Consider the following 57,671-nt stretch of genomic DNA (forward strand, 5'->3'; position numbering starts at 1 on the left):
GTTAGTAGCTATTAACTTTACAGAGTTTTTAGTTATGCTACAGGATTAGCTATGTGTGGTGTAGTAGAATTCGTGATTGATAGAGTTCTTAAGATAAATTGAACATTAAAGAATTATGGAGTAAATAATAATGAAAGAAATACCATCAAAGAAAGGTGATATGTTAGAAATTTATGAAGCCAATGGTAAGTATATTTTAAAGTATCCGACTTTCAATATCACCATGCCAGAGGTTTCTAAAGAAATCCCTAAAGAAGCAGTGGATAGCTATTTAGCAGGAGAACATGATGGTGAAGAATTAATTAATTATGCTAATTTCGGATTTTGGAAATCAAAAATTAGTCAAGAAGATGCTAACATACAATTTTTAAGAGATAATCCAGAATTTCTTCTTATTGATACAGATAGAAAGAGACACTATTTCTCCGAAAAAGAATTTGAAGAATTGTTGAAAAAAGCTCATGAAGTTTCTGATGCAGAATATAAGTAATCATTCCCTATCGAAAACAACTCGCCCGTCAGCTAAAAAATTCAGTGTATGAAAAAGTTTTAAACCTAAGAAAGGTTGCTCAAGAAGGAATGGAGCGAGCCAAGCAGTTTACATTAGAAGTACCGACTGTAAGAGTCGTACGAGAGGCTTCAACTGGTAGTCAAATGATGCAGTTGGAAAAAATAAGCAAGAGTCTGGGAGATACAGGTCTAGGAAAGAGCCTGGACAATCTGGCTTCTAAAGCGAAGAATGTAGAAAATGCAAGTCTTTCTAGACTCCGAGCGCGTAAGGCTTTTTATAGCAATAAAGTGGATGATGTGGCTAAGGGGGCGAAGGAAGCCGCAGAACAAGCCGGCAAGAAAGCTCGACAAGAGTTCAGCGAAGAAACAGTTGAAAACGTTTCAAGAGACATAAGTGAGTCTCGAAGCCTTTTTGTTGGAAAGCTTAGAGGTGAGGATATCACTTTATATGACATAGAAATGAAGAAAATAAATTATGTGAAACGTGATAGAAGTGTTCTAAAAGAATTAAGAAATGATTTTAATAAGTTTGTTCGAAAAGATTTTTTGAAATCAATTTCATCAGATATTAAAAATTTGAAATCTCATGGGCTTAGTGAAACGGATATTCAAAAGTTGAAAGATGGGTTGGTGCCGAAAGGATATCAAGTGCACCATGAATTGCCACTTGATGATAGTGGAACCAACGACTTTAGCAATTTGGTCCTGATAAAGAATGAACCTTACCATAAAGTTGTTACCAATTATCAAAACAGTATTGCTAGAACAATGAAAATCGGGGAAAGTAAGGAAGTTTTGTGGCAAATCATTGGAAAAAACATATATAATTAGTGAGGTAAATAAATGTGGCTTGAACTTTTAGAAAAAATAGAAAGAATTGAATCTGGTTATGGGGAAAAGTTAAATTCTCCAATTGATTTAGATAAAATTAAATCTCTTAACAAAAATGAAACAAATGAAGTTAAAATATTTACAGAACAAGAATATTCACGATTTTTAACAAAAGTAAATGGTCTTGACTTTAATGGGAGTGTACTTTATGGTTTAAAAACAGATGATACTTGTTCTGCTGAGATTTATGATTTCTTTGAGTATAATAAAATTTGGCATGAAGTTGAAGATAATAAACAGTTTATTTTTATAGGAGAGAACAATATTAGTTGGTTTGTATATAATCCTAGTAACTATGAATATTTAGAATTAGATATGCCATCTGCGGAGGTAGTAGAGAAATTTAATTCTTTGGATGATTTACTTGAAAGTTTTCTTTCAGATGCTATTGAATATGCCTCATAAAAAGATAGGTAAAATATGATAAATAATTTTTTAATTGAAGTATTAAAAATGGATGAAACAAAATTGAATAAACTATCATATATTTTATATTCTGAAAGCAATGATAAAGCTGTGGAACTAGTTAAATCTATTAATAGTGAAGATGAACTCTTTGTCTTGCTTGATAATTATAACTGGTATAATGGTTTTGAAGTTCCAGAGGCAATTATTAATCATCCTAATTGTACTCTCCCAGTGACTTTATTAGCTTTTCATCGAGCAGACGGTATACAATATTTACTTGAAGGAGAGGCTATTTTTGCAAATCGCTTATCGAAATCTTGGAAAGATTTTATAAAGGAAGTTTATGATAAAATTTTGAAAAAGAAATATCCTAATGGAAGTATCTCTTTTCAGCATGAAATAACAAAAATTCAAAAGTTCAAATTAAATAAGTTGAATCCTAATTTCGATTCGTTTATTTTAGACGGAGTGTTAGGAAAAGATTTACATATTCGTCTTTAAAAATAAGAATAACAATATGATACTCTTGACAGTCGCTATAGCTATGAAGGGTGTTATGACAAGAATGAAGAATTGATTCCACGTCTAGAGTTTGAAAAAAATGGTTTGAGGAAGTCAAAGAAAATCAGCTATAATCATTTTAATATTATGAGAATATTCTAAAATATTAAACAAAGTGAAGTTACTTTTAACTTTCCATAATTAGCATAAAAACAGGAACTATGGAATGGAATGACTACTTGAAAGAATCAAATTCCTCAATAGTTAATACAGAAAAAAAGCTCCCGACCTAAGTCAAGAGCGATCTAACACTGGGGGCGAATTGTTCAATCGCAATTTCAGTTCTTTAGAAAACGAAGTTTCAGGGATAGCACTGCAACCCGAAGAGTCAAAGACTCAACCTGATTTTCCTTCCAATGTTTAATTACATTTTAAAATTTACAAGTCAATAAAGTCAAGTTATTGGCTATGTAGTGGCTAAAAATCTACTGAAGATAAGTACATTATTTATCGGATAGTTTTCAATAATCAGCACAACAGTATTTCGACACTTTTGGGTTATACCATAGGGTGTTTTTTCGTTTATGAGAGGTGTCTTAGAGATAGTTATTTTCAAAAATTTAGAAATAAGCTTTGGTTTTTGTATTTCTTTTCAAATATTTGGAAATAATATTAATGGTTATCTAAAAATCTTTAGAGAGAAAAATTATACTACTAAAAGTGTTTGAATTGACACGAAGTACCAATGGATGTAAGTAAGTTTGTAAAAGTGAGTCTTATTCTCACAGAAAAAATTATTTAGCAGATAAATTTTTTCGTATTGTTACAAATGCTTATTTTTTTGAAAAAATTTAATTCATAAAATATTCGATATATTGACGAACATTTTCATTAGGTTTAGAATTTGTAGTGTAGAATAGGAGTATTTGATATGGATGCAAATTTATATGAGATTTTAACTAGACTTTCTGAAAATGAATTTAAGACTTCACGTGATTTATCAAAAGAGTTATCGATTAGTGATAAAACATTTAGAAATAGGATTAAAGAAATTAATGAAATGATAGAAAAATATGGTGCAACTATTATTTCAAAGAAACATTATGGGTATTTATTAGAGATAAAGAATCATCAATTATTTGATAAACTTATAGAGGAGTCAAATGAAATTAATTTTCCAAATACAACAGATGAAAGAAAAAAATTTATTTTAAAAACACTATTGAATGAAGAAAATTTTGTGAAAATTGATTATTTGAGTGAGGAATTGTATATATCTAGAAATACTATTTCGAATATTTTAAAGAAAATTGAAAACGATTTAGCTATATATAATTTAGAAATTGAAAGACGACCTAATTATGGTGTTAGAATTGTTGGTTCAGAATTAGATAAACGAATTTGTATTATAAATAATTATAGTGACGAAATCAATATTAGAAAATATGAACAACTAATTAAAAGTATTGTTGAAGAGAATATTAAAAACGGAATCTCAATGTCTGAAATTTCATTCGACTATTTTATGAAATATATTATTGTTTCAATTAATAGAATTAGTAAAAATCACCGTATTTTAGCTCCTTACCAAAATGAAAAGTTTAGTGATACACTAAAAAAAATTACTAGAGAATATATTAATATTATTGAAAATATGTTTAGCATAGCCTTTTGCAGAAAAGAATCGGATGCTTTCATGTTACAGTTTGTTTCTGTACTTCCTTCTGATTCATATATAAAATTCGCACCAAATTTTGTAATTACAAATAGAATTAATAATCTCGTATTAAAAATGTTAGATATTATAAATAGCACTCTAAGAATTGATTTTAGCGATGATTTAGACTTGATTTTATCACTAAGCAAACATTTGGTATTAATGGATATTAGAATGAAATATGACATTTTTATCAAAAATCCTTTATTAGATGAATTAAAAAGAGAATACTCTTTATCATATACAATTGCGCTTACCGGAAGTATTATATTAGAATCGTATTATAATAAGCGACTTCCAGAGGAAGAAATTGGTTTAATTACAATTATTTTTGCATTGTCATTGGAACAGAAAAATGAGCATAAACGGAAGAAAAATATAATTTTAGTTTGTGAATCAGGTTTGAGGAGCAGTAATCTTTTAAAATTTAAGTGTAAAAGAGACTTTGGAGATTTTTTAGGGAATATTTATGAATGTAGTGTTGAAGATATAAAAAAATTTGATTTTGAAAAAAATAATATTGATTATATTTTTACGACAACACACCTAAATATGAAGTTTACTGTTCCAATACTAGAGATTAATTTATTTCCAAGAAAAGAGGATATATATAGATATCGAAAACAGTTAGAAGAGTCTGTTTCTGAGAGTTGGTTGAAGTACTTCTCGAGAGAATTGTTTATTCCAAATTTAGATTTAGATAAAAAAGAAGATATAATAAAGGAAATGTGCAATTGTGCTAAGAAAAATAATTTAACTTCTGATAATTTTTTAGAATCAGTTCTTAAAAGAGAAAAAATGGGAAAAACTGATTTAGAAAATTTAGTAGCAATTCCTCACCCATATGAAATGATGAGTGAGTCTAGCTTCGTTATAGTTGCAACATTAAAACGTCCTATTTTATGGGAGAGTCGTAGAGTTCAAGTTATTTTTTTGATTTCTATAGGAAATGAAAAAAATAAAAATCTTGAAGAATTCTACGATAAAATTAGTAATGTTTTTTTTGATGAGAATAGAATAAATTATCTAATTAATAATTCCTCGTATGAAGCTTTATTAGAGATATTACATTAAACTACCGTTTTATATACGGTAGTTTTTTGTATGGAGTTTAATATATGCCAGAACTATAATAAAACTATAAATAAAGAAGGAGGAATAAAAGATGAGTAAAAAATATGTAAGTGATCCTTGGGCTCGTATGAGAACGAGAAATGATTTAGCCGCTGATGAGGTGATTTCTTCATTACAAAAAAGTATACGTAGGGGGAAAGAAAGAGAAGCATGTGAATTTGCATATGAAATGTATATTACATCTCCTCAAATGGAAGAAAAATTATGGAGAAGATTATTAGCAATTTCAGTAGAAGATGTTGGAATGGGAAATCCACAGATGGCAGTAATTGTTCAATCTTTAAATACAATGAGAAAAGAATTTTTGTATGCCGAACCAGATCGGGCAATGTTCTTTATTCATGCAATTAGATTAATGTGTGAATCTATGAAAGATCGCTCATCTGATTTACTAAAAAATATTATTATAAAAAATTTTGCAATGGGATATGTTCCAGAGATACCAGATATTGCCTTAGATAAACATACTTTAAGAGGGCAAGAACTTGGTAGAGGTTCTGAGCACTTTTTAAAGGAAGCGAGCAAAGTCTTTCCTCAAGCAGAAGTAGACAATAATTATAAAGAAGAATATGAAAAACTGTTAGAAAAATATTATTCAAGTAGTAGGACTGAAACAGAGTTTAAATTTAATAATTGGCAAAGTTAGGAGAGTTTTATCATGAGTAAAAAAAATTTTCTTGAAAAGTTAAATGATATATTAAGTCCATTCGCATATAAGTTGGCTAATCAGAGACACTTAAAGGCTATATCATCAGGTATGTTCTTTTCTTTACCTTTTATGGTAATTGGTGCTTTCTTTTTGATTATTGCAAATCCTCCAATTAATATGGATAATTTTGATTTTAATAATGCGAATTTTCTTCTGAAATTTCTAGCTCTATGGAAAAATTGGGCAGTTCAAAATTATGATGCAATTACACTTCCTTATAATTTAACATTTGGTTTGATTGGAATTTTGAGTGTATTCGGAATTGCTTATTCATTAGCAAAAAATTATAAACTTGATGCTGCTACAAATGGTTTAATTTCTATTGTGTCTTATTTGTTGGTTTGTACTAAGGTAGTAGAAGGAAAAATTGATACTGAATTTTTAGGTTCTAATGGTCTATTTATTGCGATTATTATTGGATTAATTTCAGTAGAATTAACAAGATTATTTGAAAAAAATAATTTTAAAATTAAACTTCCTGATACAGTTCCACCTATGGTATCAAATTTTATCAATTCATTGTTACCTTTATTAGTAAATATAATTATTTTCTATGGAACCAATTTATTGTTTATTAGTTACTTAGGTGATAAATTCCCTGCTATTGTTATGAAAATTTTAACACCAGGAATAAATGTTGCAGGAAGTATCTGGGGATTCATAATTATTGTTACCATTGGACAATTATTATGGTTATTTGGAATAAATGGAAGTTCAATTATATTCCCGATAGTATTTACATTAGGAATTGCACAAACTGGTTTAAATGCGGAACAATTTTCGAATGGTGAAGTTATGACTCATGCTATGAATCTACAGATGTTTAGAATTGCAGTATTAGGTGGTGCGGGAAATACACTAGGATTAGTTTTATTAATGATGAAAAGTAAAGTTCCTCAATATCGAACAATAGGTAAATTATCTCTTATTCCCGGTATTTGCTCAATTAATGAACCAGTAATATTTGGCCTTCCAATAGTTTTTAATCCTATTTTAGGAATTCCATTTATTTTAACACCAATTGTTTCATTATTACTAACTTATGTTGCAGAAAATCTAAATATTATATCAAATGGTTATCTTGTTGATCCATCTTTCACACCATTTTTTGCTCAAGCCTATTTGTCTAGCTTTGACTGGAGAAATGTAATATTCACATTAGTGTTAGTAGTAATTAGTGTATTTATATACTATCCTTTCTTTAAAATACAAGAAAAAAATCAAATTCTTTTAGATAAAAATGGAGTAAAATAATATGAAAAAAATAATGTTAGTTTGTTCAGCTGGAATGAGTACTAGTATGTTGGTATCTAGAATGTTAAAAGTAGCTGATGAAAAAAATATAGAAGTTTCAATCTTTGCAAAAGCAGAGGCACAAGCAGAAGAAGTTTTAGAAACTGAAAAAATTGATTTAGTTTTATTAGGACCTCAAGTTAAGTTTTTGGAAGAAAAATATAAAGAAAAATGCTCTCAATTAGGTGTAAAATTCTCAATAATCAATATAATTGATTATGGTTCTATGAACGGTGCTAAGGTATTAGATGATGCATTAAATTTAATTTCAGAAGGTTAAAGTTATGAATGATGAACAAGTACAAACTGTTATGTCTATTATAATAAATGCAGGTGAGGCGAGAAGTAAATCATTAGAAGCTATTGAAAGTATCATTAAGAATGATAAGGAAAAATGTGAAGAGTGTTTGAAGCAAGCTCATTTATCTCTTGTAGAAGCTCATAATGATCAAACAAAATTAATATGTTTAGAAGCAAATGAAAGTGATGTACAGTTAAATCTAATAACAATTCACAGTCAGGATCATTTAATGACAAGTTTGGTAATAAATGATTTAACTAAGGAAATTGTAAAATTAACTGAAAAAGTAAACATGTTAGAAACTAAATTAAATACAAAAGTGTAAATTTTGTAAAGTATTTGATTTTTCAAATAGTTAACTTATTTGAAACTACTTTAAAAAATATGCCCGTTGTAAAATAGAAATGATAATGCAGAATTATCAGAGGAATTAATTAATTTCAAGTTAATTAATTCCTTTTTTAGTTCAAAAAGTATTTTTTAATATAGTATTGGACGCAAATAATTCGCAAACGTAAGGTTTGTTGTCACAGAAAAAGTCATTTCTATTTTTATGTGAATTTATGAGATTGTTTTTTCGACAAAGAAATACTAGAATTACGGTGTACAATAAGATAATGAAAAAAGAAAAACCGAAAATGAATTTAGAACAATATTTAGGAAAAGATATACGAGTTACATTTAAGGATGGACATATTTTAGAAGGACATTGTAATACTTTTACCGGAAAATTAGATACGGAAGAGGAATTATATGATGAAATAACAATAGAAACAAACAAACATCCTTACGTTGGATTTAATGAGAGTATTATAAAAGATATTGAAGTGATATAGTGCTTTAAAGTTATTTTTGTCATATAGCATTTTAAAACTAAAAATTTTCTTCAAAAAAGTCTGATTATTGGAGTATAATGAAGGAGAACAGTGATGTTAGACTGTAAATTTAGTTCGACCAATGAGTTCATATTTTCGAAAGTGAGAAAAGATAATGCTACAAAATTTTAAACCATTAAACTCAGAGCAAAAATTAATTTTATTTTCAAACCTCGTGGTTTCTGCAATCATAACGATGCTGTTAGCCTTTTTTATGAATCCAGGAGGTGATTTCTCAATATTAGGTTGGATAAGAAATCACCTTTGGAGTATTTTGCCCGCATTTATAAATGTATTTGTATGGAATCATTATCAAATTCAATTAACGAATAAGAATTTTTTCTTTAAATTTATCATTAGTTGGGTTCTAGTGCTTATAACAACTATCATCATGAAATTGATTCTTCTTTTGATTCTAGTAATAATCGTTTATTTCGTGTCCTATGGTCGGGATATTATGTAAGGATTCACTATTTTATTTTAGAATTAAAAATATTATTATATAAAAGTTTAGAAATGACTTTTTCAAATGTAGCAATAGGAATAAACAAATCCATGTTCTTAGAGTTACAATGAAAAGTCATTTTTATTTTGAGTATTTTTATGAAAGAGAGTTTTAAATACAAAAGATTTGCAGTGAGGAAAAACAATTTTAAGAAATAAAAAATCGGCTCTTCTCTATGGTGAGACAGTGCCGCAGACTGCTGAAAGACATTTTGAAAGTTTTCGGTTGTCGATCATACCACCGAATGTTAGAATTAATATTGGATACCGAAAAATACAAGACCAAATTCTCAAAGTATTCAATAAGTGATTCCCTTGAATAGGAGTACAGAGCAATCACTTTCACTTGAAGAATAATTTGGTTTTAAAAAAAGATATCCAATGTGTGTAGTCTAACAAAGGAAGAAATGCTTGTCAATTTGTAAAGATACTTGTGTGAGCTATTGTAAATGGTTTACGGAATTGTTTATATACGATAAAATTAAAATGAAATTTAATAGGGAAGGATCCGTTATGAAATTATTTAAACAACAAACCAAATTGGTATATGCCACAATTTTCTTTTTGCTCATCATTTCAATTATCGAATCATTGTTTAATTTTAAGTTATTACCGTATTTAAGAATCGTCGATCGTATCGTTTTTACGATGCTCTTATTCTTCTTTGCAGATAGTTTCTATTCAAGTAATAATAAAAAGAAATTCATGTTACACTTATTTATAATGAGTGTGGTCATGCCAGTTGTCATTCTTATAAATCGAACATTTTTTGATTTACTAACAAGGTTTGGTTTCAATGATATGGGGACTACATTCTTTAGAACGTTTGAATGGCTCATTTATAAAAATATCTTCACTACATTATTTATAATTGGTTTGTTAAATTATGGTTGGGATTTTCTAGTCGATGCTTATAAACATAAATCTGCATCTTCATTATTTAAAGGAATAGGAATGATTTTAACGCCTATTATTATAACGATTCCATTATTTGAAATAGGAATGACATTTGGACGGGCAAGAGCTTTTCCACCAATGTTAGAAGATATAGCTTCATTCATTTTTATAATAACACCTAGTCTTTTAACAGTCGGAGGTGGAGCCGCAGTAGTATTATTGGGTTGGTTGTTTTATATCTTTAGAGAAAAAAGAAAGATTCAAGCTCTCATTTTATTCATCTTCAGTATTCTTATTTTTCTCTTATATCCATCTAGATTTGACTGGATGAGGGTATTTGCAATCATTCCGTTATATTACTATAATCGTATGAAGTTAAGCCAAGAAAGGAGAGATCAAGAGTATGATTCAACAGTTTAAAAGACTGACACGACAACAGAAAAGTAATACCTTTTCCGTTTTTTTAGTTTCAGCATTGATTACGATGATTTTTGCTAGAATTCATATATTAAAAGAAGGTGATTTTGATTTTACTATTTTAGGATGGATGAAAGTCCATTTCTGGAGTATTATTCCAGCTTTTGCTAGTGTTTGGATATTGAAATGGACAAAATTAGAATTGATAGAGGGAAATTTCATCGTTAAAGGATTATTGAATTGGTTTCTAACTATAGTCGCTACGATATTAATAGAACTTTCCTTTGTACTGATTTTCTATTTATTGATCTACCTACTGTATAGTTTTTAATGGAAGAATGTTGAAAATGAAGTGACCCCAAAAAGATGGACTTTTTGGGGTCGCTTTACAATGGAAAGAATTCTTTATATAAAATACTTTACAAAGAATAGTAAAATGTTATAATGAGTCTATAGGTAATGCAAACGTTTGCCTAAAATTAAAAAATAAAGGAGATTTGAATGATGAAAGAGACATTCAAAAATATATTGTCTTTCGAGTTTTGGCAAAAATTCGGTAAGGCTTTGATGGTGGTTATCGCTGTTATGCCAGCGGCTGGATTGATGATTTCAATCGGTAAGTCGCTAGTGATGATTAACCCTAACTTTTCACCACTTGTAATTACTGGTGGTGTACTAGAGCAAATCGGTTGGGGAGTTATCGTTAACCTTCATATCTTGTTCGCCCTTGCTATCGGAGGAAGCTGGGCTAAAGAACGCGCTGGTGGTGCTTTTGCTGCTGGTCTTGCCTTTATCCTTATCAACCGTATCACAGGTACAATCTTTGGCGTATCTGGCGATATGCTAAAAGATCCAAATGCTATGGTTTCAACACTATTGGGTGGATCAATCAAAGTTTCTGATTACTTTATCAGTGTTATGGAAGCTCCAGCACTTAACATGGGTGTCTTCGTAGGGATTATTTCTGGTTTTATTGGAGCAACTGCTTACAACAAATACTACAACTTCCGTAAGCTTCCTGATGCACTTTCATTCTTTAACGGAAAACGTTTTGTACCGTTTGTAGTTATTCTTCGTTCAGTAATTGCTGCAATCGTACTTTCAGCTTTCTGGCCACTTGTGCAAACTGGTATCAATAGCTTTGGTATCTGGATTGCTAACTCACAAGAAACTGCTCCAATCCTTGCACCATTCTTGTATGGTACATTGGAACGCTTGCTCTTGCCATTTGGTCTTCACCACATGTTGACTATCCCAATGAACTACACAGCTCTTGGTGGTACTTATGAAGTCTTAACTGGTGCAGCAAAAGGTAGCCAAGTATTTGGTCAAGATCCACTTTGGCTTGCATGGGTAACTGACCTTGTAAACCTTAAAGGTACTGACGCAGGTCAATACCAACACTTGTTAGATACAGTACATCCAGCTCGTTTCAAAGTTGGACAAATGATCGGTTCATTCGGTATCTTGATGGGTGTGATTGTGGCTATCTACCGTAATGTCGATGCTGATAAGAAACATCAATATAAAGGTATGATGATTGCGACAGCTCTTGCAACATTCTTGACAGGGGTTACTGAACCAATCGAATACATGTTCATGTTTGTAGCAACACCTATGTACCTTGTTTACTCACTTGTTCAAGGTGCGGCCTTCGCTATGTCTGATGTAGTAAACCTACGTATGCACTCATTCGGTTCAATCGAGTTCTTGACTCGTACACCTATTGCGATTAGCGCTGGTATCGGTATGGATATTGTTAACTTTATCTGGGTAACTGTTCTCTTTGCCGTAATCATGTACTTTATCGCAAACTTCATGATTCAAAAATTCAACTACGCAACTCCAGGACGTAACGGAAACTACGAAACTGCTGAAGGTTCAGAAGAAGCTAGCAGCGAAGTGAAAGTTGCAGCAGGTTCTCAAGCTGTAAACATTATCAACCTTCTTGGTGGACGTGCAAACATCGTTGATGTTGATGCATGTATGACTCGTCTTCGTGTAACTGTAAAAGATGCTGATAAAGTCGGTGATGCAGAACAATGGAAAGCAGAAGGAGCTATGGGTCTTGTCATGAAAGGACAAGGAGTTCAAGCTATCTACGGTCCAAAAGCAGACGTATTGAAATCTGATATCCAAGATATCCTTGATTCAGGTGAAATCATTCCTGAAACTCTTCCAAGTCAAATGACAGAAGCGCAACAAAACACTGTTCAATTCAAAGGTCTTACTGAGGAAGTTTACTCAGTAGCAGACGGTCAAGTTGTTGCTTTGGAACAAGTAAAAGATCCAGTATTTGCTCAAAAAATGATGGGTGATGGATTTGCTGTAGAACCTGCAAATGGAAACATTGTATCTCCAGTTTCAGGTACTGTATCAAGCATCTTCCCTACAAAACATGCTCTTGGTCTTGTGACTGAAGCAGGTCTTGAAGTACTTGTTCATATTGGATTAGACACAGTAAGTCTTGAAGGAAAACCATTTACCGTTCATGTTGCTGAAGGACAAAAAGTTGCAGCAGGTGATTTACTTGTTACAGCTGACTTGGATGCTATTCGTGGAGCAGGTCGTGAAACTTCAACAATTGTTGTCTTCACAAATGGTGATGTTATTAAATCAGTTAATTTAGAACAAACAGGTTCTCATGCAGCTAAAACAGTAGTTGCTAAAGTAGAATTATAATAGTCTTGAGGTTGGAATCTATTTTCCAACCTCTTGTTTTAGGAGAAAAATATGAAATTTTTAACACTGAATACTCATAGCTGGATGGAGAAAGAAGCAGAAGAAAAATTCAATCTTTTACTTCAAGATATTCTTGATAAGAATTATGATTTGATTTGTTTTCAAGAAGTCAATCAAGAAATCACTTCTCCAGAAGTAAAAGTCGATGACTTTTATAAAGCTTTGCCATCAGCAGAACCGATTCACCAAGATCACTATGTGAGACTTTTGGTGGAAAAATTAGCTGAAAGCGGCAGAAATTATTACTGGACTTGGTCCTATAATCATATTGGTTATGATCGTTACCATGAAGGAGTAGCGATTTTATCTAAAACACCAATCGAAGCTAAAGAAGTTTTGGTCTCAGACGTAGATGATCCAACAGACTATCATACTCGTCGAGTTGCCTTAGCTGAAACGGTTGTGGATGGTAAGGAACTTGCAGTTGCTAGTGTGCACCTTTCTTGGTGGGATAAAGGTTTCCAAGAAGAATGGGCAAGATTTGAGACTGTATTGAAATCATTGAACAAGCCTTTATTCTTAGCTGGAGATTTCAACAACCCAGCTGGGCAAGAAGGATACCAAGCCATTTTAGCTAGTCCATTAGGTTTACAAGATGCATTTGAAGTTGCTAAAGAGAAAAGTGGTAGCTATACCGTTCCACCGGAAATTGATGGATGGAAGGGGAATACAGAACCACTCCGCATTGACTATGTTTTTACCACTAAAGAGTTAGAAGTAGAAAATCTACATGTTGTTTTTGACGGTAAAAATAGTCCTCAAGTGAGTGACCACTTTGGCTTAAACGCTCAGTTAAATTGGAAATAAAAGAAGGAAAAAGGTTAGGAAAAGTATCCTAACCTTTTTTACATGCCTGGATATTGATATGCGAACTTTATTAGGATTAACGAAGGATAGAGTCGGGGATATTCTACAAGTATTCATAATTGTTTACTAGAAATCTCTTATCCTGTAAAATAAAGGTTAGTTTAAAAAGCGAGGTATAAAGATGATAAAGAATTTTTTACAATTAACACGTAAACAACAAATCATTACAATTGTAGTTTATACAGTGATTGCAGCTATGACGATGTATCTTGGATATAAACAAAGTCAAGCCCCTATTGTGACTACGAACTCTCTTACAGGATTCCAAAGTGCTCAATTACCTTCAGCACCGGACAATTCTATTTTAGGATGGTTAAATTTCCATAAAATGGGTTTAATTTTTGCTCCAGTGAGTGTATTGATTTTGGATTATTTTAAAATCCATTTAATTCGAAAAGGGTTTATTCTGAAAACATTACTAAGTGCAGCGTTAATTTTACTATCTACATTTTTATTACAAGTTGCTTTAGCCATTGTCATTACAATTGTTGTACTAGCCATTGCGCTAGGTATTCTTTTCAATGAATTTGGATCGGGATCAGGTAGTTATAGTGGAGGTGGAGATTATTCTGCTCCATCTGGTAATAACAATGATGCTTTCAATGCTGAACAATCTAGACTTGCAAGTGAGCAAGATGCAGAACGTAGAAGACAACAAGATATTGATCGTTACGAAAGAGCAGCTTATGAATACCAAACCCGTGGCTTAAATCGAGCTGCAGATGAAATGAATCAAAGAGCGAATAATTTGAAATAAGCTTAGACTGAGACTTTTTGATGTAGGAGCAGTGAAACTACGGATAAAAGTCTTTTTTAGAAAGGAAAATTAATATGATATCAATGCAATATAAAATAAAATTACCAGATTCATTTGATATGAACATTATTAGAGAACGAGTTCGAGAAAATGGACATAAAATGGATGGTTTTAAAGATTTACTCTTTAAAGTGTATCTTATCTCTGTAGAAAATAGTAAAAATAACATCAAAAAAGAATATGCTCCATTATATTTATGGAAAGATTCAGTAGGAATGAATCAATTTATATGGGATGGATTTTATGATAATATTCTGAAGTCATTTGGATGGCAAACTATTTCTACAGCAATTCCATTAGCATTTGAGAAAAAGGAAAACTTTAATAGCAGTCGTTATTGTTTAGAAATAACAAGAGAAATCTCAGAATCTACTCAAATGGAACGTTTAAGTTTTTCAAACAACTTTGACAATAGTCTGAGTCAATTATTAGTTTATAATCCAGAAAAATGGCAATGTAAGGAATATTATTTTTTTGAAGAAATACCAGAACAAATGGAAGGTACAAATATTTATGAAATCTTACATTTATCATTAGAACAGTAAAATTAAAGGAGAATAATATGACAAATTATGAATTACCACGTGTGTGGAGTGCTGCAGATAGCAATCAAGGAAAATTTTCAGGCATTAACCGTCCAACTGCAGGGGCACGCTTTGAACAAGTATTACCAAAAGGGGAGAAACCTTTCCAATTATATTCTCTAGGAACTCCAAATGGTGTAAAAGTGACGATTTTATTAGAAGAATTATTAGCATTAGGAATCAAAGAAGCGGACTATGACTTATATAAAATCTCTATTATGGATGGAGAACAGTTCGGAACTGGCTTTGTCGAAGTAAATCCAAACTCAAAAATTCCTACATTATTAGATCAATCTAGTGCAAACGATATTAGAATCTTTGAATCAGCGAATATCTTATTATACCTTGCTGAGAAATTTGGACAATTTCTTCCAAAAGAAGTTGAAAAACGTACTGAAGTATTAAACTGGTTATTTTGGCAAGCAGGTTCAGCACCATTTGTCGGTGGAGGATTTGGACATTTCTTTAATTATGCTCCTGAAAAAATTGAATATGACATCAATCGTTTTACAATGGAAACCAAACGTCAATTAGATTTACTAGATAAAGAATTAGCAACAAGACCTTATATTGCAGGAGAAGAGTATACAATTGCGGATATTGCGATTTGGTCTTGGTATGGACAATTAGTATTAGATAAATTATATCAAAATTCAGCAGAATTTTTAGATGCATCTAGCTACACACACTTAGTGGAATGGGCAAAACGAATCGAAAAGAGACCTGCTGTTCAAAAAGGACTAGAAGTAGAGTATAAGAGTTTATAGTTTGTAGTTTAAGAGAAAAAATTAGAAAAGGAATTAGGCGATATATAGTTGCATAATTCTTTTTTTTGTGTCAAAGAACATTTACTTATCCTAAATTAACTGTTATCATTCAGTTATTATCGTAAAATAAAGGAGAACTTATGAAAAATTATACAAATCGTTCAAAATTAATTTATTTTGCAATTTTCTTAATGATATTCGATAGTTTTCGACCATTACTGTTTAGTTTGGATACATCACTTTATTTGTCAATTGTAGGTCGCATTGTTTATCCTATTTTGTTATTTTTATTTGCAGATAGTTTCTACCATGCAACTAATAAAAAGAAAATAATGATTGGATTACTTCTATTGAGTTGGTTGTTATCTCTTGGGTATGGACTGATTGATCATTTTATTGTACCGATAGGATGGCAAAGTTATGAAAATATCTTCATGACATTACTAATTGTTGCTATGTTCAATGTTGGAACTGATTATTTAAGAAAGTATCGTAAACAATTAGGAAGAAAAAATTATATTCCACTGTTCCAAGGAATAGGAATGATTTTATTACCTTTTATCCTATCGTTTTTAGTATTTGAAATTGGAATGTTCTTTTTGAAACCAACGTTTTCGAAAGCTATTGTGTATTATATCGTGGGAGCAGTAATGTTAATGTTACCAAGTCTCTTTGTAGTTCATACTGGAGTAATGATGGTAATATTAGGTTGGTTATTTTATATTTTTAGAAAAAGAAGAGGAATTCAATATTTATTAATCCTTGTTTATAGTATCTTTAGTTTTCTTTTACATCCATATAGCCTTCAATGGACGATGGTATTCTCAATTATTGCAATTCATTTCATTCATCGAGAAAAGAAAGAAAAAACAAGTCCAACTTCAGATATTTCTGAATAAAGTATTATTATATGTTCATGATTGAAACATTAAATTCATAAAAGAAAAAAACACGCTCAGTTTTAAATTGAGCGTGTTTTGATTTGTAAAGATTTAATCGTTATTAATCTTTTTTAAAGATGTTTTTAACACCTTCAATAGCGCCTTCAACAGCATCTTTAGCGTCTTCAGCAACTTCTTTTACTTTAGAAACTACTTGTTCAGTAGCGCCTTCAGATTCAAGTTTTTTGTCGCCAGTTAATTTACCAAAACCTTCTTTGATAGAACCAGCAACTTGATTTAATTTTTCTTCTGCTGACATGAGATTACCTCCATTTATTAGATTATACCTAATTCAAAGAAGAGTAATCATCATTAAACTAGATAGTAACTAAAGTATATATATTCTAATTTACATAAGCAAATTAAATGCTCAGCAAATTTACTGAGCATTCATCAAAATATTAATAAGTTACAACATTAATCTGACCTTTGTCATATTCAGCAATGAAGATATCTGCTACATTATCATAGCCTTCTTTTTGTAATTCTTCCATTAACCATTCTTCAGACTTACTAATCGTGTCTAAAATTTCTGTTTGAACTACACCGTCCGTAATAATAGGGTATTTAGGATTTTCATCCCCAAATCTAACGATAATGAATTGACCATTTTGTTCAATCACCGCTCGTTTAACATCTTTTAATTGGAATACACCTTGAGAACGTAATTTAAGTGCCACATCTGCAGCAGATAAACCTTTTGAACGACAAGCTTCTGGATCTAACTTTCCATTTTTGATAATTATCACAGGTTTACCATCAATTAAATGTTTAATCATTGAAACATTCGTATTCAACCATTTCAATAGTAAAATTAAAATAGTCCAAATAATTAAAATAACAACATACTGAAGAATTGAAATCGAACTATTGTAAATAATCCCACCAAGAATTCCCCCGAGAACAAAGTTTTGTACTTGGTCTACTGCAGAACTTGGTGCTAAATTTCCTTTACCAGTTACATTAATAACAAATACTAAAGAAATAAGACCTAAAGCTAACTTAATAGCAATTATAATAAAAAAGCTCATTATTTTTTAACCTCCACCAGTTCAACATCTGATTTATATAATTCCATCTTTTCTAATAAATAGCTATCTTTGTTAGAGCCGTTTAAAGCACGATAGAATTGATCGCCAACTTTAATAATTGCTCCATCAGTCGTAGCAGAAGTGTTGACATATATCTTTTCCTTATCTACACCTAATTCTTTTGAAACAATTTCAATAAAGTGTAGAGAGTTACGGAATTGATTATTTGTAGATTGATTACTTTGAAAATTAGAAATTCCCATTAAAACAACAGCAACTAAAGCTAAAATTGAAATAAGCGACAATTCACGAAACTTACTACCACGTTTATCTTGATAAGCTTTAAAAGCAAAAAATGCAGTGATAAGAATCAGTAATGCAGAAAGAATAACCATTACCCAATCTTGCTGACTGATTTGATTTAACACATATTCATATGAATAAAATTTCATAAAGAACCTCCTTTTTTTGAATGAATTTATTATAAGACATTTATGATATAAGGACAATGTTTTTAGATTATTGGAGGCGTTTTATGAATAAATCTTTACTCATAAAAAGAAATTATGTATACTTTTGTTAAAATTCAAGAAAGAGTGAAACAGAGATGAAAGAAAAACAATCATTAACACTAAAACAGAAGACACTAGTGGCTATTGTATTCTTAGTTTCTGCACTAGCAACATCGGAAATGGCTCATCTATATATTGAAAAAAACGGAGAATACGAATATTCCATTTTTAGATGGATACTAGTACATCAATGGAGTATCGTACCAGCCGTTGGAAGTGTCTGGTTATTAAATTGGAAAAAAATAGAGTTTATCAAACAAAATTTTTTTGTTAAAGTTTTGCTAAATTGGATTCTAATACTAGTAATGACTTATATATTAGAAATCATTTCACTTTTTGTGATATTAATATTTGTTCATTAAACATGTTAAGGTATAACTTGTCAGGAAAAATCAAATAGAGTAATCAAAGTACTTTACGTTTAGTAGAGTACTTTTTTGTTAGGGAAATGTGGGAGGGTGTTTAATAGAAAATGAAATAAGGTTTTAGTTTTATATTTTTAAAACGTTTTTAACTTTGAAGAAATGATATATAATGAAAATATGTATAATACTAATCAAAATAAATTTTTATTACTTTGAAATAATAAAAGTTGAAGAAATGTAAAAATTATTATAATTAAAGGAGATTTTTTATGAAATCTGAATTTATTAGAAGTATTGACGTAGATAAAATGACAGAATTATTATATTGCCACTATAAAGCAAGATATTCTTTATATCACGAAATGGAAAGTGAACTTAGAGATGAATGGATTAATCTATATAACGATCACAGTTTCATATCTGAAGCAGGTATAAAAAGTTTTGATAAAAATATTCGTAAGAAGTTAAGAAAATCTATACGAGAAAAATATAAAATTAAAGGAAAATTAGATCATAGAGTTGAAGTTGATTTTTTTAGTGAAAAAGCATGGGAGTATTTTAAAGAAAATGGGTTAAAGGTACAAGATGGGAAATTATTTTTGCGTTATGAACATATAATTCCTAAAAAAAGATATATTCAGAAACCTATTGAAGTTTTAGCAAAAAATCCTTCAGAATTTACTTCTAAATTGAAAGATGAACTGAAAAAAAGAATAAAAGAGTATTATTATGTCGCATTGATAACTATATCGGAGGATAAAGAACTTTTAAAGAATGGAATGCCAGAAGATTGGGATGAAAAAAATATATTTGCTAGATATGAAAAAGCAGGAATTAAATTAATAAGAAATCCTTTATTTGAAGAGTTAAACTGAATTTATAGATTATTAAGTTAAAAATTTTTGAAGAAAATATCTAAAATTAATAAGGAAAATAAGAGGAAAAGTTAAATGTCAATTAATGAACAAGAATTAAAAAGTAAAATTACTGATTTAAGAGAGTACATTGAAATTTTAAATAGAAGTAAAGATAAATTAAAATATGAATATAATATAAAGTATCCTCAATATAAGGAACAAATATATAATGATGAAACAGGAAATTATAAATTTTCTTCACTTTCGTTTGAACAATTGTTCGATAAAGTTATAGGAACTTTAAATGAGAAAATTTTCTGGTTAGAACATTATTTCAATTTGAATACAGAAATAAAACAAACCAAAATAAGTCAGTACTATAATAATATTTTAAATGAATTTGATTTTCCATATGAAATGAAATATTTTAAAAAAGAAGATAATAGTTTGGAAAATTTTATAAATGTATTAAATTGGAAAAAGTTAGATCATGATATAAATAGTCTTGTAGTTTTGAAAAGGTTTTCAGAAATTGAAAAAGATATAGTTTTGATTGGAGGAAATGGAAAAGGAAAATCATTTTTAGCTAATTATCTAAAAGGAAGTACATTTAATTCTATATCTGTGATAGGAGCACAAAAAGTATTAAATTTTAATATTAATGAAGCTAATTTGTTAAGAGTTGATAAACATGATATTAAAGATGAACTTTTAGAAAATAGTATTAAAGTATCTAAAAATACACAATCTACATATGATTTTTTTAAATTAATGAGTAATCAATTTACTAAACTGATAATAGCAATGCAGACAGAGTATACAAACGTTTTATATAAACTTCAATCTGGGGATAAAGAAATAAAAAAAGACAATACTGTATTCGAAAAAGTAAAAAAAATATTTGAATTATTATTTCAAGATATACAGTTAAATTTTATTATGGGTGCTGACATCCCATTACTAGTAGAAAAAAATGAAAGAAAATATTCAGTTAATGGTTTGTCAGAAGGAGAAAAAGTTGTACTCTATTATGCAATTAGTGTTTTAATGGCTAAGGATGATGGATTAATAATTGTTGATGAACCAGAAACATATTTAAATCCTTCTATTTCAAATTTATTTTGGGATAAATTGAAAGAAGAAAAGCCAAATACACAATTTTTATTTATTACTCATTCAGTTGATTTTGTGTTAGGAAGAAGTAATTCACAAATTGCGTGGATAAAAGAATTTATTTATCCAAATGAATGGAAGTTGGAACTATTAACGGCAGAAAATGAATTACCTAAGCAAATGTTGACAGAAATATTAGGAAGTTCAAAGCCTTATTTATTTTGCGAAGGGGATAAAAGTAGTTTAGACTATACTATTTATAACGGATTATTAGGTGAAAAATATACAGTTATTCCTTCTGGAGGACATACTAAAGTTATCAATAATGTAAGAGCAGTAAATAAATTGGAAGATTTAAATACCGCATATGGTATTATAGATTTAGATAATCTAACTGAAGATGAAATAAAAGTATATAAAGAGGATCAAATAGAAGTTCTTCAATTTAATGAAATTGAAATGCTATTTTTTGAAGAAAATATAATGGAAGAAGTAATGAGAAATATTGTTCCTCAAGAATATACAGATACAATTGAAAAATTTAAAAGGGAATTTTTTACTACTGTTGAAAAAAATGTAGATCAAATATCAATAACTCATGTGAAAAAATGTCTAGAAAATTATTTAAAAACTGAGAATATTGAAAAATATAAAAAACTAGAGGAAATTCAAAAGGGATTAAATAATATTTCTAGTTATAATATAGAAATATTATTTGAGGAAAAGAAACAACAAATAAGAAAAATTGTTGAAGATAAGAATTATTCAGAACTTTTAAAAAATTGTAATTTGAAAGAAAAAATTAGTAAAGAAATTGCAAATAAGCATTTAGATAAACGTTATATAGAAAAAGCCAAGCAAAGAATTTTAACAGATTCTAATTTAAAAGAATATATTGTTAATAATTACTTTTCATTTGAGACAAAATTTTAAAATATTAATCTATAATAAGATTATAATGCCTTCTATTTTTGGAAGGCTTTTTGATTAAATTATTTTATTAGAAGAATATTAAGTGAAAAATATTTTGAAGCCTTGTTATAGTGTACTATTATTTTATAAATTGGAGTGTTAACCCCTATATGATATAATAAAAATATGGAAACAACACAAAAAGAACAAAAAAAATTACAACCTTTTACAAAGTGGACAGGTGGTAAAAGACAACTAATACCAACAATTAAAGAACTTATGCCAGTAAAATATAATCGTTATTTTGAGCCTTTTATTGGTGGTGGTGCTTTGTTTTTTGAATTATGTCCAGAAAACGCATATATTAATGATTTTAATGAAGAACTTATAAATAGCTATAAAGTAATAAAAGAAAATCCATTAGAATTAATAACACTTTTAGAGGAACATAAAAATAATAATTCAAAGGAATATTATTTAGATATTCGTGCAGCAGATAGAGATGGCAGATTAGAAAGGATGTCAAATGTAGAAAGAGCTGCTCGAATCCTCTATATGTTAAGAGTGAATTTCAATGGTTTGTATAGAGTAAATTCTAAAAATCAATTTAATGTACCGTATGGAAAATATAAAAATCCTAAGATTGTAAATCCAGATTTAATCAATTCCATTTCAAATTATCTTAATAATAATAATATTCATATATTAAATGGAGATTTTGAAAAAGCATTGGAAGACGTTGGTGAGGGAGATTTTGTTTATTTCGATCCACCTTATATACCAATTTCAGCTACTAGTGCCTTTACATCGTATACATCAGAAGGATTTACTTATGAAGATCAAGTAAGATTACGTGATATGTTTAAGATGCTAAATGAAAGAGGAGCTTATTTAATGTTATCTAATTCTTCAAGTCCTTTAGTTGAAGAATTATACAGTGATTTTAATATTCATTTTGTAGAAGCTAATCGTATGAATGGAGCTAAACTTTCAAGCCGAGGAACCATTTCAGAAATAATAGTAACGAATTATAAGAAATAAGTTCTAAATAAAGGGGAGATTATGATGGTTAAAGCATTTTATAAGAAGCAGCATATGATGCTAATTCATGGAGATACATTTGATGTTTTATCCAAAATTAAGCCTGAAACAGTTGATATGATATTTGCTGATCCACCATATTTTTTAAGTAATGGAGGAATTTCGAATTCAGGAGGACAAGTAGTATCTGTTGATAAGGGAGATTGGGATAAAGTTTCATCATTTGAAGAAAAACATCAGTTTAACCGCCAATGGATTAGGTTAGCAAGAACAGTTTTGAAACCGAATGGTACAATTTGGATTTCAGGTAGCCTTCATAATATATATTCTGTTGGTATGGCATTGGAACAAGAGGGATTTAAAATTTTAAATAATATTACTTGGCAAAAAACAAATCCAGCGCCAAACTTGTCGTGTAGATATTTTACTCATTCAACAGAAACAATTCTTTGGGCGAGAAAGAATGATAAGAATGCACGTCATTATTATAATTATGAATTAATGAAAGAAATCAATGATGGAAAACAAATGAAAGATGTTTGGACAGGTTCCCTAACTAAAAAGGCAGAAAAGTGGGCTGGAAAACATCCAACTCAGAAACCAGAATATTTATTAGAACGAATTATTTTGGCATCAACTCAAAAAGGAGATTGTATTTTAGATCCTTTTGTTGGCAGTGGAACTACTGGTGTTGCTGCTAAAAGGTTGGGTAGAAAGTTTATTGGAATTGATGCAGAAAAAGACTATTTAGAAATTGCTAAAACAAGATTGGAGAATGAAAAATGGAACAAATGAGAGATTTCAACCAATGGTTATCAACTATGACAGATTCAATTGCAGATTGGACATATTATGTAGATTTTCCTAAAGTATATAGAAATGTGAATGAAATTAAAATTCCTTTGAATATTATGAATAGTTTACTAGGAAGTAAAAATATTCGTAGTGAGTTTTTAGAATTGTTAGATAAATATCCAGAAATTTTAAAAGCTATTCCAATTATTGTTGCAAAGAGATTAAACGATACTATTTTAGTAAAAGATGTAGAAAAAGATTTTTATTTCAAGTTTAAGAAACCTAATTATTCACCAGAAGAATATGCAGATTTTATGGAAAAATCAGGAGTATTTGACTTGTTAAGTAATCACTTGGTTGCTAATTTGTTTGATTATGTAACAGGTGTTGAAGTAGGGATGGATACTAACGGAAGAAAAAATCGTACGGGTCACACAATGGAAAATATTGTTCAAAGTTATTTGGAACAAGAAGGATTTGTGATGGGGGTTAATTTATATAAAGAAATCTATCAAAATGAAGTTGAAGAGTTATTTAATGTTGATTTATCTGCAATTACAAATGAAGGGAATACATCAAAACGATTTGATTTTGTTATAAAAAGAGATTCTATAGTTTACTTAATAGAGACTAATTTCTATTCTGGTGGTGGATCAAAATTAAATGAGACAGCACGTTCCTATAAAATGATTACAGAGGAAGCAAAAACAATTCCAAATGTAGAGTTTGTATGGTTTACAGATGGTCAAGGATGGTTTCAAGCAAAGAAAAACTTAAGAGAAACTTTTGAAGTATTACCGTATTTATATAATATTAATGATTTGAAAAATGGTATTTTAAAAGAATTACTTTAAAGTCTAACTTAGGAATGGAGAACTAAAACTATGACTAATTTAAGTTGGATATTTTATAAAGAAATTCCAGTGCCGCATGATGTTCAGGAATTATTAATTAATGGTGAAGTAGCAGAACGAGCATTTAGAACTGTTCGTGATGTGGCGATTTTTACCAATAAGCGATTAATTGTTAAGGATGTTCAAGGATTAACTGGAAGTAAGGTGGAGATTTATTCTCTACCCTATAGTTCTGTTCATATGTGGTCTACTGAAAATGCTGGAATGTTAGATTTCACTTCAGAAGTAGAATTGTGGACAAGGGCAGGTAATATTAAGATTCAATTGAAGAGAGATATTAATATTCGCACCTTTGAACGTTTACTCGCTGAATATATTTTGTAAAATGATTTACCGTGGATGAATATTGTCTACGGTATTTTTATTTAAAAGAACGTAAGCGATTTTTGCAAAGAGATATTCAGATATTTTGGACGTTTTTATAACCTTAAAAATCCTTTTCTTTTGTATAAAAAATGTTATAACATATGAAACACTTACAGGGTTAAAAATAAATTAAAAAAATTATTAAAAAAGTAAGCTAAAAGTTTGCATTTTATCGAAAAATTGTATACGATATCACTTGTAGATGAGAATCATTCTTATTTATTATGAAAACATAGGAGGCTAACATAAAATGAAAGTTGTAGTAGTTGGATGTACTCATGCGGGTACTGCTGCAGTAAAAACAATTTTAAATGACAACCCAGGCGCACAAGTCGTAGTATATGAAAGAAATGACAATGTATCATTCTTATCATGCGGTATTGCGTTATACGTAGGAGGAGTTGTTAAAGACCCTCAAGGCTTATTCTATTCTAGTCCAGAAGAATTAGCTTCATTAGGAGCAGAAGTTCATATGGAACACGATGTAACAAGCATCGATACAAAAGGTAAATCTTTAACTGTTAAAGATTTAAAATCAGGAGAAGAAAAAACAGAAACTTTTGATAAATTAGTTTTAACAACTGGTTCTTGGCCAATTCTTCCTCCAATTCCAGGACGTGAATTAGAAAACGTTCAATTATGTAAAAACTATAACCAAGCTAAAGAAATCTTTGCTAAGAAAACTGACAAGAAGAAAATCGTTGTTGTCGGTGGTGGATACATTGGTATCGAATTAGTAGAAGCATTTGCTTTAGAAGGTAAAGAAGTAACATTAGTTGACGGATTAGACCGTATCTTAAACAAATACTTAGACCCAGAATTCACTGATATCTTAGAAGAAGATTTACGTGAACGTGGTGTTCAAGTTCGCTTAAACGAAATGGTTAAATCATTCGAAGGTGAAAACGGAGTTGTAAACAAAGTTGTAACTTCTGGTGGCGAATACGAAGCTGATATGGTTATCTTATGTGTAGGTTTCCGTCCAAATAACGACTTAGTAAAAGACCAATTAGAAACAATGCCTAACGGTGCTATCATCGTTAACGACTACATGGAAACATCTGTTAAAGATGTATTCGCAGCTGGAGATAGCTGTGCTGTTAACTACAATCCTAACGGAGGACACGCATACATTCCATTAGCAACAAACGCTGTACGTATGGGTGCTTTAGTTGGTAAAAACATTAACGGACACAAAGTTAAATACCGTGGAACACAATCTACATCAGGATTGCACTTATTCGGATGGAACATTGGTTCAACAGGTGTAAACGTAGGTAGCGCACCTCACTTTGGTTTAGATGTACGTTCTGTATATGTGGTAGATAACCACCGTCCAGAATTCATGCCAACATACGAAAAAATCTACATGAAATTAGTTTACGAAGTAGGTACAAACCGTATCGTAGGTGGACAAGTAATGTCTAAATACGACTGTACAGCTTCTGCAAACACATTGTCATTAGCAATCCAAAACAAAATGACAATCGAAGACTTAGCATATGTAGACTTCTTCTTCCAACCAGTATTCGACCGTCCATGGAACTACTTAAACATCTTAGGACAAGCTGCAGTAGAACAAGAACGTGTATTAGCTGAAGGCAAATAATTTCATTAAAAGATGAAATAAAAACGACAAGTATCAAAACGACACTTGTCGTTTTTTTATGTTTGCCACTCCTAATAACATAACCGCCCCTCACATCAAGGAGAGTGAATAGAAAGAAAAAACATTTTACCGTAGTAGTAATATAAGCCACAACAGCAGTGGCTTATATTACGGGAAAATTTGAGACCTTAGGCTCAAATTTTAGCCAAGAGACCCCAAAGGGGGCTACTGGCGTCCAAGCTACAGTAAAAATGATTTTTTCTTACTATTCACGAGTATTCTCTAAAAAAGAATAAAGAGTACGATTGAATTAGCATTTCTGTTCGTTTCTATGTTACAATAAGAACGTTATATTCCATCAGAATATAGAACTCATACATTAGATACAATAACAGAAAAGGAGTTACCAATGAAAAGGAAAATTATGTACGACGAACAAGATTCCCGCATCGATTACGGAATCATCCTACCCGTCTTATTACTAGCACTAATCAGCATAGCAACATTACTATCAACTACCTATATTCAAGTAGCACACGGATCACTCAGAACTGTCCTCATGCAATTTGTATGGTATGTTATTGGGACAATTGCCATCATTATTATTATGCAATTTGACTCAGAACAACTTTGGAAACTGACAACCCTGAGTTACATCATAGGACTCATACTTTTAGTAGCTGTCCTATTCCTATACGATAGAGGAACCGCAGCCGCAACTGGTGCGAAAAGTTGGTTTAGAATAGGAGGTTTTTCCTTCCAACCATCAGAAATTGTAAAAATCTTCTACATCCTGATGCTCGCAAAAGTAGCGACCCATCATAACATGTTAACAAAGTACCGTACAAGAAGTACCGATTGGTATTTATTTGCCAAACTAATCGCATATGCATTACCAGCCTTATTACTCGTTATCCTACAAAATGACTTAGGAACAACCTTAGTATTCTTAATGATTCTAGGAGGCGTCATGATTATGTCAGGAATTAGCTGGAAAATCTTATTACCATTAATCTTAACAGCCATTTTAATCGGTTCATTACTCATTTACTTAGTAGTGTATAATCGACAATTATTATTAAATATCGGATTCAAAAATTATCAATTCGGTCGTATTGATTCATGGTTAGATCCATATCGTGACCAAGGTGGAGCAGGATTCCAATTATTCCAAAGCTTAAAAGCTATCGGATCAGGAAAAATGTTCGGTAAAGGATATGGACACTCAGAAGTATACGTTCCCGTTCGTGAGTCAGACTTAATTTTTGCGACAATCGGTGAAAACTTCGGATTCCTAGGCGGAACCTTCTTAATTACCGTGTATTTCATTTTAATTTATCAAATGATTCGTGTATGTTTTGATACAAAAAATGAGTTTTATTCTTATATTGCAACAGGAGTAATTATGATGATTTTATTCCACGTTGTAGAAAATATCGGAATGACAATCGGACTATTACCATTAACAGGGATTCCATTACCATTTATTTCGCAAGGGGGATCTTCTCTATTAGGAAATATGATGGGAATTGGGTTAATGATGTCGATGAGATATCACTTCAAGAGTAATATTTTTGGAGAAGATGAGGATCCATTTAATCAACAAACAAGACAACAACAACAATTACCAGAAGAATTTTTAAAAGCAAGAACGTAAGGGAGAACAGAAATGATTATTTATAGCCATCCAAAATGTACAACTTGTAAGAAAGCCTTAAAATGGTTAGAACTACACAATATTTCATTTGAAGTAAAAGATATTCGTGAAGAACCTCCAACAGCAGAAGAATTACAAGTACTATTTGAAAGAAGTGCATTACCTCTAACAAAAGTGTTCAACACAAGTGGAGAATTATATCGTAAATTGGGATTAAAAGATGTGATAAAAACAATGGAAACTTCTAAAGCGATGGAATTATTAGCCAGTGATGGAATGCTAATTAAACGTCCATTATTAGTCAGTGATAATGCAGTTTTCTTTGGGTTTAAAGAAGAACAATATGAACAATTATTGAAAGGTGAATCAAATGATTAAATATAGTGAAAATGGATTATGGATTAAAAAAGAAGAAAATCGCTATACAGTAGGTATTTCTCCAAAAGGACAAGATGATATTGGAGATGTTAGTTTTGTAGAATTATTTTCCCAAGAATCATTATCAACAGAAGATTCATTTATGAGTGTTGAAGCTGCAAAAGCTGTAACGGAATTCGTTAGTCCATTATCAGGGAAAGTAGTCGCTTGGCATACAGAATTAGAAGACAATCCTGAAATGTTAAATCAAGTCGATATAGCTGTGAACTGGATTTATATATTAGAAGAAGTGGATGAAGCTGCATTTGCGAGTTTGTTAGATAAAGATTTACCAATCGTTTGTGAGAAGAAAGAAGGGTGTGGAAACTAGAATGCAAGTACAATTCATTACAGCAGAGGTTTTCAATCAACATCAAGAAGAATTTGAGAATGCTAATTTTTTACAAACAAATGAAATAGCAGAAGTTCATAAGAGTAGTCAATTTTATGATGAGATTTTTTATATTTCTTGGACTGAGGGTGAAAGATGGATAGCTCAAGCATTAGTTTGTATACGTAGACGTTTTAGATTTTTTAAAGAAGCGGTAATCGTACAAGGTCCATTATTTCATTTGGAGGAATTGTCTTTATTACCACAAATGTTAGAAAGTCTTGAAGTTTTCTTAAAAGAAAAAGGTATCTCTAGAGTAGAAATGAATCCTTATTTAATGAATAAAGTTTTAAATGAATCATTAGAAGTTCTTGAAGAATGTAACTATCCTGAATTATTATCTTATTTTAAAGAAGCAGGTTATCATCGCTCACTAGACTTAGAAGGTGGAAGTGTTATTCTTCAGTTATTTAGAAAAGATTTATCATTATTTGAGACTAGCGATGATATTTATAATCATTTATCAAATTCTTTAAAACGTGATTTAAGAAAAGCGACAGAATCTCATATTCAAATTCGTGAATTGGAACAAGATGATTTAGATATATTCTATCCCATCTTAACAGAAACTTCGTTAAGAAAAGGATTTGCAGTGAAAGATTTTACTTATTTCAAAAAAATGAAAGAGAGTTTTAAAGATAAAGTAAAATACATGGTTGCCTTCTTAGATGTAGAAGCATACAAAGGTTATTATCAAGAAAGAATTGAATTCTTTACAAATCGAGTAGAAGAATTGGAAAAAGAATTAGCTGTCCGTGAAGCTGAAGGGAAACATGTGAAGAAAACACGTGGATTGATTACTGATGCAAAAGATCAATTAGCTAGTTATCAAAAACGTAAAAAAACTTTTGAAGCATTAGACATTCATAATCCAATGTTAGCTTTATCAGGATACTTATTTATGTGTTATGGGGATGAAGTCATTTCAGTTTTTGGTGGTTCTCATGAAGAATACTTAAACTTTGGTGGTTCAAGTTTATTGAACTGGGAAATGATGAAGTTTGCTAAAGATAACGGTTATAAGTATTATAATTTCTATGGAACTATTGAAACGAACCAAGCAAATCAAAACGAGGGTAACTTTAACTTTAAGCGTCAATTTGGAGGAAATCTCGTTCAATTAGCGGGGAATTTTAGCAAAACGCTTAATCCATTATTAGCATTGATTGCGAAATTTAAGAAAATATAGAAATCTCCAGAAATAGACTTTTCTTTGGAGTAGCAAAAATAACGCCAGCAGACCTTACGGTCTCATGGCTAAAATTCGAGCCAAAGTCTCGAATTTTCGGGTAATAAAAGCCACTAAAAGTGGCTTTTATTACTTTTGCTACGGAGAAAAGTCTATTTCTTCCAATTTTAGTATTAGAATACATAAAAAAAGAGAAAAGACTTTTCAATGTAGTATGAGCAATGAGCCTCGCAAAAGCGAGGCTGCTTGCGTCCTATTTACTACTTATTAGAAAAGTCTTTTTTTCTTACGTATTGTACAAAATGGTTAAATAGTTCTTGCATTCCTTCATCATCGTTCACCATTGTTTCTGGATGACCTTGTAATGCTAGAACATAATGTCCTTCTTCATTCGATTCAAAAGCTTCGATTAATCCATCAGAACTCCAAGCAACTGCTTTGAAGTTTGGAGCAAGCTCTTTAACAGCTTGATGATGGTACGAATTGATTGCTGTCTTTGTACCAAATATTTTAGATAATTCACTACCTTCAGCAATTTCAATTGTATGAGTAGCAGTAGAAGGCATTGTTTTTTGAACATGTAAAATCGTTGATTCTGGATATTGCGATTGAATGTCTTGGTATAAAGTACCTCCAAAAGCAACATTTAAAATTTGAATACCTCTACAGATGGCAAGAATTGGTTTACGTTGACGATAAGCTTCTTCAATTAGCGCAAGTTCATACGCATCTCTTACTGGATAAGTTCTTCCTAAATTAATATGAGGTTCTTCTCCATATAAAAGAGGTGAAACATCTTGCCCTCCTGATAAAACTAATGCGTCAACTCTTGAAATATATTCGTGAGCTGTTTCTTGAGAAACAATCGGTAAGATTACTGGAATGGCTTTTGCTCTTTCTAATCCAGTAACAAATCCGTTAGGTGCATAAGATAGGATATAGGTATCATGTTCAGTATTATCTTGACGATGATTTCCTGAAATTCCTATTAAAGGATATTGTTGCATCTATTTTTCCCCTTTCGCATTGTAAGTAGTTTATATGATACTCTATTTTCATGAAAATGAAAAGTTTTTTATATGAAAATCAGTGAAAAACTTGCAGTAGAAGATATGAATTCGAAACGTTATCTTTTGATAATCGTTCTCATTTAAGATAAAATATTATTAATGTGACAGATAAAAAATTCTGTTATATCATTGAGGATTTATTTTGAAAGGGGCTTAATAATGGCAACATTAGAAATTAAAAATTTACATGTGTCAATTGAAGATAAAGAAATTTTAAAAGGTGTTAACTTAACCATCAATACTGGAGAAATCCATGCAGTAATGGGACCTAACGGTACAGGAAAATCAACACTTTCTGCAGCAATTATGGGACATCCAAGTTATGAAGTAACAGAAGGAGAAATCTTATTAGACGGAGAAAACGTTCTTGAAATGGAAGTAGATGAACGTGCTCGTGCAGGTCTATTTTTAGCAATGCAATATCCAAGTGAAATTGCTGGAGTAACAAATGCAGAATTTATGCGTTCAGCCATTAATGCTCGTCGTGATGAAGATAATAAAATGGGTGTTCGTGAATTCATTAAGAAATTAGATGAAAAAATGGCAATTTTAGATATGCCAGAAGAAATGGCAGAACGTTACTTGAATGAAGGATTCTCTGGTGGAGAAAAGAAACGTAATGAAATTCTTCAATTAATGATGATTGAACCAAGTTTTGCGATTTTAGATGAAATTGACTCAGGTCTAGATATTGATGCGCTTAAAGTTGTTTCTCGTGGTGTTAATGCCATGCGTGGAGAAAACTTTGGATCATTAATTATTACTCACTATCAACGTTTATTAAACTATATTGAACCAGATGTTGTTCATATTATGATGGACGGACGTGTGGTAATGACTGGAGATGCAGCATTAGCAAAACGTCTAGAAGCAGAAGGATATAAAGGAATTAGTGAAGAATTAGGAATTTCTTTAGAACATCAAGAATAGGAGAAAGAGAATGGCAGAGAAATTAACCGTAACACCAGAACAACTGACTTCATTCTCTCTTCTAAAGAATGAACCAGATTGGTTTTTAGACATTCGTTTAAAAGCATTGGAATTAGCGAAACAATTACCATTACCATTTATTGAGCGCGTAAAATTCCACCGCTGGAATTTATTCCAAAGTGAAATTGGAGAAGCAAACTCAATCATTACAGAATTAGAAAAAGACATTCCAAGTGCAGTAGGAAGTGCAAAAATTGTTCAATTAGGAGCTGTTTCTTACTGGGAAGAGATGAATGTTGAAACAGCTATGCAAGATGTATTAGTAATGGATTTATTCGAAGCATTACAACAATATCCAGAATTAGTGAAACCATACTATATGACAAAAGCTGTACCAGTCGATGAAGATAGCTTAACAGCGTATCATGCAGCAATGGTTAATTCAGGAATTTTCATTTATGTTCCTAAAAATGTTGTTTTAGAAGATATTATTGAATCTCATTTTGTACAAAATAATACAGTAGACGAGGCATTCGTAAAACACGTATTAATTGTGGCAGAAGAAAATAGTTCACTCTCTTATGTGGAACGTTTTGAAAGTATTGGTGACCGTAAAAATACAGCGAATATCATTGTAGAAGTGATTGCAAAAGAAGGAGCAAAAGTTCATTTTGCTGCAGTAGATACATTAGGTCAACCAACAGATGCCTACATCAACCGTCGTGGTTATTTAGAAAAAGATGCAACCATTGAATGGGCATTAGGAATTATGAATGACGGAAATGTGATCGCTGACTTCGATAGTGAATTACGAGGGGCAGGTTCTACTGCAAAAGTAAATGTTGTTGCCATTTCAACTGGTAAACAAGTTCAAGGGATTGATACAAGAGTGACAAACTATGCAAACCACTCAGTGGGACATATTTTACAGCATGGAGTTATTCTTGATAAATCAACGTTAACATTTAATGGAATTGGACATATTATTAAAGGAGCAAAATTCGCAGATGCTCAACAAGAGAGCCGTGTATTGATGCTTTCTGAAGGTGGACGTGGTGATGCGAATCCAATTTTATTAATTGATGAAAATGAAGTAACAGCAGGACATGCGGCAAGTGTGGGACAAGTGGATGATGAACAATTATTCTACTTAACAAGCCGTGGAATTAGTCAAGCAGAGGCGAAACGTTTAGTGATTCGTGGATTCTTAGGTTCAGTAATTAGTGCAATTCCTGCACAAAATACGCAAAAAGAATTAGTAGAAATGATTGATCAAAAGTTGGCGAAAAATGATGAACATTAATCATATTCGAAAAGATTTTCCAATTTTAAATAGAACCGTTAATGATGAACCATTAGTGTATTTGGATAATGCTGCTACAACGCAAAAACCTGAAAGTGTGATTCGTTGTATCGAAGAGTATTATCACGATTATAATGCGAATATTCATCGTGGTGTGCATACACTAGCACAATTAGCAACAGATACCTATGAAGCGAGTCGTCAAAAAGTTCAAGCATTTATCAACGCTTCTTCGATAAAGGAAGTATTGTTTACAAGAGGAACAACGACTGGAATCAATTGGGTAGCACAAGGTTTTGCCAAATACCGCCTGCATGAAGGAGACGAGATTTGGATTAGTAAAACGGAGCATCATTCTAATTTTGTTCCATGGCAACAATTAGCACTTCAAACAGGAGCTAGTTTAAACTTCCTCCCATTAACCGAAGAAGGGGAACTAGATTTAAAAGCTACAAAAGAAGTTTTAACGCATAAAGCTAAAATCGTTTCAATTGCGCATGCTTCAAATGTGTTAGGAACGATTCAGCCGATTAAAGCATTAGCACAAATCGTCCATGAAGTTGGAGGAATATTAGTTGTTGATGGAGCTCAAGCAGCACCACATATGAAAATCGATGTACAAGACTTGGATTGCGACTTTTATGCGTTTAGTGGTCATAAAATGCTAGCTCCAACAGGTATTGGTGTCTTATATGGGAAACAAGCACTATTAGAAGAAATGCAACCTACTGAATTTGGCGGAGAAATGATCGACTTTGTTTATGATACAGAAAGTACATGGAATGAACTTCCATGGAAATTTGAAGCAGGAACACCTAATATTGCCGGTGGAATTGCATTAGGAGCAGCCATTGATTATTTAGAACAAATTGGAATGGATCACATTCATGCCCATGAACAAAAATTAGTAGCGTATGTTTATGAAAAATTAACACAAATGGAAGGTGTGACCGTTCATGGTCCAACGGATGTTTCAAGAAGAAGTGGCGTGATTTCATTTACATTGGATGGTGTTCATCCTCACGATTTAGCGACAGCTTTAGATATGGAAGGAGTAGCGATTCGTGCAGGACATCATTGCGCTCAACCGTTAATGAGAGATTTATGCGTATCTTCAACTGCCCGTATTAGTTTTTATATTTATAATACAATGGAAGAAGCTGAATTTTTCATAGAAGCATTACAAAAAGTAAAGGAGTTTTTCTCAGATGGCTTTATCTAAGTTAGATCAATTATATCGTCAAGTGATTTTAGACCATTCGAATTTTCCTCGTCATAAAGGAATTCAAACTGAAAAAAAAGCTGAAGTCATTGAGTTGAATAATCCGACTTGCGGCGATGTATTACAGTTACAATTAGAATTATCAAATGATGGGCATATTACAAGTGCTCGATTTGATGGACAAGGTTGTTCCATTAGTATGGCGAGTGCTAGTATGATGTGTGATATTTTAGAAGGAAAAACTTTACCAGAAGCTTTGGAATTAGCAGAAGATTTTTCAAAATTAGTGCAAGGACAAAGTGTAAATGAAGATCAATTAGAAGATGCTGCCTTACTAAGTGGAGTTTCTAAATTCCCAGCACGTATTAAATGTGCAACATTAGCATGGAAGGCATTAGAAAAAGCAGTTGAACAGAAAAACAAGAAAGGAATATAGAAATGAGTGGAGTTCCAGAATTAGAAGATTACAAGTATGGCTTTCATGAAGATGTAACGCCCGTATTTGATAGTGGAGTTGGATTAAGCGAAGAAGTAGTTCGTACAATTTCAAAAATGAAAAACGAACCAGAATGGATGCTTGAATTCCGACTAAAATCTTTAAAAGCATTTGAAAAAATGCCAATGCAAACATGGGGAGCAGATTTATCAGATATTGATTTTGATGCGATTACCTATTTCAAACGTGCAAGTGATAAACCTGCTCGTTCTTGGGATGATGTTCCTGAGAAAATCAAAGATACATTTGAAAAAATTGGGATTCCAGAAGCAGAACGTGCTTATTTAGCAGGGGCATCTGCACAGTTTGAGTCAGAAGTTGTGTATCACAATATGAAAGAAGAATTTGATAAACTAGGAATTGTCTTCACCGATACAGACTCAGCATTAAAAGAATACCCAGAATTATTCGAAAAATATTTTGCAAAATTAGTACCACCAACAGACAATAAATTAGCAGCATTAAACTCAGCAGTATGGTCAGGAGGAACGTTTATTTACGTACCAAAAGGCGTAAAATGTGATGTTCCACTTCAAACCTATTTCCGTATTAATGACCAAAATATGGGACAATTTGAACGTACATTAATTATTGTAGACGAAGGTGCAAGTGTACACTATGTTGAAGGATGTACTGCACCAACATACTCATCAAACAGCTTACATGCTGCGATTGTAGAAATCTTCGTAGAAGAAGGTGGATACTGTCGTTATACAACGATTCAAAACTGGTCTGATAATGTCTACAATCTTGTAACAAAACGTGCTCGTGCAGCAGCTCATGGAACGGTTGAATGGATCGATGGAAACTTAGGAGCAAAAACAACAATGAAATATCCTTCTGTATTTTTAGAAGGACCTTATGCAAAAGGAACAATGTTATCCATTGCTTTTGCCGGAGAAGGACAACACCAAGATACAGGGGCAAAAATGATTCATAATGCACCTCATACTTCTAGTTCGATTGTTTCAAAATCAATCGCAAAAGATGGTGGTGTTGTAAACTATCGTGGACAAGTAACATTTAGTAAGAAATCTGATTATTCAATTTCTCATATCGAGTGTGACACGATTATTATGGATGATTTATCGAAATCAGATACAATTCCATTTAATGAAATTCATAATGATAAAGTTGCATTAGAACATGAAGCGAAAGTATCAAAAATTTCTGAAGAACAATTATTCTACTTAATGAGTAGAGGGATTAGTGAATCTGAAGCAACAGAGATGATTGTGATGGGATTCGTTGAACCATTTACTAAAGAACTTCCAATGGAATATGCAGTTGAATTAAACCGATTAATTGCGTATGAGATGGAGGGTAGTGTGGGATAAAACCCTAGCAAGTGCTAGAAACGTTGATATAACAGCGTTCCTAGGCTTGCTTTTTTGTTTAAAATGGGAAATGACCATCAAAATGACCATCACTTTTCAAAAAAAGGTATAAATTGGACTTAAAAGCCAATGTGTTTTGCAAAGTTTTCTGCTATATCATCTCTTTGTTTTTCAGTTACATGAGTGTAAATATCCATGGTAGTCTTAATATTAGTGTGACCTAATCTGTCTTGCACTACTTGAATAGGTGTTCCCATTTCAAAGAGTAGAGAGCAGTGACTATGACGGAAACCGTGCATAGTTATTTTTTTTAGATTGTATTTCTTGATAATTTGTTCTAGCCAACAGTTAGAATAGCTAGGACGATACAGCTTATTGGCATCATAGGTAAATAGTAATTGATGCTTATTCAGTGAGTTGATACCAATACTCATGAGTTCTTTAGCTTGTTCTAGTTTCCATTTTCTCAGTATTGCAAGACTTTCATCATCAAGGCTAACCGTTCTTACTGATTTTTTTGTTTTTGTGGTTGAAATGATTGGTATTTCATTTTCATCTAAAACAACACCTTTTGTAATATGGACTTGCTTTTTATTAAAGTCTATATCTGACCAGTTGAGTGCTAGAGCTTCTCCTTTTCTCATTCCAGTAAAGGCTAGTAGTCTAAAAAAGGCTAGATATTTCATGTTTCCATAGTCCTTAACACAATCAAAAAAATGTTTTAATTCATCAGTATTGTAAAATTTATTGACCTCATTTATCGTTTCTTTTCTTTTAGGCAATTTTACTTTTCTCATGGGATTATCTGTAATGATATTCATCTTAATAGCATAATCAAATACTTGTTGTGTAATTCCTTTAGGGTATTTAGCACTATTGAAATATTCTGCCCATTGATTGACAAGTTTTTGACAATCTAACACCGTGAAGCTATCAATCCTCTTATTAGCGATTTTAGGCAGTATGTGCAATTTAGCATATCTTCTAGTAGTAGCATAAGTACCTGGTTTGACGGTGTTTTTATGCTCAACTAGAAAGAGTTCGTATATCTGTTGAAAGGTGTATTTACTATTCTTAGCATTAAATGTTTTTTCTTCATATTCTAATTTTAATCGAGCTTCTGCTAGAGAGGCTTCTTTTTGTGTTCTAAACCCTCTTCTAGTAGTAGTAATACGTTTACCAGTTAGAGAGTCTAAACCCATATAGCATTTAATTAAATATCTTTTTGTTCCATCTTTTAATCTATATTCTTGTATCATAATGTTTTCCTTTCTAATTCCACCCCCATGATGAAAATAAAAAGGCATTGCATCATAAAATGCTGTGATTATTTTGTTTCAATATATCGAGTAAGCTTAGAAATGAAATCTTGTTGGATAGTAATCATTTCATTAAGCAAGTCTAATTTCACGCTATCTTTTTCATGTTGCATCATATACGCTTGTTTTCTTTCTAGTAGAGTTATAATTTCTTTTGAATAGAATTTAACCATATCACTAAAATCAGTAGGCTTGCTTTTTGTTAATTCTTGAGGTACACCATCTACAAATAGTGTTTCTAATTCATGCATAATAAATTCTTCTAACTCTTTATTGGTGTAGTCCAGACTAGGTAAGGCATGGTATACCCTTCTAGTAACACCTCTAACGTCAATAGAGTTAAATTTAGGATTAGTTTTTGCTATTTGAGAAAGCATCTTAGATATTCTTTCTTTCATTTTTCCATACAATAGTGTATCTACTGAAATATCTGCTATCTTAGCAATCGTTTTGAGTCTTTCAGGATTAGGTAGGTTTTTGCCTATCTCCCATGACCTAACATTGCTTTTGCTAGCTCCAAACATTTTGCCAAATTCTTCTAAAGTCATACCTTTTTGTTGGCGTATGTTTTTTATTCTTTCTCCTATAAGTTTTTTGTCAATAGTTGTATTCATACTTTCACCTCTTAAGACTAATAGTACTACAAAACTTTAAAAAATAAAAGGAAAAGTGCAAAAAAGTGCTACTTTTTGTTTGACAAGTATTATATCAAGTATTATCATAAGTGTTGTAAAGTGCTGAAAGGGGGTGTGAACATGAAAAGTAAAGACAAAGTGAAAGGATATAGAATAATGTTAGGTTTGACTCAAAAAGAGGTAGCTAGCAAATTAAACATTAGTATTTCAAGCTATATTAACAAAGAAACTGGTAGAACGGCATTCAAGGACAATGAAAAGTTATTGTTTAAAAAAATGTTGACACCATACTTTTCTAATATCACTTTAGAAGAAATATTCTTTTAAACAAAAAGTGCTAAAAAGTTCTAATGTGAAAGGAGAGTGAAAAGAATGAGTGTAGGTATGATGCAAAATATCGAACTAATTTTAACCGTGGGCATATCGTTTGTAGTAGGTATTGCTTACGGTGTGTGGTTGGCAAATGATATAAGAAATCAGTCTGATGAAATAATGGATTGAGTGAGAAAGGAGTGAATGAAATGGAGTTACAAGCTATTCCAGTATATTTACCAGATAGCGTGCAACAAGAGCTATATAATACCGTGCTACAACTAGCAAGAAAGGCAGTTGATACAGCAAAGCAAGAAATAAAGGTTAACGTAAATACACGTTATTTGAATAAAAAAGGCTTATGTGAGTATTTTACCTGTGCCCCTAGAGTAGTAGAGCAGTGGCAAAGAGAGGGCTTAAAGAGCTTTTATAAGGGTAAAGAAATCATGTTTGATATGTATGATGTACACGAATTTTTAGACAAAAAGAAATTTTAAAATAATCACCCCCATGATGAAAAAGAATACAGAAATAAAGGAGCAGATAAACATGAAAATGCCACGTTATGCAAAGATTGTAGAAACAGATGAATTATATATCATTGCTACATTATTAAAGGATTGTACGGTAGAGAAAGCACTACAAATAGTACAGGATAACAGACAAATGCCGTCTGACAAGCTACTAGAGGTGCAAATAAAGGAGGTAGATAGCAAGGTGTGTATTATCGAAACTTACAGCAAATAAAAAAGGCACTAGTCAGAAACTAGCACCTAGGCAAAATTACATATATATAACTCAAATCAATATACTTTATTATAGCATGAGTAGATGAGTTATTCAAATATGTTACTGCCTTATCTTATACAGAAAAGGAGAGTTAAATGAACGTAAATAACGAATACAAAGAGTTATTAAAAATGCTATTAAAGTTAGCTAAAATTGAAACGGAAGATAATGCTCAAAAAGTAAGTAATGTAGTAACTGTGCTAACTAAAATGCAAGCTATAAACTTGAATGAGTTAGAGGTATTAGAACGGCATCATAGAATGAAAGAGATAGATATGATGCATAGGCAACAGTACTATAAACACTTAGCAATACAGGAAGAGTTAACGCAACAAATATTAGAATATGCACCACTCCCATTAGTAGCTAGTTGGATTGGAAGCTATTTAGACTACAGCAGATACGAGGAACGTTATGCCCTAGAAAATGGACTAAACACCTTATTTAAAGAAATACAGATTAATTTAACCCTTTCAGATGCTACAAGAAAGGGGGAATACTAATGCCAATTTATATTGAAAAAGGCTGGTTTAATAGAACAATTAAAGAAGATAAAATAGAGCTTATACCTATTGCCCCTATTGATTGGTTAAAGAACTATACTCCTACCAGAGTGGTTAAAGGTGCAAATCTCTTAGATGGCGATATTGAACAAATGAAAGAAAAATACCCGTATGTTGATGATGAAATAGCTGGACACTATGCAAAAATGGAAGGTGTCAAAAACAATCAGTATTATTTCATGGTTGGGTCTATAGAAAGAGATGAAAAAAATCAATTAAAACGTAATATAGAAAGCATCATAAGAAGGAGCGTTATTACATTAGATTATGATGATAAGGACACGCCTTCACTAGATGACTTGATACGCATCATAAAAGAGAAAAAGCCTAATGTTGAGTGTTATATATACCCAACTATTAAGTATACAGATAAGTTTCCACGTTGGCGTGTAGTATTTGAAACAGATAGACCACTATTAAAATACGAATACAAGGAAGTTGCTACAGACTTAGCAGAAACAATAGGGATTAAATACGATAAAAGTGTTATAAACGATTGGCAAAAGTTTGCAGGGTTACCAGTAGTTACTCCTGAAAATTCTCATATTGATGCAGTATACATTGAGGGAGAAAAGCTAAAAACTCCAGATATCAAGGATATGAAGCCACCAATTAAGCAGACAGAGAAAATTACGGGAGAATACGCCTCCAAATTCAATGGTAACGGAAATATACCCCATGATGATGCTATTGAAATCATAAAACGTTATGTAGCAGTAAATGAAGCTGAATTAATGGATTATGATAAATCAGTAACAGATATGTTTGTTATTGCTAAAGCCATTAGTACTGATGAGATTGATTATGACACTGGGGTAGAATGTGTTGAAATCCTTGCTTTAGGGAATACAAACTGGATACATGGTACAAAAAATAAGATAGGGAATTTAAGTATACTCCACTACATGCTACAACGTGGTGTTTATAAAAATCCATGGAGCTTTTACTATTGGTTTAGAGTTAGAATTGATAGACAATTTAAGAAGTCTGACACGTCTGAAGAAATAAAAAAACGTATACGTGAAGACATTGAACAATGGAAAATAGAGCATGAAGAAACGAAAAGAGATGGAACGGTAAAAAAGCCTAGACCACCAGGACGAGTTGTAGCCGATATTATGAAACGTCATTGTGATATGGGTAGGTTAGGTAGTTATGATGCTGATACACGTTATTTAGGTATTTATAATCCCGATACAGGTATATATGATAGTAGTGAGTATTATAGAAAAACACTTTTTAGAGCGGGTGAACGTTCTTTAACAAGAAATGAATGTAAGGAGATATTAGATATGTTGTTAAATGAAGCTGAAAACAGAGAGAGAGAAACAGATTATAATTACATTATTTTTAAGAATGGAATTTATAATATAGATGCTAAACAATTAGAACCATTTAGCCCTAATTTTGTTTTTGAAAGTACAATTGGAGTGAATTATAATCCTGATGCTGATGAACCAGTATTCCCTGATGGTTGGACTTTTAGCAAATGGATAGATATTGCAATGGGTGGAGATGAAGAAAAGAAAAAGCTTTTGTGGCAATTAATAGCCAGTACAATCCATACAAACAAGCCTAGTGGTCATGTTGCATTGCTATTCAGTAGAGTTGGGTCAAGTGGTAAAAGTACATTTGAACACTTACTAAAAAACTTAGTAGGCAAAGAAAATACCGTTGCTTTAAGATTGCAAGATATCGAAAAGCGTTTTGATATCTCAAGAGCAGTCGGAAAAGCACTAGTTATTGGTGATGATAATTCACCTAAAGATTATAACGCTGATAGTGCAAATCTAAAGAGTATGGTGACTGGTGAACCGTTGAAAGTTGAAGCTAAAGGAGAGAACGCACAAACTCATCATTTCAATTGTCAAGTAGTGCAATCAATGAATGGGTTACCTAATTTTGGTGATGTAACTGACGGACTTACCAGACGGTTACGTATTATTGAATTTAAAAAAGCTTTTAAAGGTAAAGAAAACAATCCTAACGTAAAAGAAAAATATATTAAAGACCCACGCTTATTAGAATGGATAGCTAAAGAGGCTTTGGAACATTTAGTATTAAGTGGGGAATGGATACAAACAGAGGAACACAAGCAATATATTCAAGAAATCATCTCGGATAGTGACCCTGTTGCACGTTATTTTGAGGAACGTATACCACAATTTACAAGTACCCGTTTACCGATAAAATTCTTGTATGAAGATTTTAAAGCTGTGTATTTACAAGAAAACAATAGAAATACTAAAATTTCTCGACGTACATTTACTAAACAGCTTAAACCATATATGGAAGCTGAAGGGTGGCAGTATGATAAAAATAACAAAAAGCCTTTAGAAGCATTTCATCAAGCAGATTGGCAATTATATACAGATAATGTAAAGGAATGGGATATAAACTATAATTATGAAAAAGAAAGTAGGGCTTACCATTCTATGTTTATTAAAGAAACCGATATTTAAAAACCGACCAACCGACTTTGAACCAACTTTATTATAAAGGGAAGTCGGTCGGATTATCGTTGATATGACAATGTTTTTAACTGAAAACCGACCAACCGACTTTATTTTCAACTTCTTATAGAAAAAATAAAAAAATAAAAACTTTAAGATATAAAACATAAATAAGTTTTAAAAATAAAATAATTATATAGGAAGTGAGTTTTTAGGTCGGTTGGTCGGTTTTGTGTACTTTGTTGCTTAAAAACGTTGATATGACAATGTTTTATCAACCAACTTTGACTAGAAAAGAAGTCGGTTTAAAGTCGGTTTTATGCATTAAAGTCGGTTTTGATATTAATATTAAAGCTAATTTAATCAAAAACAAGGGGACGGTAAGTACAAGCCGTCCTTTTTGCTGTGTAAAAGGTGTATTACTATCATAAAATTGTAGCATCTAGTATAATATAGGTGAGGGAAAAAGGATGAGGGAACAAGGAAGAAATTAAAGGTATTGTAGATAGAATATGCTAAATGAATGAGATAGAAGAATATAGATGAGGAATTTAATTGCATGATAAGGAAACCCTCAAATCAATATTTCATTTTAAGGAGTGTGCATATATATGACACAAGAGGTAATTTCTTCATATAGCGAAAATCCAGACTATGCTATATATGGAGCTGTAATACAGGCGAAAGAAGCCGGAATAAAAAATCCAATCTATACAACAGAGCTAGGAGATTTTGACGGAATACAAATCAATGTTGGTGGTTATCAAACACGTGAACCATGGACTCAAAAATATTATTTCAACCCATGTATAGACGATATTACAATAACCAGTTATGAAGGCGTGGTAATCGAGTTAAGTTATTGCACTCTAGCAATTAAAGGTTATCCAATCTATAATAAAAAAACAAATGCTGTTAAAGAGTGGCGATATATAGTTAAGTTGCTATCAGAGCCATTAGAAGGTATGAAGTCTATACAGCTCAATGTTAAAGAAGATGAATTAGAAAGCGTAATAAGCGAATATTGGGCAATTCAACAACTTGAAAATGACTTGAAACACTTAAATGATAAAGAAAACTATGAAGAAATTAAGTTTGAAGATGGGGTTATAGACCGTTATTATTTAGTGCATAAAGCAGAATTTAAGTACGTGGTTAAAGAATATAAAGCCAAACAAGCAAGAGAGGGTTAACTCCCTCTTTTTTTGTACTCAAAATTAAATAGCAAGATGCTGTAATCATGAAAGTAAACAGGAAAAGATGATGCAAAAAAACGTGTGTTACAGGCGTGTTGCATCATACAATGTAAGACTCAAATAAAGCAGAAAATAAGCGAATATGAACGAGTTAGATACGTTACAAGTCTTTGCTGTTAGAAGGTAACTGATTGCGTTTCATTCCTTTCTTTGATATAATTTCAATAGGATGAGAGTGGGCGAACAAAGCATTTTGAGAATTAGTACGCTAGTAGCAATTCCCGTTGCTACTATACTAAAAACGTAATAGAATAATTGGACTTTTTCTATTTTCTCTTGATGTTTTTCACGTCGTTTTTGAGTTCTGCTTTTCATGCTTTCCACTCCCTTCCTATTAATAGGGTGGTAAGGTGTTTAACTACCTTACATAAAGATAGGGTAAGCAAGATTATTACTTGCCCCATGGTGTTAGCCGATTAGTTTTATTATCAGATTAATTATTGCCGTAATTAAAGTGATTGTTTGTAAAACTAATTCGGCTTTTTTGTTTTAAATAAGAAATACAGTTTATGATGCTACCGTTACTGTACGTTTATATTTATCACGTATGAGATTTTAATTCATGAATTGGTTAGTAATTAATATGTATTGGCGAAACGCAACAGAGGGCGAAAATCGACAAATAAGAGCATATTTAACGCACTAACTGAATGAATGAGTAAATAGAGGAAGAGCAAGTAACAATCAATATTAAACTAGATTATTTTTTTACAGGCTAAACAATTTAAGTATAAACAGTAAAACATATTAAAACGTTGGCAAATGTTGGCGTAAAAAATATATAGATGAACGGTTAACTAACTAAAATTGTTGGAAAATGTTGGGATAAAAAACTATATAGATGAACGACTAGCACAATTGAATTGCTGACAAAAGTTGACATTTTCTTAAGCACTAGAAATCTATCTAGCTATCTAACTATCAATGCATCTAAACACGTGATAACAAACTAGATTGAATGATTATAAATGAGTAAATAAACTGACTAATAAAGAGAGAGCAACAGTAATCAACAGCATCATAAAGAGATAAGAAAATCTAACAGCAAGATGATGCAAGAAACAAGATAAGATGCAACTCAACTAGCATCATAGTAAGCAAGGAAAAAGAAGATAGACTGGAAGAGTTAGATAATCAACTAAACAAACAATCTTGCAAGAGTAAATAATATAACAACTTAGCAAGGAGAGTACTCATAGAAGCCTAATAAACCTAATAAATGAGGGAATAGGGGACAGTATAGGCATACCCCATAGGGAAATCATGGGGTAAAATCGACCCTAAAGACCGCGACCCCCATTTGTGTACACATTCTCCCTTTAATTTTTTTTTGCATACCTGTTAATAAACACAAAAAAGGCACTAGCAACGGCTAGCACCTCTTATATACGATAAAGTCCTATTGGTGTATAATGGAAACGGGAAACACAAATTAATTATATTTAAATAGTAATAATTAAGCAAATTAAAAACACCTTACCAAACAGTAAGATGCTGTTTCTATCTTTATCATAGGGGTGGAAAAATGACCATCAAAATGACCATCAATTGTGTTGCTTTAAGTCAATTTATACAAAGTAGCAATTTATAAGAATGTTGATATAATAAGCATTGTTAAGTGTTGTAAAATGCTATTAATTTCAATTGTAAAATGGAAGGTAGTGTGGGATAAAACCCTAGCAAGTGCTAGAAACGTTGATATAACAGCGTTCCTAGGCTTGCTTTTTTGTTTATTTTTTGATTTTTGCCAGAGATTTTGCCAGAGATTTCTAAAATCCTAAATGTTTTGCAAAATTTTCAGCTATTTCATCTCTTTGTTTTTCAGTTACATGAGTGTAAATATCCATGGTAGTTTTGATATTTGAGTGACCTAATCTTTCTTGCAGTGTATTCATTTCAAAGAGTAGAGAGCAATGACTATGTTATTATAGGTGGGAATCAAAAAATACAATTAAAATTCCTATTTGCAAATTTATTAGTAAAAACAAAACAGATTGATGAAGAATTTAAAGGGTTCTTAAAAATCTAGGTATAAATGATATTAGTAAAAATAAAGCTGTTGAATCACAATTCGTGAAGCGTAATGATTTTGAAGTTTCAGTAAATAATATAAAATAAGTAATGTCTTCATTATTAGTAGAATTAGAAAACAAATGGAAATTTTAAATTAACAAAAACTTATCTAATTCAGTAGTAGTATTATTATGTTCAGATAATGTTTCAGTTGAAACAGGAATGAATCTCATTGATTAAAAAAAAAACAATTTTTTGGCGATGGAAACTTTTGGAGCAACTTTATAAAATAAAGATAGTAAGGTACATTAAGTATTACTAACGGCATTACTAAAATATTTTAGAGAACGTACAAGAGATTTACTAGGTAAGTTAGAGCGAAATGTCAATGAAATTAGTTTAGAATTCTTAATTCTAAATAGCAGTTCATTGAATTCTATTGTTACACGGATCAATGGAATTCTAAACTTTTTAGATAATGATTTAAATGATGATTTAGAAGCAGTTAAATAAAAACACAGGCGACTCTTTTATAAGTAGTCGCATATTTATATTTTAAAAGAGAAAAATTATAATTGATAATGTATCAAAGTAAATATATGATTGTAGTAGCGTAGTGATAAATAAAAAATGAGGAATATGTTTATGTTTAATGAACCATAAAGATTTCCCCTCTTTAGCAAAATTTTGTATAATTATGGTGTAAAATTTAAAGTTAGGTAGGTGCAACGGATGAAAAATAGATACGTTCTTGATGGTGGATATATCAAAAATCCAAAAGAACACTTTAAAAAAATGTTAGAAGAATTGATTGAAGAAGAAAAACAAGAAAAAAATCAAAAACAAACTCCGGCACCTAGTGAAAGCTAAGTGCTTTTTTGATTAGAAAAAGATATGATAATCATATTGATAAATAGAACAATAAAAAGTACAATAATGTAAAAGAGTTTATAGATGATGTTGGTCGTTTAGGGATATTTATGGAGGTGTTATAATTGTCATTAACTTATGAAAAAATTTGCGAGAGAATCGGAGTTGATATATATCAATATTTAGAAGAAAAATATGATATCAATAAAGAATGGACAGAAGATGATAATGATGATAACTATCCTTTGAATCTACTTTCCCCAGAAGAATTAGAATTCATCGAAAACCACCGTATGAAACTTTTAGGATTAGTATAAATATAAAATTGAGGTATATGTTTATGCTTGACGAAGAATATGTAAAACGGGAAAAACGAGCAGCTGAAGGATATGAGAGATATTTTGATTCTCGTCCCGGAATGAGTGAAGAAATAGATGAATTGTACGTTCTTCTTAATGAAAAGAAAATAACGCCAGAGGAACTCAGAAAAAGAGCTCTTGAAATCGGTAAAAAATATAGTTAAGAATGCTGTAATTACGTGATTATAATAAATGGGAGGTTTACATCTTACCATGAACGAAGAAGAACTTTTGATTGAGCGAGAAAGAAAAGTTGAAGAAAGTTATAAGGATTATTTTGATTCTCGACCAGAATTGAAGAAAGCATCAGAATAATTGTATGATTTATTTGAAAACGATAAGATTTCTTTTGAGGAGTATAGAAAAAAATCACTCGAACTCGGCAAAAAATATAGATAAGAAGCTATAAGGAAGAAATAAACAAACTTCTGAAGTATTGGAGGAAATGCTATGTCCCTAATAAAAGGAATCCCAGATGTTGAAATGTTGGATTTTTCAAAAATGTCTAATGAACAATTGATGAAAATTACAATAAATATTGATTTAACATCTAAGGAAGAAGCAAACGTGTTTTTAGAAGAATTAAAGAAAAGAAATCTTGAATACAATAAAAATCAAGCATCTATGAGTAGTTAGGTTCTTTTTTCAATCTTACCGTGGGAGTGGAAAATGACCATCAAAATGACCATCAATTGTGTTGTTTTAAGTCAATTTATACAAAGTAGCAATTTAAAAGAATGTTGATATAATAAGCATTGTAAGGTGTTGTAAAATGCTATTAATTTCAATTGTAAAATGGAAGGTTCGTTTAGTTAACCGATAAAAATAGCGCATTATAGCGCTATTTTTTTATCATAAATTAAATCCTTCTAATTAATAACTTGCCATTTTTTAGTTGGAATGGGAAAAGTACCAGAAAAAGTATCAGAGATTCACTACTTCTATTTCTTGTACAAAATGAATAATTTTGGTTTAATGAAAATCAGAGAGTAGTGAGGTAGAAATGATATTGTCACTATGCAACTATAATATATAAGAATGTTATAAAGGAGAACAAATGAAGGCATTAATTGTTTTAGACTGTCAAAAGGGAATGTTAGAACGTGGAAATTTTGACGAGTTAAGAAAAAACATTTTAACGTTACAAAACATTTTTAAACAAAATGGAGATATCATCATTAATACGAGACATATTGATGAAGATGAAAATAGTATTATTTACAATGGAAATGAAAGTGGAAGTTTAGATAAAGAATTGTCAGTTTTAGCAGACTATATTATTGAAAAAAATACTCCAAATATTTTTCAATCTAAAGAGTTAATTAATATTTTATTGAAGCATCAAATTAAAGAAGTTGTGATTACAGGATTAAATGCTGAATATTGTTGCTTATTTTCTGCTATTATTGCTTCAGATAGAGGATATAAAGTAACTTATATTGAAGATGTAACTGCCAGTGTCAATAATGGAGATACCTATGAAATGAAGGATTTAGATATTGTGGATTTTATTGGTTGTATATTAGATTGGTCAGGTCAAGTAGAAGTATTATATCTTGATGAATTTGAAAGTAAAAATGATAATCAATAGTAACTTCTGAAAAAATTGAGAATAATAGTTTATAATTGTTTAATTAATTCAGTAGATATTTAAGGAGTTTGTCTTACTTAGAATTGTAAACTTTTAGTTATTTTTACTTTATATATATATTTTACGAGTTAATAAATTTGTGATATATTAAGTTAAGTGAGTATTTTATAAGATATTTGCACTTATAAAATTTAAAACTGTAATAATGATAGGGGAATAAAGTCATACAAGTTTATTAAAATACTCATCTATAATAAAAATGGAAAAGGAGATTTCTTATGACGGAAGAAGAAAAGAATGTTGTGAATGAGGATGCTTTGACAGATGAAAAACTTGTTCATGAAGAAACTTTAACGGACGAAAAAGTTGTTGATAGTGAGAAACGGGAGGAAAAATTACCAAACAATGATAGCGTTAAAGAACTTTCAAACAAATTACAATTATTTTATCAAACTCATAAAAAGAAAGTAATTGCATTAGCCACAATCATTGTACTAGCAATTGTATCGTTGTTTATTTTTAATTATTTAGATTCTCAACCAAAAAGTATTGTAAATGAAGTAAAAGTAGAGTTTTCCGGTTATGATGAGTCAGGTAAATTAAGTTATAATTCTGATGATATTGCGGAGTTAGTAGCAGAATTAGCTTATAGAAAAGCTGGATTTAATAAAAGTGATGCTAAAGCTTTAGCTCAACACGATCCTGTAGTATATTCAACTGTTTCATTAGATAAAAAATCATCATTTAAATTAGTTACTGCTGAGAATTTAATCAAGAGTGTTCGTTTTGAATTTGATGTTCTTAGTGGATTAAAGAATGGTGAAGAAGTTACATTTTTAGTAACGACAACTTCAAAACATGCTCCTGTAAAGGCTGAAAAGAAAAAATTCAAGGTTCAAAATTTAAAAGAATATGAAAAAGTATCAGCTGAAGATTTGTTAAAAGAAACAAATGTTAGTTTTATAGGATTTAATGGATATGGTACTATTTCAATTGATGATAAGAAAAATAATCAAAATTATTTCCAAGTATCAAATAAGGAAAAATTATTTAACTTAAAAAATGGAGATAAAGTGATATTATACGTTAATGATAATTATGCTAACTCTTTAAAATCTAGTGGTAAAAAGATTGATAATAATACGGTTGAATTAACTGTTTCTGGTTTAAAAGAAATTAAAGATATCAAAAATTTTGGAGACTTATCAAAGAAAAATGATGATTATGTCAAATCTGAATATAAAAATGATGAGTATAGTTCTTATACAATTGAACCACAAGGAAATTATATGAAGATAAAGAATAGTAATAGTATTTCTTTTGTGACAATTTATAAAATTACAACAAATGGAAGTGGAAACTCTAAAACAGTTACCTATAAATACTATGGTTATTCAGTATTTCTTTTAAGTAATGGTAGTTTAGATCTTGATACAGCTACTAAAATTACAGGGTTTGGAACAAAGGATTTAGAAGGATTAAAAGCGCAACTTTCAACAGAAGGATTTAAAGCTTATCAAGAACAAAAGGATTAATTACTAGTGTTATATATAATAGCTTTTCTAGAACTGTTGCAACTTGGGTTGTGATTCCTTAATGAGATGACACATAAAAATATTCGTTAAAAAAGACTTTTTGCATTTGCAAAAAGTCTTTTTTCTATCTCAATCTAAAACTCATTGAAACTGGGTTGTGATCGGAATGTTTGAACTCAAAGTCATGTGCTTGGACATGATTGAATTGTACATTGTCTGAAATAATGAATCCATCGACTAATGTCACGAATGTTTTTCCTTTTTGGTAGCCTTCATCTAATGCGCGAGCTGAAGGAATTTTTTGTTCTGCTAATCCTTGAGTGGCTAATGTAAAATGTTTCGAAAGATTTTCTACTGGGAATGGATGAGTCCAAGTTTGTGGTTCATCGGATGTTTGGAAGACTTCCGGACTTTTTCCAAGTAAAATATCATGATTAAAGTCACCACCGACAATGACATAGTTTCCTTTTTCATATTCACTTTCCATATAGTGGAATAGTTTTTCTAATTGGCTTTTTCCAATTGTTGGGTCTTTTGTATAAGCAGATAAGTGAATATTGATTAAAGCCAATTGTTTCTGATTTGAAACTGGTAAGTAACTAACTGTAAAAGCCCGGTCTAAATCGAAAAATTTATTAAAATTCGTTTCAATTGGTAAACTATATCGTTGACTAGATTGAATTGTGTATTTTGACATTGTTAGGAGCCCAGAAGTTGCTTTCCCAATAGGATCTAATATTGGATAAAATAAATAAGGTGAATCATAGTTTTGTCCAAATACCCAATTTTGTTTTTCAAAAGCTTGAGTTATAAATTCCACTTCATCAACATGTTGGGAACGATCTCCATCCGTGTCTATTTCCTGGAATAGAGCAATATCTGGTTGAATCGTCTGAATCGCATTTTGGATTCCTTGCATATTGTCTAATACGGTTTGTCGATTATAAGCTCTTGAATATTTGCCACCATCCATAAAGAAGCTATAGTCTTGAGGGTAAGCTCCATATCCGATATTAAAAGAGGAGATGGTGTAATCTTTTCCAGTGTTGAGAGATTGGTCTGTATGGCTTGTAACGGATAAAGGCAGATTATCTTCTAAGCGATAATAAGCAGTATAACCATAAATAAAATAGCCAATAATCAGACTGATAAGAATAATAAGAGGACTTAAAAAATAAAACAGTTTTCGTTTAAATGATGTTTTTCTTTTCATAATAAATTCCTTTGACAATCAATAAATTTCTTTACCTATTATTATAACACGATACTTGAAAACTACATAAAGGGATGAATTTCATTTCATTGACAGTGCTTTCTATTTTGGTGTATAGTGGCTCTGTTATAAAGATTACTAGGAGGTTTTGTTATGGCAGAAGTAGAAAGCTTCACATTAGATCATAATAAAGTGATTGCACCTTATGTGCGTAAAATTACAGAAGAAGTTGGAGAAAAAGGAGATCGTATTACGAATTTCGATATTCGCTTTTTACAACCCAATAAGCAAGAAATGCCAACAGGTGTGATTCATACATTTGAACATTTATTAGCGGATTTATTAAGAGATAGAGTAGATGGAATTATTGATATTTCTCCATTTGGATGTCGTACTGGATTTCATTTAATTACATGGGGAACACCAAGTGCAGAAACAATTGCAGTTGCGCTAAAAGCTACATTAGAACAAATTGTTAATGAAATTCGTTTTGAAGATATTCAAGGAATTTCAGCTGTTCAATGTGGAAACTACAAGGATCATTCATTGTTCGGAGCAAAAGAATACGCAAAACAAGTATTAGAACAAGGAATCAGCATCGACCCATTCGAAAGAAAAGTTATTTAATTGACGGAACCATTGTCGTGAAGTAAGGAAGGAAACTTCTAACTTCACGTTTTTTAATAGTTAGAGGCTAGAAATTTAATGAGAAAAAGACCTTTATGAAGTAGCTTGAGTAATATAAGCTTTTCAAGCTTATATTACAGGAAATTTTGAGACTACAGGCTCAAAATTTAGCCATGAAACCCGAAGGGGTTGCTGGCATCCTTAGCAACTTCATAAAGGTCTTTATTAATTTATAGTAGTTATTTTCTATTTTGTTTCCCGCTGTTTTTTCCTGTTGAAGTGCGGTTTCTTTGCGCAAATGTTTGTTGAGTAGGTGCGGCAGCTGCATTATTTGTATTCTTAACAGTATTATTTGTATCTGGTAAGATAACAGAATTTCCTTGAGCTTCTAATTCAGCATCGATTTCAGCTTTTACTTTTGGACGAATGAATTGGTTTTGAATCCATGTTTGTAAAATAGCTGTTAATCCAGAAGTGAAGAAGTAAATCCCAATCCCTGCAGCCGTACCAACCGTGAACATTAACATCATGACAGGCATCATATATAGCGTAGCTTTAGCTTGAGCCTTTTGCGTTTCATCCATATATAATTGGCTAATATATCCTTGAATTAAATAGATAACAGCAGTAGCAATCGCAATTGGTAAATACGTACTACCTAATGAAACTCCCATAAATGAACTATTTGAAATTTCTGGAGAGTATAAAATCGCATTATATAAAGCACTATAGACTGGCATTGTAACTAATACTGGAAGACATCCAGAAGCAAGCCCACCTGTTAATGAAACATTATTCAAACGATAAATATCCATTGTATATTGTTGAACTTCCATACGTTGTTCTGGTGTAGGGTTATCTCCATAACGTTCGTTCATTTTATCAATATATGGTTTTAATAATGCCATTTTTTCTTGGTTCATTAACATTGTTTTCATTTGTTTAAACATAGTAGGCATTAAAATAATACGAACAACAATTGAAACAATCATAATGGAAATGACATAGTTTCCACCGATTGCTGAAGCAATCCAGTTTAAAATGGTTTGAGTTGGAACTGCTAAATAATCATACACAATTCCATACGGTTGATTAGTAGCTTTGTCGATTTGTACACATCCAGATAGAAATAGTACAAGTAAGCTCGATAGAGCTGCCAATTGAACTTTTTTTGTTAATTTCATGAATCACATTCCTTTATTTTTTTCTGTTAAACACAATCATTTTACTTTATATTGAATAGAATAGCAATAAAATCAGTCGCATGTGGCTCTCTCTCTTTCATTTTTATCATTCATAATAGATTGAAAATCCTTTATAAAACGGTTCGTTTTCAATAATTTCTAATGTTGAGGTTCGAATTTTTGCATACGGTGATGGGGGAGAGGTTTTTACTCGGTCTACAAAAGCATAGGCTCTCTCCGGAGTATCTTGGACAATAATTTCAACGGAAGCATCGATTTTATTTTTTACCATTCCGTTTATCTGTAATTGGTCTGCTAATCGTTTTGTATAAAAACGAAAGCCAACTCCTTGAACGAGACCCCAGACTCTTAGACGTAAAGTAATCATTTGAATTCCTCCTTTTTTACTATCCTAACAAAAATATATGAATTTTCAATGGATGAAGATAACAAGTTTTGAAAAAGTCTGGTATACTGTTTAAGAGAGGTGATAGATATGTATTGTGTTATCCAAACAAAAGGGGTCGATGAACCTTGGTGGATGATGGAAGACTGGAAAAAGATGATTGTTTTAGAAGAATCTTGTTCCACTCTAGAAGAAGCAAAAGAACTTTATCAACAATTAGTAGAAACATATACAGCTAAATATCAAAAGAAACGTGAGAAACATTTTTCTTGCGCATTTTGGGATGAAAATGAATGTGAATATTGTGAGTCCTGTGAGGATTGTTTGCAAATCTATTATGGAGTACTAATTTTAACACCAGAAGGAAAATTATATTCAGAAGGAGAGTAAAGTGGCTAAGCAAGAACAAAAGAGAAAAAGAAAATCTACCAAAAAGAAAACTGAGTCTACAATGTCAATCGAAATTGTGATGGCGATATTGATTCTAATTCAATTTTTAGCCATTTTTAAATTAGGATTTTTAGGACGATTTTTTGCCAATAGTATTCGTTTTTTTGTAGGGGATTTATTTATATATGCAGGAATTTTAGGCATACTTGCTTCAATAGGCGTTCTATTCCGTGGGAGAATTCAATCTATTCCAAAAAAATGGATTGGAGTTGCTACTAGTCTAATAATAGCAAGTTTTCTTTGGGTAGAAGTAGCAAGTTTTAGTAGTTATGTTCAAGAAGGCGGTCAGTTATTTAAAGAAATGATGGCTCGGTATGCGATTGATTTTAAAGCAAATGCTATCGAACAAAATTTAGGTTCCGGAATGATTGGGGCATTATTTTATACCATTACTTATTTTTTAGTTTCTCAATGGGGAACTTATTTGACGATTTTCGTACTATTTATGATTGCTATATTTGTGGCATTTGAAATTCATTTAAAAGATGTTTTCGAAGTATTAAGAAATTGGACTGCTCAAATTCAACATCAATTAGAAGAAAATAAAGTGGAAAAGGATTCTCGAGTTCGTGAAACTAAACCAGAAGTCATTGAAACAAAACCAAAAGAAGTAAAAGAAAAGAAAGCTTCTTTAATAGACAAGATGAAAAATTTTGTTTTTGATGAAGAGGAAGAAGAGGATGAGTTTGAAGAAATTTATCCAGAAGTAACAACATCTCCTGTTACAAAAACAGTCGCAGAAGAAGAGTTTGTTCAACCGAAAAGAGAAGAACCAACTTCTTTCAATCCTTTTATCGAACTAACAGAAGTAGAGGAAGATACAGAAGATTTAGAAGACTTTGTCATTAATGGAGGAACTGATGATTCAGATTACCAATTGCCACCATTAACGTTATTAAATCCAATTCCACCTTCAGATCAATCAGATGAGAAGATGATTGTAGAGAAGAATCTAAAAATTTTAGAAAGAACGTTTGAAAGTTTTGGAGTAGAGGCAAAAGTGATGCCAAATCCATTAGTAGGTCCTGCTGTAACAAAATTTGAAATTAAACCTGCTATTGGAGTAAAGGTTAGTAAAATTGTGAATTTAAGTGACGATATCGCTTTAGCTCTTGCTGCAAAAGATATTCGTATCGAAGCGCCGATTCCTGGGAAACCTTTTGTAGGAATCGAAGTTCCAAATAGTAAAACAAGTTTTGTAGCTTTCAGTGATGTCATTCAAGCAGCACTTCAATCACCAAAACCGTTAGATGTGCCATTAGGAAGAGATATTTCTGGAAATGTTCGATTATGTGATATTTCAAAAATGCCGCACTTATTAATTGCTGGTTCAACTGGTAGTGGTAAGTCCGTTTGTATTAATGGAATTATTACAAGTATTTTAATGAAGACAAAACCACATGAAGTTAAATTAATGATGATTGACCCTAAAATGGTAGAATTAAATGGTTATAATGGTATTCCTCATTTATTAACACCTGTTGTAACAAATCCTAGAAAAGCAGCTCAAGCTTTGAAAAAAGTTGTGACTGAAATGGAAAAACGTTATGAAATGTTTGCCGCAATGGGGATGAAAAACATTGATGGTTACAATGCACATGTAGCATCTTATAATGCTGAGACTGGCGAAGAGAATCCTTTACTTCCTTATATTGTGGTTATTGTGGATGAGTTAGCAGACTTAATGATGGTTGCAAGTAATGAAGTTGAAGATGCGATTATTCGTTTAGCACAAATGGCTCGTGCAGCGGGGATTCATATGATTTTAGCAACGCAACGTCCATCCGTTGATGTAATTACGGGAATTATTAAAGCAAATGTTCCTTCAAGAATTGCTTTTGCAGTATCCAGTGGTACAGATTCTCGTACGATTATAGATTCAAGTGGTGCTGAAAAATTACTTGGTCGAGGAGATATGTTATACATTCCAATGGGTGAGAATAAGCCGATTCGTGTGCAAGGAGCTTATTTAACAGATGAAGAAGTAGAAAGAATTGTCGAATTTGTAAAAACACAACAAGAAGTGGAATATGATGAGACAATGATGCTTCCAGAAACACCAGAGGGAAGTTCAGATGATCCTGAAGATGATTTATTTTATGAAGTATTAGAAATGATTCGAGAATTAGAAACGATTAGTACTTCTTATATTCAACGTAGATTTAAAATTGGATTCAATCGTGCAGCTCGTTTAATTGAAGAGTTAGAAGCAAGAGGTTACGTAGGGCCTTCAGAAGGAAGTAAGCCAAGAAAAGTAAACGTAGATGCTTTTGACCATGAAAATGACTCACAAAATCCACCAACTACGTAACAAATGAGATGCTAGGATAAGTGATGCCGAAATGTTAGAATAAAAACTAACGAAAAGGTTCACTAACCTAGCATTTTTTTGAAATCAGTCTTTGGATGGATGGTCAGAAAAGAAGGAATGTGTTACTTTTATAGTGAGAAATTACTCTAAAGAAAGAAGGGTAGAAATGAGAAAGAATCGATTTATCTTAATACTATTTATTATAGCCATTGGGATGTTTTTAACAGGATTTCAATTATTCACGAATCACCACTTACTGTATTTATTTGTTTTAGGAATTATTTTTGTAGGAATTGCCGTCCAACTAAAAAATCGTTTTATTCGCACAAATGGACTTTTCTTTGGAATATTAATGATTTTATTATCTGTATTTTCTACATGGGGAATTTGGTTAGCAGGAAGTATTTTAATTGTTTATGGTCTTTCTTATGGTAGAAAATTAATTAAAAAATACTTTTCAGATGATAGTGAATGGATTTGGAAGAAAAAAAGATATGTTTCCGTTAAGCTAAAAGAACCGTCAGACCGATTTGAAACACAAAGACAGGAATGGATTGGAGTTCAAAAAATTGGAAAAGACACTTTTGAATGGGATGATATTAATATTAGCCATTTAATGGGAGACACGATTATTGATTTAGGAAATACGGTTCTTCCAAATGAACAAAATACCATTATGATTCGAAAAGGCATTGGACGTATTCGTGTTATTGTTCCTATTGGGGTTGGCGTGAAACTTTCTCATAATGCATTTATTGGTGAAGCAAAGTTTGATGGACAACAGTTAGAATTAAAAAATGAGACGATTACGATGTATTCAGAACGCTTTGAATCGAGTCATAAAAAAATAAACATTATCTCGTCAGTTCTTGTAGGAGAAATTGAGGTGATTGAAGCATGAGAAAGTGGTTTTTACGAATCTGTTTTGTTGTGTTTCTCTTTGTCTCCAGTATTTTTCTAATTGGTGTAAATGTTATTCATTCTTTATTTGGGATTGAGTTATTTGAAAAACTGTCGTCTAATCAATTAATTATATTATTTCTAGTAGTAACATTAATTGTATTTGTTATTACTTTTATGGCAGCAAGTATTGTATTTTTCTTACAGCGATTAACGGATTCTGTTATGTACAATCAATTAGAAGCCATTAGAAATCAACAATATTCAAATGTAAAAAAATCGGTCGATGAAATTTGGTATCGTCCTTTATTAATGATTCGATTGGATACATTTTTCCAAGAAACTGCTAAAATAGCAGAAATGGAGGAACAACTGGTTCAAAATCTTCAACAGATTTCTTCTAGACCAGAATATATTGGTGAA

The 57,671-nt window shown here is 31.2% G+C and carries 62 protein-coding genes and 1 pseudogene (1 of these 63 running past the window's edge); 53 read left to right on the plus strand and 10 right to left on the minus strand.

Translation table 11 applies throughout. The annotated features are described in order from the left end of the window. The first annotated feature begins 130 nt into the window (after positions 1-130). From RWO76_RS00695 to RWO76_RS00780, 18 genes are all read left to right on the plus strand, one after another. Positions 131-490: a hypothetical protein gene (locus RWO76_RS00695; protein WP_314353636.1), complete on the plus strand. Its 360-nt coding sequence runs from the start codon at positions 131-133 to the stop codon at positions 488-490. A gap of 44 nt (positions 491-534) precedes the next feature. Then, positions 535-1,341 (plus strand): HNH endonuclease signature motif containing protein, encoded by an 807-nt coding sequence (locus RWO76_RS00700; RefSeq protein WP_314353638.1) that lies wholly within the window; start codon positions 535-537, stop codon positions 1,339-1,341. Positions 1,342-1,353: 12 nt separating this feature from the next. Next, complete coding sequence (locus RWO76_RS00705) at positions 1,354-1,806, plus strand: YrhA family protein (protein ID WP_314353639.1); 453 nt, start codon at positions 1,354-1,356, stop codon at positions 1,804-1,806. Positions 1,807-1,854: 48 nt separating this feature from the next. After that, the gene (locus tag RWO76_RS00710) at positions 1,855-2,310 is read left to right on the plus strand and encodes a DUF4274 domain-containing protein (RefSeq protein ID WP_314353641.1); all 456 of its coding nucleotides are present in this window, start codon (positions 1,855-1,857) and stop codon (positions 2,308-2,310) included. A 931-nt stretch (positions 2,311-3,241) separates the two neighbouring features. Next, on the plus strand, positions 3,242-5,101 hold the full coding sequence (locus RWO76_RS00715; RefSeq protein ID WP_314353643.1) for a BglG family transcription antiterminator: 1,860 nt from the start codon (positions 3,242-3,244) through the stop codon (positions 5,099-5,101). Between the two features lie 91 nt (positions 5,102-5,192). After that, complete coding sequence (locus RWO76_RS00720; RefSeq protein ID WP_314078732.1) at positions 5,193-5,807, plus strand: hypothetical protein; 615 nt, start codon at positions 5,193-5,195, stop codon at positions 5,805-5,807. A gap of 12 nt (positions 5,808-5,819) precedes the next feature. Further along, positions 5,820-7,124: a PTS transporter subunit EIIC gene (locus RWO76_RS00725; protein WP_314353644.1), complete on the plus strand. Its 1,305-nt coding sequence runs from the start codon at positions 5,820-5,822 to the stop codon at positions 7,122-7,124. 1 nt (position 7,125) lies between these two features. Continuing rightward, the gene (locus RWO76_RS00730; RefSeq protein ID WP_314078737.1) at positions 7,126-7,443 is read left to right on the plus strand and encodes a PTS sugar transporter subunit IIB; all 318 of its coding nucleotides are present in this window, start codon (positions 7,126-7,128) and stop codon (positions 7,441-7,443) included. A 4-nt stretch (positions 7,444-7,447) separates the two neighbouring features. Beyond that, positions 7,448-7,789, plus strand: a complete 342-nt coding sequence (locus RWO76_RS00735; RefSeq protein ID WP_314256034.1) for a PTS lactose/cellobiose transporter subunit IIA — start codon at positions 7,448-7,450, stop codon at positions 7,787-7,789. A gap of 292 nt (positions 7,790-8,081) precedes the next feature. Next, positions 8,082-8,300 carry a hypothetical protein gene (locus RWO76_RS00740; RefSeq protein WP_314353646.1) on the plus strand — a complete coding sequence of 73 codons (219 nt, stop codon included), beginning with the start codon at positions 8,082-8,084 and terminating at the stop codon, positions 8,298-8,300. A gap of 1,056 nt (positions 8,301-9,356) precedes the next feature. Continuing rightward, positions 9,357-10,160 carry a hypothetical protein gene (locus RWO76_RS00745; protein ID WP_314353647.1) on the plus strand — a complete coding sequence of 268 codons (804 nt, stop codon included), beginning with the start codon at positions 9,357-9,359 and terminating at the stop codon, positions 10,158-10,160. Next, positions 10,144-10,488, plus strand: a complete 345-nt coding sequence (locus RWO76_RS00750; protein ID WP_314353649.1) for a hypothetical protein — start codon at positions 10,144-10,146, stop codon at positions 10,486-10,488. Before RWO76_RS00745 ends, RWO76_RS00750 begins: the two co-directional genes overlap by 17 nt. 170 nt (positions 10,489-10,658) lie before the next feature. Continuing rightward, on the plus strand, positions 10,659-12,839 hold the full coding sequence (locus RWO76_RS00755; RefSeq protein ID WP_314353650.1) for a PTS transporter subunit IIBC: 2,181 nt from the start codon (positions 10,659-10,661) through the stop codon (positions 12,837-12,839). A gap of 51 nt (positions 12,840-12,890) precedes the next feature. After that, entirely contained in the window at positions 12,891-13,706 is an 816-nt protein-coding gene (locus RWO76_RS00760) for an endonuclease/exonuclease/phosphatase family protein (protein WP_314353651.1), read from the plus strand. Between the two features lie 181 nt (positions 13,707-13,887). After that, entirely contained in the window at positions 13,888-14,523 is a 636-nt protein-coding gene (locus RWO76_RS00765; RefSeq protein WP_314353653.1) for a hypothetical protein, read from the plus strand. Between the two features lie 74 nt (positions 14,524-14,597). Beyond that, positions 14,598-15,128: a DUF4865 family protein gene (locus tag RWO76_RS00770; RefSeq protein WP_314353654.1), complete on the plus strand. Its 531-nt coding sequence runs from the start codon at positions 14,598-14,600 to the stop codon at positions 15,126-15,128. A 17-nt stretch (positions 15,129-15,145) separates the two neighbouring features. Beyond that, on the plus strand, positions 15,146-15,934 hold the full coding sequence (gene yghU / locus RWO76_RS00775) for a glutathione-dependent disulfide-bond oxidoreductase (protein WP_314353656.1): 789 nt from the start codon (positions 15,146-15,148) through the stop codon (positions 15,932-15,934). 140 nt (positions 15,935-16,074) lie between these two features. Next, positions 16,075-16,833 carry a TraX family protein gene (locus RWO76_RS00780; RefSeq protein WP_314353657.1) on the plus strand — a complete coding sequence of 253 codons (759 nt, stop codon included), beginning with the start codon at positions 16,075-16,077 and terminating at the stop codon, positions 16,831-16,833. Between the two features lie 103 nt (positions 16,834-16,936). On the opposite strand, the gene RWO76_RS00785 is transcribed toward RWO76_RS00780, so the two are convergent. From RWO76_RS00785 to RWO76_RS00795, 3 genes are all read right to left on the minus strand, one after another. Continuing rightward, on the minus strand, positions 16,937-17,134 hold the full coding sequence (locus tag RWO76_RS00785) for a CsbD family protein (protein ID WP_314077447.1): 198 nt from the start codon (positions 17,132-17,134) through the stop codon (positions 16,937-16,939). A 142-nt stretch (positions 17,135-17,276) separates the two neighbouring features. Then, the gene (locus RWO76_RS00790) at positions 17,277-17,906 is read right to left on the minus strand and encodes a DUF421 domain-containing protein (protein WP_399543027.1); all 630 of its coding nucleotides are present in this window, start codon (positions 17,904-17,906) and stop codon (positions 17,277-17,279) included. After that, a complete protein-coding gene (locus tag RWO76_RS00795; protein ID WP_314353659.1) occupies positions 17,906-18,358 on the minus strand; it encodes a DUF3290 family protein in 453 nt (150 codons plus the stop codon). The genes RWO76_RS00790 and RWO76_RS00795 overlap by 1 nt, the downstream gene beginning before the upstream one ends. Before the next feature lie 155 nt (positions 18,359-18,513). Here RWO76_RS00795 and RWO76_RS00800 point away from each other — a divergent pair, with 155 nt between their 5' ends. The 12 genes from RWO76_RS00800 (at position 18,514) to RWO76_RS00855 (ending at position 30,104) form a co-directional block, all read left to right on the plus strand. Beyond that, positions 18,514-18,840 (plus strand): hypothetical protein, encoded by a 327-nt coding sequence (locus tag RWO76_RS00800; RefSeq protein WP_314353661.1) that lies wholly within the window; start codon positions 18,514-18,516, stop codon positions 18,838-18,840. A gap of 272 nt (positions 18,841-19,112) precedes the next feature. Further along, positions 19,113-19,718, plus strand: a complete 606-nt coding sequence (locus RWO76_RS00805) for a hypothetical protein (protein WP_314353663.1) — start codon at positions 19,113-19,115, stop codon at positions 19,716-19,718. A gap of 75 nt (positions 19,719-19,793) precedes the next feature. Beyond that, positions 19,794-21,746: an AAA family ATPase gene (locus RWO76_RS00810; protein ID WP_314353665.1), complete on the plus strand. Its 1,953-nt coding sequence runs from the start codon at positions 19,794-19,796 to the stop codon at positions 21,744-21,746. A 165-nt stretch (positions 21,747-21,911) separates the two neighbouring features. Further along, positions 21,912-22,766 carry a DNA adenine methylase gene (locus RWO76_RS00815; RefSeq protein ID WP_314353667.1) on the plus strand — a complete coding sequence of 285 codons (855 nt, stop codon included), beginning with the start codon at positions 21,912-21,914 and terminating at the stop codon, positions 22,764-22,766. A 24-nt stretch (positions 22,767-22,790) separates the two neighbouring features. Continuing rightward, positions 22,791-23,561 carry a site-specific DNA-methyltransferase gene (locus RWO76_RS00820; protein ID WP_314353669.1) on the plus strand — a complete coding sequence of 257 codons (771 nt, stop codon included), beginning with the start codon at positions 22,791-22,793 and terminating at the stop codon, positions 23,559-23,561. After that, the gene (locus RWO76_RS00825) at positions 23,549-24,415 is read left to right on the plus strand and encodes a type II restriction endonuclease (protein ID WP_314353670.1); all 867 of its coding nucleotides are present in this window, start codon (positions 23,549-23,551) and stop codon (positions 24,413-24,415) included. Before RWO76_RS00820 ends, RWO76_RS00825 begins: the two co-directional genes overlap by 13 nt. Positions 24,416-24,445: 30 nt before the next feature. Further along, positions 24,446-24,799, plus strand: coding sequence for a PH domain-containing protein (locus tag RWO76_RS00830; protein ID WP_006702919.1), 354 nt, complete (start codon positions 24,446-24,448; stop codon positions 24,797-24,799). A gap of 292 nt (positions 24,800-25,091) precedes the next feature. Further along, positions 25,092-26,450, plus strand: a complete 1,359-nt coding sequence (locus RWO76_RS00835) for an FAD-dependent oxidoreductase (protein WP_006702918.1) — start codon at positions 25,092-25,094, stop codon at positions 26,448-26,450. Between the two features lie 409 nt (positions 26,451-26,859). Further along, positions 26,860-28,107 (plus strand): FtsW/RodA/SpoVE family cell cycle protein, encoded by a 1,248-nt coding sequence (locus RWO76_RS00840; RefSeq protein ID WP_314353672.1) that lies wholly within the window; start codon positions 26,860-26,862, stop codon positions 28,105-28,107. Between the two features lie 12 nt (positions 28,108-28,119). Further along, on the plus strand, positions 28,120-28,485 hold the full coding sequence (locus tag RWO76_RS00845) for an arsenate reductase family protein (RefSeq protein WP_314353673.1): 366 nt from the start codon (positions 28,120-28,122) through the stop codon (positions 28,483-28,485). Then, entirely contained in the window at positions 28,478-28,855 is a 378-nt protein-coding gene (locus tag RWO76_RS00850) for a glycine cleavage system protein H (RefSeq protein ID WP_314353674.1), read from the plus strand. Before RWO76_RS00845 ends, RWO76_RS00850 begins: the two co-directional genes overlap by 8 nt. Further along, positions 28,845-30,104: a peptidoglycan bridge formation glycyltransferase FemA/FemB family protein gene (locus RWO76_RS00855; protein ID WP_314353676.1), complete on the plus strand. Its 1,260-nt coding sequence runs from the start codon at positions 28,845-28,847 to the stop codon at positions 30,102-30,104. The genes RWO76_RS00850 and RWO76_RS00855 overlap by 11 nt, the downstream gene beginning before the upstream one ends. Before the next feature lie 260 nt (positions 30,105-30,364). Here RWO76_RS00855 and RWO76_RS00860 read toward each other — a convergent pair whose 3' ends face one another. Then, a complete protein-coding gene (locus RWO76_RS00860; RefSeq protein ID WP_314353678.1) occupies positions 30,365-31,111 on the minus strand; it encodes a gamma-glutamyl-gamma-aminobutyrate hydrolase family protein in 747 nt (248 codons plus the stop codon). A 222-nt stretch (positions 31,112-31,333) separates the two neighbouring features. Here RWO76_RS00860 and sufC point away from each other — a divergent pair, with 222 nt between their 5' ends. The 5 genes from sufC to sufB are packed head-to-tail and all read left to right on the plus strand — an operon-like array spanning position 31,334 to position 36,462. After that, positions 31,334-32,104 carry a Fe-S cluster assembly ATPase SufC gene (gene sufC / locus RWO76_RS00865; protein WP_006702912.1) on the plus strand — a complete coding sequence of 257 codons (771 nt, stop codon included), beginning with the start codon at positions 31,334-31,336 and terminating at the stop codon, positions 32,102-32,104. A 10-nt stretch (positions 32,105-32,114) separates the two neighbouring features. Continuing rightward, a complete protein-coding gene (gene sufD, locus RWO76_RS00870; RefSeq protein WP_314353679.1) occupies positions 32,115-33,407 on the plus strand; it encodes a Fe-S cluster assembly protein SufD in 1,293 nt (430 codons plus the stop codon). Further along, positions 33,394-34,629 carry a cysteine desulfurase gene (locus RWO76_RS00875; protein ID WP_314353680.1) on the plus strand — a complete coding sequence of 412 codons (1,236 nt, stop codon included), beginning with the start codon at positions 33,394-33,396 and terminating at the stop codon, positions 34,627-34,629. Before sufD ends, RWO76_RS00875 begins: the two co-directional genes overlap by 14 nt. Next, on the plus strand, positions 34,616-35,065 hold the full coding sequence (gene sufU, locus RWO76_RS00880; protein WP_314353682.1) for a Fe-S cluster assembly sulfur transfer protein SufU: 450 nt from the start codon (positions 34,616-34,618) through the stop codon (positions 35,063-35,065). Before RWO76_RS00875 ends, sufU begins: the two co-directional genes overlap by 14 nt. A gap of 2 nt (positions 35,066-35,067) precedes the next feature. Continuing rightward, positions 35,068-36,462 carry a Fe-S cluster assembly protein SufB gene (sufB, locus tag RWO76_RS00885; protein ID WP_006702908.1) on the plus strand — a complete coding sequence of 465 codons (1,395 nt, stop codon included), beginning with the start codon at positions 35,068-35,070 and terminating at the stop codon, positions 36,460-36,462. A 119-nt stretch (positions 36,463-36,581) separates the two neighbouring features. Here sufB and RWO76_RS00890 read toward each other — a convergent pair whose 3' ends face one another. Together RWO76_RS00890 and RWO76_RS00895 are read right to left on the minus strand one after the other, a co-directional pair. Next, on the minus strand, positions 36,582-37,721 hold the full coding sequence (locus tag RWO76_RS00890) for a tyrosine-type recombinase/integrase (protein WP_314353684.1): 1,140 nt from the start codon (positions 37,719-37,721) through the stop codon (positions 36,582-36,584). A gap of 68 nt (positions 37,722-37,789) precedes the next feature. After that, positions 37,790-38,395 carry a helix-turn-helix transcriptional regulator gene (locus RWO76_RS00895; RefSeq protein WP_314353687.1) on the minus strand — a complete coding sequence of 202 codons (606 nt, stop codon included), beginning with the start codon at positions 38,393-38,395 and terminating at the stop codon, positions 37,790-37,792. A gap of 141 nt (positions 38,396-38,536) precedes the next feature. Between RWO76_RS00895 and RWO76_RS00900 the strand changes: the two genes are divergently transcribed. From RWO76_RS00900 to RWO76_RS00930, 7 genes are all read left to right on the plus strand, one after another. Beyond that, positions 38,537-38,743 (plus strand): helix-turn-helix domain-containing protein, encoded by a 207-nt coding sequence (locus tag RWO76_RS00900; RefSeq protein WP_314353689.1) that lies wholly within the window; start codon positions 38,537-38,539, stop codon positions 38,741-38,743. A gap of 45 nt (positions 38,744-38,788) precedes the next feature. Next, a complete protein-coding gene (locus RWO76_RS00905) occupies positions 38,789-38,917 on the plus strand; it encodes a hypothetical protein (RefSeq protein WP_314353691.1) in 129 nt (42 codons plus the stop codon). A gap of 20 nt (positions 38,918-38,937) precedes the next feature. Then, positions 38,938-39,225 carry a hypothetical protein gene (locus RWO76_RS00910; protein ID WP_314353692.1) on the plus strand — a complete coding sequence of 96 codons (288 nt, stop codon included), beginning with the start codon at positions 38,938-38,940 and terminating at the stop codon, positions 39,223-39,225. A 52-nt stretch (positions 39,226-39,277) separates the two neighbouring features. Beyond that, positions 39,278-39,475, plus strand: a complete 198-nt coding sequence (locus RWO76_RS00915) for a hypothetical protein (RefSeq protein ID WP_314353693.1) — start codon at positions 39,278-39,280, stop codon at positions 39,473-39,475. 137 nt (positions 39,476-39,612) lie between these two features. Next, positions 39,613-40,020, plus strand: coding sequence for a hypothetical protein (locus tag RWO76_RS00920; RefSeq protein ID WP_314353694.1), 408 nt, complete (start codon positions 39,613-39,615; stop codon positions 40,018-40,020). Further along, positions 40,020-42,542, plus strand: a complete 2,523-nt coding sequence (locus tag RWO76_RS00925) for a phage/plasmid primase, P4 family (RefSeq protein WP_314353696.1) — start codon at positions 40,020-40,022, stop codon at positions 42,540-42,542. The genes RWO76_RS00920 and RWO76_RS00925 overlap by 1 nt, the downstream gene beginning before the upstream one ends. Before the next feature lie 602 nt (positions 42,543-43,144). Next, positions 43,145-43,726: a hypothetical protein gene (locus RWO76_RS00930; RefSeq protein ID WP_314353697.1), complete on the plus strand. Its 582-nt coding sequence runs from the start codon at positions 43,145-43,147 to the stop codon at positions 43,724-43,726. 1,832 nt (positions 43,727-45,558) lie between these two features. On the opposite strand, the pseudogene RWO76_RS00935 reads toward RWO76_RS00930, so the two are convergent. Beyond that, positions 45,559-45,711: pseudogene (locus tag RWO76_RS00935) on the minus strand (site-specific integrase); the annotation flags it as partial. 823 nt (positions 45,712-46,534) lie between these two features. On the opposite strand from RWO76_RS00935, the gene RWO76_RS00940 reads away from it, so the two are divergent. The 6 genes from RWO76_RS00940 to RWO76_RS00965 all read left to right on the plus strand — a co-directional run bounded on the left by RWO76_RS00940 (position 46,535) and on the right by RWO76_RS00965 (position 50,157). Then, positions 46,535-46,672, plus strand: a complete 138-nt coding sequence (locus tag RWO76_RS00940) for a hypothetical protein (protein ID WP_314353698.1) — start codon at positions 46,535-46,537, stop codon at positions 46,670-46,672. A 125-nt stretch (positions 46,673-46,797) separates the two neighbouring features. Beyond that, the gene (locus RWO76_RS00945) at positions 46,798-46,989 is read left to right on the plus strand and encodes a hypothetical protein (protein WP_314353699.1); all 192 of its coding nucleotides are present in this window, start codon (positions 46,798-46,800) and stop codon (positions 46,987-46,989) included. A gap of 23 nt (positions 46,990-47,012) precedes the next feature. After that, a complete protein-coding gene (locus tag RWO76_RS00950; RefSeq protein WP_314353700.1) occupies positions 47,013-47,195 on the plus strand; it encodes a hypothetical protein in 183 nt (60 codons plus the stop codon). 286 nt (positions 47,196-47,481) lie between these two features. Continuing rightward, positions 47,482-47,667, plus strand: coding sequence for a hypothetical protein (locus RWO76_RS00955; RefSeq protein ID WP_314353701.1), 186 nt, complete (start codon positions 47,482-47,484; stop codon positions 47,665-47,667). Positions 47,668-48,088: 421 nt separating this feature from the next. Beyond that, complete coding sequence (locus tag RWO76_RS00960) at positions 48,089-48,622, plus strand: isochorismatase family cysteine hydrolase (protein ID WP_314353702.1); 534 nt, start codon at positions 48,089-48,091, stop codon at positions 48,620-48,622. 278 nt (positions 48,623-48,900) lie between these two features. After that, a complete protein-coding gene (locus tag RWO76_RS00965; protein WP_314353704.1) occupies positions 48,901-50,157 on the plus strand; it encodes a hypothetical protein in 1,257 nt (418 codons plus the stop codon). Between the two features lie 124 nt (positions 50,158-50,281). Here the strand turns inward: RWO76_RS00965 and RWO76_RS00970 are convergent, their stop codons facing one another. Then, a complete protein-coding gene (locus RWO76_RS00970; protein ID WP_314353705.1) occupies positions 50,282-51,370 on the minus strand; it encodes an endonuclease/exonuclease/phosphatase family protein in 1,089 nt (362 codons plus the stop codon). Positions 51,371-51,523: 153 nt separating this feature from the next. Between RWO76_RS00970 and RWO76_RS00975 the strand changes: the two genes are divergently transcribed. Next, on the plus strand, positions 51,524-51,997 hold the full coding sequence (locus RWO76_RS00975; RefSeq protein ID WP_314353707.1) for an S-ribosylhomocysteine lyase: 474 nt from the start codon (positions 51,524-51,526) through the stop codon (positions 51,995-51,997). A gap of 239 nt (positions 51,998-52,236) precedes the next feature. Here RWO76_RS00975 and yidC read toward each other — a convergent pair whose 3' ends face one another. Continuing rightward, entirely contained in the window at positions 52,237-53,181 is a 945-nt protein-coding gene (gene yidC / locus RWO76_RS00980; protein ID WP_314353708.1) for a membrane protein insertase YidC, read from the minus strand. Positions 53,182-53,287: 106 nt separating this feature from the next. Further along, positions 53,288-53,569 carry an acylphosphatase gene (locus tag RWO76_RS00985; protein WP_314353709.1) on the minus strand — a complete coding sequence of 94 codons (282 nt, stop codon included), beginning with the start codon at positions 53,567-53,569 and terminating at the stop codon, positions 53,288-53,290. A 108-nt stretch (positions 53,570-53,677) separates the two neighbouring features. Here RWO76_RS00985 and RWO76_RS00990 point away from each other — a divergent pair, with 108 nt between their 5' ends. The 4 genes from RWO76_RS00990 to RWO76_RS01005 form a co-directional block, all read left to right on the plus strand. Then, the gene (locus RWO76_RS00990; RefSeq protein ID WP_314353710.1) at positions 53,678-53,977 is read left to right on the plus strand and encodes a DUF1033 family protein; all 300 of its coding nucleotides are present in this window, start codon (positions 53,678-53,680) and stop codon (positions 53,975-53,977) included. 61 nt (positions 53,978-54,038) lie between these two features. Next, positions 54,039-56,348 carry a DNA translocase FtsK gene (locus RWO76_RS00995; protein ID WP_314353778.1) on the plus strand — a complete coding sequence of 770 codons (2,310 nt, stop codon included), beginning with the start codon at positions 54,039-54,041 and terminating at the stop codon, positions 56,346-56,348. Between the two features lie 166 nt (positions 56,349-56,514). Further along, positions 56,515-57,249 (plus strand): cell wall-active antibiotics response protein LiaF, encoded by a 735-nt coding sequence (gene liaF, locus RWO76_RS01000; RefSeq protein ID WP_314353711.1) that lies wholly within the window; start codon positions 56,515-56,517, stop codon positions 57,247-57,249. Beyond that, a protein-coding gene (locus RWO76_RS01005; RefSeq protein ID WP_314353712.1) for a sensor histidine kinase crosses the window boundary here: on the plus strand, positions 57,246-57,671 show its beginning. Its footprint extends 630 nt past the window's final position; the window shows 426 of its 1,056 coding nt (coding positions 1-426); the start codon lies at positions 57,246-57,248; its stop codon lies beyond the right edge, outside the window. Before liaF ends, RWO76_RS01005 begins: the two co-directional genes overlap by 4 nt.

This window comes from uncultured Granulicatella sp. (assembly GCF_963521425.1).
Lineage (GTDB): Bacteria > Bacillota > Bacilli > Lactobacillales > Aerococcaceae > Granulicatella.

Bases quoted from the DNA above. Each gene is read 5' to 3' on its own strand.
- RWO76_RS00835 (WP_006702918.1), top strand. From the start codon at position 25,092: ATGAAAGTTGTAGTAGTTGGATGTACTCATGCGGGTACTGCTGCAGTA.
- RWO76_RS00795 (WP_314353659.1), bottom strand. From the start codon at position 18,358: ATGAAATTTTATTCATATGAATATGTGTTAAATCAAATCAGTCAGCAA.
- RWO76_RS00745 (WP_314353647.1), top strand. From the start codon at position 9,357: ATGAAATTATTTAAACAACAAACCAAATTGGTATATGCCACAATTTTC.
- RWO76_RS00875 (WP_314353680.1), top strand. From the start codon at position 33,394: ATGATGAACATTAATCATATTCGAAAAGATTTTCCAATTTTAAATAGA.
- RWO76_RS00955 (WP_314353701.1), top strand. From the start codon at position 47,482: ATGTCCCTAATAAAAGGAATCCCAGATGTTGAAATGTTGGATTTTTCA.
- RWO76_RS00930 (WP_314353697.1), top strand. From the start codon at position 43,145: ATGACACAAGAGGTAATTTCTTCATATAGCGAAAATCCAGACTATGCT.
- RWO76_RS00805 (WP_314353663.1), top strand. From the start codon at position 19,113: ATGAAATCTGAATTTATTAGAAGTATTGACGTAGATAAAATGACAGAA.
- RWO76_RS00995 (WP_314353778.1), top strand. From the start codon at position 54,039: ATGTCAATCGAAATTGTGATGGCGATATTGATTCTAATTCAATTTTTA.
- sufD (WP_314353679.1), top strand. From the start codon at position 32,115: ATGGCAGAGAAATTAACCGTAACACCAGAACAACTGACTTCATTCTCT.
- RWO76_RS00840 (WP_314353672.1), top strand. From the start codon at position 26,860: ATGAAAAGGAAAATTATGTACGACGAACAAGATTCCCGCATCGATTAC.
- RWO76_RS00800 (WP_314353661.1), top strand. From the start codon at position 18,514: ATGAAAGAAAAACAATCATTAACACTAAAACAGAAGACACTAGTGGCT.
- RWO76_RS00780 (WP_314353657.1), top strand. From the start codon at position 16,075: ATGAAAAATTATACAAATCGTTCAAAATTAATTTATTTTGCAATTTTC.
- RWO76_RS00810 (WP_314353665.1), top strand. From the start codon at position 19,794: ATGTCAATTAATGAACAAGAATTAAAAAGTAAAATTACTGATTTAAGA.
- RWO76_RS00825 (WP_314353670.1), top strand. From the start codon at position 23,549: ATGGAACAAATGAGAGATTTCAACCAATGGTTATCAACTATGACAGAT.
- RWO76_RS00985 (WP_314353709.1), bottom strand. From the start codon at position 53,569: ATGATTACTTTACGTCTAAGAGTCTGGGGTCTCGTTCAAGGAGTTGGC.
- RWO76_RS00710 (WP_314353641.1), top strand. From the start codon at position 1,855: ATGGATGAAACAAAATTGAATAAACTATCATATATTTTATATTCTGAA.
- RWO76_RS00740 (WP_314353646.1), top strand. From the start codon at position 8,082: ATGAAAAAAGAAAAACCGAAAATGAATTTAGAACAATATTTAGGAAAA.
- RWO76_RS00950 (WP_314353700.1), top strand. From the start codon at position 47,013: ATGCTTGACGAAGAATATGTAAAACGGGAAAAACGAGCAGCTGAAGGA.
- RWO76_RS00830 (WP_006702919.1), top strand. From the start codon at position 24,446: ATGACTAATTTAAGTTGGATATTTTATAAAGAAATTCCAGTGCCGCAT.
- RWO76_RS00960 (WP_314353702.1), top strand. From the start codon at position 48,089: ATGAAGGCATTAATTGTTTTAGACTGTCAAAAGGGAATGTTAGAACGT.
- yghU (WP_314353656.1), top strand. From the start codon at position 15,146: ATGACAAATTATGAATTACCACGTGTGTGGAGTGCTGCAGATAGCAAT.
- RWO76_RS00965 (WP_314353704.1), top strand. From the start codon at position 48,901: ATGACGGAAGAAGAAAAGAATGTTGTGAATGAGGATGCTTTGACAGAT.
- RWO76_RS00895 (WP_314353687.1), bottom strand. From the start codon at position 38,395: ATGAATACAACTATTGACAAAAAACTTATAGGAGAAAGAATAAAAAAC.
- liaF (WP_314353711.1), top strand. From the start codon at position 56,515: ATGAGAAAGAATCGATTTATCTTAATACTATTTATTATAGCCATTGGG.
- RWO76_RS00920 (WP_314353694.1), top strand. From the start codon at position 39,613: ATGAACGTAAATAACGAATACAAAGAGTTATTAAAAATGCTATTAAAG.
- RWO76_RS00990 (WP_314353710.1), top strand. From the start codon at position 53,678: ATGTATTGTGTTATCCAAACAAAAGGGGTCGATGAACCTTGGTGGATG.
- RWO76_RS00975 (WP_314353707.1), top strand. From the start codon at position 51,524: ATGGCAGAAGTAGAAAGCTTCACATTAGATCATAATAAAGTGATTGCA.
- RWO76_RS00705 (WP_314353639.1), top strand. From the start codon at position 1,354: ATGTGGCTTGAACTTTTAGAAAAAATAGAAAGAATTGAATCTGGTTAT.
- sufB (WP_006702908.1), top strand. From the start codon at position 35,068: ATGAGTGGAGTTCCAGAATTAGAAGATTACAAGTATGGCTTTCATGAA.
- RWO76_RS00905 (WP_314353691.1), top strand. From the start codon at position 38,789: ATGAGTGTAGGTATGATGCAAAATATCGAACTAATTTTAACCGTGGGC.
- yidC (WP_314353708.1), bottom strand. From the start codon at position 53,181: ATGAAATTAACAAAAAAAGTTCAATTGGCAGCTCTATCGAGCTTACTT.
- RWO76_RS00850 (WP_314353674.1), top strand. From the start codon at position 28,478: ATGATTAAATATAGTGAAAATGGATTATGGATTAAAAAAGAAGAAAAT.
- RWO76_RS00815 (WP_314353667.1), top strand. From the start codon at position 21,912: ATGGAAACAACACAAAAAGAACAAAAAAAATTACAACCTTTTACAAAG.
- sufU (WP_314353682.1), top strand. From the start codon at position 34,616: ATGGCTTTATCTAAGTTAGATCAATTATATCGTCAAGTGATTTTAGAC.
- RWO76_RS00845 (WP_314353673.1), top strand. From the start codon at position 28,120: ATGATTATTTATAGCCATCCAAAATGTACAACTTGTAAGAAAGCCTTA.
- RWO76_RS00925 (WP_314353696.1), top strand. From the start codon at position 40,020: ATGCCAATTTATATTGAAAAAGGCTGGTTTAATAGAACAATTAAAGAA.
- RWO76_RS00755 (WP_314353650.1), top strand. From the start codon at position 10,659: ATGATGAAAGAGACATTCAAAAATATATTGTCTTTCGAGTTTTGGCAA.
- RWO76_RS00695 (WP_314353636.1), top strand. From the start codon at position 131: ATGAAAGAAATACCATCAAAGAAAGGTGATATGTTAGAAATTTATGAA.
- RWO76_RS00715 (WP_314353643.1), top strand. From the start codon at position 3,242: ATGGATGCAAATTTATATGAGATTTTAACTAGACTTTCTGAAAATGAA.
- RWO76_RS00735 (WP_314256034.1), top strand. From the start codon at position 7,448: ATGAATGATGAACAAGTACAAACTGTTATGTCTATTATAATAAATGCA.
- RWO76_RS00770 (WP_314353654.1), top strand. From the start codon at position 14,598: ATGATATCAATGCAATATAAAATAAAATTACCAGATTCATTTGATATG.
- RWO76_RS00860 (WP_314353678.1), bottom strand. From the start codon at position 31,111: ATGCAACAATATCCTTTAATAGGAATTTCAGGAAATCATCGTCAAGAT.
- RWO76_RS00760 (WP_314353651.1), top strand. From the start codon at position 12,891: ATGAAATTTTTAACACTGAATACTCATAGCTGGATGGAGAAAGAAGCA.
- RWO76_RS00940 (WP_314353698.1), top strand. From the start codon at position 46,535: ATGAAAAATAGATACGTTCTTGATGGTGGATATATCAAAAATCCAAAA.
- RWO76_RS00790 (WP_399543027.1), bottom strand. From the start codon at position 17,906: ATGAGCTTTTTTATTATAATTGCTATTAAGTTAGCTTTAGGTCTTATT.
- sufC (WP_006702912.1), top strand. From the start codon at position 31,334: ATGGCAACATTAGAAATTAAAAATTTACATGTGTCAATTGAAGATAAA.
- RWO76_RS00970 (WP_314353705.1), bottom strand. From the start codon at position 51,370: ATGAAAAGAAAAACATCATTTAAACGAAAACTGTTTTATTTTTTAAGT.
- RWO76_RS00730 (WP_314078737.1), top strand. From the start codon at position 7,126: ATGAAAAAAATAATGTTAGTTTGTTCAGCTGGAATGAGTACTAGTATG.
- RWO76_RS00890 (WP_314353684.1), bottom strand. From the start codon at position 37,721: ATGATACAAGAATATAGATTAAAAGATGGAACAAAAAGATATTTAATT.
- RWO76_RS00720 (WP_314078732.1), top strand. From the start codon at position 5,193: ATGAGTAAAAAATATGTAAGTGATCCTTGGGCTCGTATGAGAACGAGA.
- RWO76_RS00750 (WP_314353649.1), top strand. From the start codon at position 10,144: ATGATTCAACAGTTTAAAAGACTGACACGACAACAGAAAAGTAATACC.
- RWO76_RS00820 (WP_314353669.1), top strand. From the start codon at position 22,791: ATGGTTAAAGCATTTTATAAGAAGCAGCATATGATGCTAATTCATGGA.
- RWO76_RS00915 (WP_314353693.1), top strand. From the start codon at position 39,278: ATGAAAATGCCACGTTATGCAAAGATTGTAGAAACAGATGAATTATAT.
- RWO76_RS00765 (WP_314353653.1), top strand. From the start codon at position 13,888: ATGATAAAGAATTTTTTACAATTAACACGTAAACAACAAATCATTACA.
- RWO76_RS00910 (WP_314353692.1), top strand. From the start codon at position 38,938: ATGGAGTTACAAGCTATTCCAGTATATTTACCAGATAGCGTGCAACAA.
- RWO76_RS00785 (WP_314077447.1), bottom strand. From the start codon at position 17,134: ATGTCAGCAGAAGAAAAATTAAATCAAGTTGCTGGTTCTATCAAAGAA.
- RWO76_RS00900 (WP_314353689.1), top strand. From the start codon at position 38,537: ATGAAAAGTAAAGACAAAGTGAAAGGATATAGAATAATGTTAGGTTTG.
- RWO76_RS00725 (WP_314353644.1), top strand. From the start codon at position 5,820: ATGAGTAAAAAAAATTTTCTTGAAAAGTTAAATGATATATTAAGTCCA.